Annotated in this window: 52 protein-coding genes (1 of these 52 running past the window's edge); 46 read left to right on the top strand and 6 right to left on the bottom strand. The window is 39.3% G+C overall.

Annotated features, from left to right (window positions below; all coding sequences use genetic code 11):
* The 14 genes from AC0VYV_RS11315 to AC0VYV_RS11380 all read left to right on the top strand — a co-directional run.
* Positions 1–285, top strand: partial view of a nitrilase-related carbon-nitrogen hydrolase gene (locus tag AC0VYV_RS11315; protein WP_475367408.1) — the end only. It extends 606 nt beyond the left edge of the window; 285 of the gene's 891 nt are visible here — the last part of the coding sequence; its start codon lies beyond the left edge, outside the window; its stop codon occupies positions 283–285.
* Positions 286–384: 99 nt separating this feature from the next.
* Positions 385–1746, top strand: coding sequence for an NAD(P)-dependent oxidoreductase (locus AC0VYV_RS11320; protein WP_475367409.1), 1362 nt, complete (start codon positions 385–387; stop codon positions 1744–1746).
* Between the two features lie 20 nt (positions 1747–1766).
* Positions 1767–3047, top strand: a complete 1281-nt coding sequence (preA, locus tag AC0VYV_RS11325) for an NAD-dependent dihydropyrimidine dehydrogenase subunit PreA (protein ID WP_475367410.1) — start codon at positions 1767–1769, stop codon at positions 3045–3047.
* Between the two features lie 15 nt (positions 3048–3062).
* Complete coding sequence (hydA, locus tag AC0VYV_RS11330) at positions 3063–4481, top strand: dihydropyrimidinase (protein WP_475367411.1); 1419 nt, start codon at positions 3063–3065, stop codon at positions 4479–4481.
* A 24-nt stretch (positions 4482–4505) separates the two neighbouring features.
* Positions 4506–5987: an NCS1 family transporter gene (locus AC0VYV_RS11335; RefSeq protein ID WP_194221657.1), complete on the top strand. Its 1482-nt coding sequence runs from the start codon at positions 4506–4508 to the stop codon at positions 5985–5987.
* A gap of 4 nt (positions 5988–5991) precedes the next feature.
* Positions 5992–6222 carry a hypothetical protein gene (locus AC0VYV_RS11340; RefSeq protein ID WP_475367412.1) on the top strand — a complete coding sequence of 77 codons (231 nt, stop codon included), beginning with the start codon at positions 5992–5994 and terminating at the stop codon, positions 6220–6222.
* A 14-nt stretch (positions 6223–6236) separates the two neighbouring features.
* A complete protein-coding gene (locus AC0VYV_RS11345; RefSeq protein ID WP_194221659.1) occupies positions 6237–6479 on the top strand; it encodes a hypothetical protein in 243 nt (80 codons plus the stop codon).
* A 290-nt stretch (positions 6480–6769) separates the two neighbouring features.
* Positions 6770–8359: a PucR family transcriptional regulator gene (locus AC0VYV_RS11350; protein WP_430246446.1), complete on the top strand. Its 1590-nt coding sequence runs from the start codon at positions 6770–6772 to the stop codon at positions 8357–8359.
* A 111-nt stretch (positions 8360–8470) separates the two neighbouring features.
* Complete coding sequence (locus tag AC0VYV_RS11355; protein WP_283152100.1) at positions 8471–9937, top strand: CoA-acylating methylmalonate-semialdehyde dehydrogenase; 1467 nt, start codon at positions 8471–8473, stop codon at positions 9935–9937.
* 15 nt (positions 9938–9952) lie between these two features.
* Entirely contained in the window at positions 9953–11290 is a 1338-nt protein-coding gene (locus tag AC0VYV_RS11360) for an aminotransferase (protein ID WP_475367414.1), read from the top strand.
* Between the two features lie 130 nt (positions 11291–11420).
* The gene (locus tag AC0VYV_RS11365) at positions 11421–12404 is read left to right on the top strand and encodes a quinone oxidoreductase family protein (protein WP_194221662.1); all 984 of its coding nucleotides are present in this window, start codon (positions 11421–11423) and stop codon (positions 12402–12404) included.
* Positions 12405–12901: 497 nt separating this feature from the next.
* Positions 12902–15760, top strand: coding sequence for a 2-oxoglutarate dehydrogenase E1 component (locus AC0VYV_RS11370; RefSeq protein WP_475367415.1), 2859 nt, complete (start codon positions 12902–12904; stop codon positions 15758–15760).
* On the top strand, positions 15753–17054 hold the full coding sequence (odhB, locus tag AC0VYV_RS11375) for a 2-oxoglutarate dehydrogenase complex dihydrolipoyllysine-residue succinyltransferase (protein WP_475369007.1): 1302 nt from the start codon (positions 15753–15755) through the stop codon (positions 17052–17054). Before AC0VYV_RS11370 ends, odhB begins: the two co-directional genes overlap by 8 nt.
* A 160-nt stretch (positions 17055–17214) precedes the next feature.
* The gene (locus AC0VYV_RS11380) at positions 17215–17418 is read left to right on the top strand and encodes a DUF6501 family protein (RefSeq protein WP_194221665.1); all 204 of its coding nucleotides are present in this window, start codon (positions 17215–17217) and stop codon (positions 17416–17418) included.
* A gap of 108 nt (positions 17419–17526) precedes the next feature.
* Here the strand turns inward: AC0VYV_RS11380 and AC0VYV_RS11385 are convergent, their stop codons facing one another.
* Entirely contained in the window at positions 17527–18765 is a 1239-nt protein-coding gene (locus AC0VYV_RS11385; protein WP_475369056.1) for a YeeE/YedE family protein, read from the bottom strand.
* 335 nt (positions 18766–19100) lie between these two features.
* Here AC0VYV_RS11385 and AC0VYV_RS11390 point away from each other — a divergent pair, with 335 nt between their 5' ends.
* The 12 genes from AC0VYV_RS11390 (at position 19101) to AC0VYV_RS11445 (ending at position 29218) form a co-directional block, all read left to right on the top strand.
* Positions 19101–20168, top strand: a complete 1068-nt coding sequence (locus AC0VYV_RS11390; RefSeq protein WP_475367417.1) for a nitric oxide synthase oxygenase — start codon at positions 19101–19103, stop codon at positions 20166–20168.
* 158 nt (positions 20169–20326) lie between these two features.
* Entirely contained in the window at positions 20327–20749 is a 423-nt protein-coding gene (locus AC0VYV_RS11395; protein WP_430246458.1) for a DUF4395 domain-containing protein, read from the top strand.
* A 147-nt stretch (positions 20750–20896) separates the two neighbouring features.
* Positions 20897–22201 carry a lysine N(6)-hydroxylase/L-ornithine N(5)-oxygenase family protein gene (locus AC0VYV_RS11400; RefSeq protein ID WP_475373768.1) on the top strand — a complete coding sequence of 435 codons (1305 nt, stop codon included), beginning with the start codon at positions 20897–20899 and terminating at the stop codon, positions 22199–22201.
* An 80-nt stretch (positions 22202–22281) separates the two neighbouring features.
* On the top strand, positions 22282–22473 hold the full coding sequence (locus AC0VYV_RS11405; RefSeq protein WP_430246461.1) for a hypothetical protein: 192 nt from the start codon (positions 22282–22284) through the stop codon (positions 22471–22473).
* Positions 22474–22564: 91 nt separating this feature from the next.
* On the top strand, positions 22565–22699 hold the full coding sequence (locus AC0VYV_RS11410) for a hypothetical protein (protein ID WP_255622435.1): 135 nt from the start codon (positions 22565–22567) through the stop codon (positions 22697–22699).
* Between the two features lie 136 nt (positions 22700–22835).
* Entirely contained in the window at positions 22836–23663 is an 828-nt protein-coding gene (locus AC0VYV_RS11415; RefSeq protein ID WP_475374863.1) for an aldo/keto reductase, read from the top strand.
* 82 nt (positions 23664–23745) lie between these two features.
* Entirely contained in the window at positions 23746–24306 is a 561-nt protein-coding gene (locus AC0VYV_RS11420; protein ID WP_475367422.1) for a hypothetical protein, read from the top strand.
* Positions 24307–24369: 63 nt separating this feature from the next.
* Positions 24370–25116: a pirin family protein gene (locus tag AC0VYV_RS11425; protein ID WP_475367423.1), complete on the top strand. Its 747-nt coding sequence runs from the start codon at positions 24370–24372 to the stop codon at positions 25114–25116.
* 95 nt (positions 25117–25211) lie between these two features.
* Positions 25212–26390: an acyl-CoA dehydrogenase family protein gene (locus AC0VYV_RS11430; protein ID WP_475367424.1), complete on the top strand. Its 1179-nt coding sequence runs from the start codon at positions 25212–25214 to the stop codon at positions 26388–26390.
* Positions 26391–26624: 234 nt separating this feature from the next.
* On the top strand, positions 26625–26774 hold the full coding sequence (locus AC0VYV_RS11435) for a hypothetical protein (RefSeq protein ID WP_475367425.1): 150 nt from the start codon (positions 26625–26627) through the stop codon (positions 26772–26774).
* 146 nt (positions 26775–26920) lie between these two features.
* Entirely contained in the window at positions 26921–28345 is a 1425-nt protein-coding gene (gene dacB / locus AC0VYV_RS11440; RefSeq protein ID WP_475367426.1) for a D-alanyl-D-alanine carboxypeptidase/D-alanyl-D-alanine endopeptidase, read from the top strand.
* Between the two features lie 252 nt (positions 28346–28597).
* Complete coding sequence (locus tag AC0VYV_RS11445; RefSeq protein ID WP_430246475.1) at positions 28598–29218, top strand: hypothetical protein; 621 nt, start codon at positions 28598–28600, stop codon at positions 29216–29218.
* On the opposite strand, the gene AC0VYV_RS11450 is transcribed toward AC0VYV_RS11445, so the two are convergent.
* Complete coding sequence (locus AC0VYV_RS11450) at positions 29215–30243, bottom strand: YeiH family protein (protein ID WP_475367427.1); 1029 nt, start codon at positions 30241–30243, stop codon at positions 29215–29217. The two genes, AC0VYV_RS11445 and AC0VYV_RS11450, sit on opposite strands and share 4 nt — an antisense overlap.
* 106 nt (positions 30244–30349) lie before the next feature.
* Here AC0VYV_RS11450 and AC0VYV_RS11455 point away from each other — a divergent pair, with 106 nt between their 5' ends.
* The 4 genes from AC0VYV_RS11455 (at position 30350) to AC0VYV_RS11470 (ending at position 35382) form a co-directional block, all read left to right on the top strand.
* Positions 30350–31219, top strand: a complete 870-nt coding sequence (locus AC0VYV_RS11455; RefSeq protein WP_475367428.1) for a LysR substrate-binding domain-containing protein — start codon at positions 30350–30352, stop codon at positions 31217–31219.
* A 79-nt stretch (positions 31220–31298) separates the two neighbouring features.
* Positions 31299–33521, top strand: coding sequence for a DEAD/DEAH box helicase (locus tag AC0VYV_RS11460; RefSeq protein WP_475374864.1), 2223 nt, complete (start codon positions 31299–31301; stop codon positions 33519–33521).
* Between the two features lie 88 nt (positions 33522–33609).
* Complete coding sequence (locus tag AC0VYV_RS11465; RefSeq protein WP_475367430.1) at positions 33610–33996, top strand: VOC family protein; 387 nt, start codon at positions 33610–33612, stop codon at positions 33994–33996.
* A gap of 189 nt (positions 33997–34185) precedes the next feature.
* A complete protein-coding gene (locus AC0VYV_RS11470; RefSeq protein ID WP_430246484.1) occupies positions 34186–35382 on the top strand; it encodes an MFS transporter in 1197 nt (398 codons plus the stop codon).
* Between the two features lie 36 nt (positions 35383–35418).
* On the opposite strand, the gene AC0VYV_RS11475 is transcribed toward AC0VYV_RS11470, so the two are convergent.
* Complete coding sequence (locus AC0VYV_RS11475; RefSeq protein ID WP_475372548.1) at positions 35419–36588, bottom strand: lactate 2-monooxygenase; 1170 nt, start codon at positions 36586–36588, stop codon at positions 35419–35421.
* A 177-nt stretch (positions 36589–36765) separates the two neighbouring features.
* Here AC0VYV_RS11475 and AC0VYV_RS11480 point away from each other — a divergent pair, with 177 nt between their 5' ends.
* From AC0VYV_RS11480 to AC0VYV_RS11505, 6 genes are all read left to right on the top strand, one after another.
* Positions 36766–38163 carry a bifunctional metallophosphatase/5'-nucleotidase gene (locus AC0VYV_RS11480; RefSeq protein WP_475374865.1) on the top strand — a complete coding sequence of 466 codons (1398 nt, stop codon included), beginning with the start codon at positions 36766–36768 and terminating at the stop codon, positions 38161–38163.
* Between the two features lie 618 nt (positions 38164–38781).
* Positions 38782–39918: an FAD-dependent monooxygenase gene (locus AC0VYV_RS11485; protein WP_475372549.1), complete on the top strand. Its 1137-nt coding sequence runs from the start codon at positions 38782–38784 to the stop codon at positions 39916–39918.
* Positions 39919–40295: 377 nt separating this feature from the next.
* A complete protein-coding gene (locus AC0VYV_RS11490; RefSeq protein WP_475365207.1) occupies positions 40296–41258 on the top strand; it encodes a sugar-binding transcriptional regulator in 963 nt (320 codons plus the stop codon).
* A gap of 298 nt (positions 41259–41556) precedes the next feature.
* Positions 41557–42528, top strand: coding sequence for a Gfo/Idh/MocA family protein (locus AC0VYV_RS11495; protein WP_475365208.1), 972 nt, complete (start codon positions 41557–41559; stop codon positions 42526–42528).
* Positions 42529–42618: 90 nt separating this feature from the next.
* Entirely contained in the window at positions 42619–43137 is a 519-nt protein-coding gene (locus AC0VYV_RS11500; protein WP_475365209.1) for a VOC family protein, read from the top strand.
* Positions 43138–43418: 281 nt separating this feature from the next.
* Positions 43419–43808, top strand: coding sequence for a VOC family protein (locus tag AC0VYV_RS11505; protein WP_475365210.1), 390 nt, complete (start codon positions 43419–43421; stop codon positions 43806–43808).
* 113 nt (positions 43809–43921) lie between these two features.
* Here the strand turns inward: AC0VYV_RS11505 and AC0VYV_RS11510 are convergent, their stop codons facing one another.
* On the bottom strand, positions 43922–44428 hold the full coding sequence (locus AC0VYV_RS11510; protein WP_430246499.1) for a peroxiredoxin family protein: 507 nt from the start codon (positions 44426–44428) through the stop codon (positions 43922–43924).
* A gap of 376 nt (positions 44429–44804) precedes the next feature.
* Between AC0VYV_RS11510 and AC0VYV_RS11515 the strand changes: the two genes are divergently transcribed.
* Together AC0VYV_RS11515 and kynA are read left to right on the top strand one after the other, a co-directional pair.
* Positions 44805–45347 carry a site-specific integrase gene (locus AC0VYV_RS11515; protein ID WP_475365211.1) on the top strand — a complete coding sequence of 181 codons (543 nt, stop codon included), beginning with the start codon at positions 44805–44807 and terminating at the stop codon, positions 45345–45347.
* A 173-nt stretch (positions 45348–45520) separates the two neighbouring features.
* The gene (gene kynA, locus AC0VYV_RS11520) at positions 45521–46363 is read left to right on the top strand and encodes a tryptophan 2,3-dioxygenase (RefSeq protein WP_430246501.1); all 843 of its coding nucleotides are present in this window, start codon (positions 45521–45523) and stop codon (positions 46361–46363) included.
* A gap of 60 nt (positions 46364–46423) precedes the next feature.
* On the opposite strand, the gene AC0VYV_RS11525 is transcribed toward kynA, so the two are convergent.
* Both AC0VYV_RS11525 and AC0VYV_RS11530 read right to left on the bottom strand, forming a co-directional pair.
* Entirely contained in the window at positions 46424–47473 is a 1050-nt protein-coding gene (locus AC0VYV_RS11525; RefSeq protein WP_475365212.1) for an iron-containing alcohol dehydrogenase family protein, read from the bottom strand.
* A gap of 2 nt (positions 47474–47475) precedes the next feature.
* Positions 47476–48123 (bottom strand): MtnX-like HAD-IB family phosphatase, encoded by a 648-nt coding sequence (locus AC0VYV_RS11530; protein WP_430246505.1) that lies wholly within the window; start codon positions 48121–48123, stop codon positions 47476–47478.
* A gap of 167 nt (positions 48124–48290) precedes the next feature.
* Between AC0VYV_RS11530 and ilvA the strand changes: the two genes are divergently transcribed.
* From ilvA to AC0VYV_RS11570, 8 genes are all read left to right on the top strand, one after another.
* On the top strand, positions 48291–49547 hold the full coding sequence (gene ilvA, locus AC0VYV_RS11535) for a threonine ammonia-lyase IlvA (protein WP_430246507.1): 1257 nt from the start codon (positions 48291–48293) through the stop codon (positions 49545–49547).
* A 99-nt stretch (positions 49548–49646) separates the two neighbouring features.
* Entirely contained in the window at positions 49647–50609 is a 963-nt protein-coding gene (locus AC0VYV_RS11540) for an LLM class flavin-dependent oxidoreductase (RefSeq protein ID WP_475374866.1), read from the top strand.
* Positions 50610–50758: 149 nt separating this feature from the next.
* A complete protein-coding gene (locus tag AC0VYV_RS11545; protein ID WP_283154234.1) occupies positions 50759–52684 on the top strand; it encodes an ATP-dependent DNA helicase in 1926 nt (641 codons plus the stop codon).
* Between the two features lie 74 nt (positions 52685–52758).
* Positions 52759–53706, top strand: coding sequence for a phosphotransferase family protein (locus tag AC0VYV_RS11550; RefSeq protein ID WP_283154233.1), 948 nt, complete (start codon positions 52759–52761; stop codon positions 53704–53706).
* A 27-nt stretch (positions 53707–53733) separates the two neighbouring features.
* A complete protein-coding gene (locus AC0VYV_RS11555) occupies positions 53734–54303 on the top strand; it encodes a histidine phosphatase family protein (protein ID WP_430246515.1) in 570 nt (189 codons plus the stop codon).
* A gap of 108 nt (positions 54304–54411) precedes the next feature.
* Positions 54412–55362 (top strand): MBL fold metallo-hydrolase, encoded by a 951-nt coding sequence (locus AC0VYV_RS11560; RefSeq protein WP_475365215.1) that lies wholly within the window; start codon positions 54412–54414, stop codon positions 55360–55362.
* A 97-nt stretch (positions 55363–55459) separates the two neighbouring features.
* The gene (locus AC0VYV_RS11565) at positions 55460–56773 is read left to right on the top strand and encodes a TrkH family potassium uptake protein (RefSeq protein WP_475365216.1); all 1314 of its coding nucleotides are present in this window, start codon (positions 55460–55462) and stop codon (positions 56771–56773) included.
* 13 nt (positions 56774–56786) lie between these two features.
* Positions 56787–57446 carry a potassium channel family protein gene (locus tag AC0VYV_RS11570; protein WP_165995817.1) on the top strand — a complete coding sequence of 220 codons (660 nt, stop codon included), beginning with the start codon at positions 56787–56789 and terminating at the stop codon, positions 57444–57446.
* Positions 57447–57671 lie beyond the last annotated feature (225 nt).

Below are 57671 nucleotides of genomic sequence, written 5' to 3' on the forward strand. Positions count from 1 at the left end.
TTATGGAAGCTAGAGCAGCCAGCTCATGCTGTTGCGAACGGTTACTATCTTGGAGCCATTAATCGAGTTGGAACAGAGGGACCTTGGAACATGGGTGAATTCTATGGACAATCTTATCTTGTTGATCCACGAGGCAATTTTGTAGCGATGGGTTCAAGGGATGAAGATGAAGTGATTATCGGTGATGTAAATAAAAAGATGATTCGTGAAGTTCGAGATACGTGGCAATTTTATCGCGATCGCCGTCCTGAGACTTATGGGGAAATGACTTCACTATTGCCTTGATGGGAGTGAAAGCAGGTGTGGCTTCGCCGCCTGCTTTTTCATTTAAGGATCTATTAGTTTATCAAGCGGTAATGCGTAATTTAAACAAGGGGGACGAATATGAATACAAGCGAACCAGCGATCCAAAAGGAACTGCAGAAAAGGTTTACTGAAGTTGTTCCACCTCTCACGAATCAGGAAGCGTTTCAAGAATCTCAAAGATGTCTTTATTGCTATGATGCTCCTTGTATCAAGGCGTGTCCAACCGGCATAGATATACCAACTTTCATTAAAAAAATCGCTTCAGGAAACATGAAAGGGTCAGCAAAAACAATTATGACTGCAAACCCAGTAGGAGCGAGCTGTGCGAGAGTATGTCCGACAGAAGAACTATGTGAAGGTGCATGTGTGTTAAATCATTCGACAAAACCAATTTTAATTGGTAATCTGCAGCGCTACGCTACAGATTGGGCAATTAAAAATGATCAAGTGCTATTTAAACAAGGACAACCAAACGGGAAGAAAGTCGCAATTGTAGGTGGCGGCCCAGCCGGTCTATCAGCTGCTCGCGAACTTGCGCTACTTGGCTATAGTGTCACAATCTATGAAGCCGAGAAACAGGCAGGTGGACTTGATACGTATGGCATCGTGTCTTTTCGGTTACCAAAAGCCATTTCACTCTGGGAAGTGGAGCAAATTGAAAGGTTAGGCGTCACCATTAAAACGGGTGTGAAAATAGGCGTTGATCTTCCATTTGAAGAGTTAGTTTCAACAAATGACCGTGTTATTTTAGCAATTGGCATGGCAAATGTTCCAGATCTTCAAATTTCAGGGGAAGAAGCTGATGGTGTTTACGATGCCATTGAACTCGTCAAAATGACAAAGAATGCGCCATTTCCAACTCACTTAAAAGGAAAGAAAGTTGTTGTGGTAGGAGCAGGGAATACAGCGATTGATGGGGCAACCTGCTCTGTTCGACTCGGTGCAGAAAACGTCAAAATACTTTATCGTCGATCTGAACAAGAAATGACTGCTTATGACTTTGAATATGAATTTGCCAAGCAGGATGGCGTTGAGTTTCGCTGGTTAACACAGCCGGTTGAAATAATGACAAATGAAACTGGCGATGTAGAAGGAATGAAATGCGTCAAGATGAAGCTTGGAGAAGCGGCTAAAGATGGGCGAAGGAGGACAGAACCTATTCCTGATTCTGAATTCCTTATTGAATGTGATGCTGTGGTGAAAGCGATTGGCCAAAAGCGGCATCTTCCATTTATAGAAGAGCTTGGTCTTGCTCATAAAGACGGTGTCATTTTAATTAACCAAGAAACGATGGAAACATCGAATCCCAAAATCTATGCGTGTGGAGATGTTATTTTCGGAAAAGGACAGGGAGAAGCCATGGTTGTTTCAGCGGCTCAACAGGGGAAAACGGCTGCTTATCATATGCATGAAAGCTTAAAAGCAACGTACTCAGCGTAAGAGGAGAAAGGGGAATATCGATGGCAGATCTTAGAACGAATCTTGCGGGTATCACTTCACCGAACCCATTTTGGTTAGCATCCGCTCCGCCTACCAATTCCGGGTACCAAGTACAACGTGCATTCGAAGCGGGATGGGGAGGAGCTGTTTGGAAAACGCTTGGAGACCCGATCCTGAATGTTTCTTCGAGATACGCAGCCGTTCATTTCAATGGCCAAAGAGTAGCGGGTTTTAATAATATCGAGCTAATTACAGATCGGCCACTTGAAGTGAATTTGAAAGAAATCTATGAAACGAAGAAAAAATTTCCTAACCACGCCGTTGTCGCTTCATTAATGGTTGAGCCTAATCAGGAAGCATGGCATGAAATCGTTAAAAAGACGGAAGCAGCTGGCGTTGATGGCCTTGAGCTTAATTTTGGCTGTCCACATGGAATGGCTGAACGGGGAATGGGCTCTGCTTCAGGGCAGGTCCCTGAGCTTGTGGAGAAACAAACTTTTTGGGCAAAAGAAGCTGCAGAAACTCCAGTCATCGTTAAGTTAACGCCTAATATTACAGATATCACAGCGACGGCTGAGGCAGCTGTTAGAGGCGGAGCTGATGCGGTGAGTATGATTAATACAATTAATAGTCTTGCTGGGGTTGATATTGATACATGGCTACCGATTCCGCATGTTGGCGGAAAAGGAGCGCATGGCGGCTACTGTGGTCCAGCGGTTAAGCCGATTGCGCTAAATATGGTAAGTGAATGTGCGAGAAACAGCCGTATTAACGTGCCGATTTCTGGAATGGGCGGTGTATCTAACTGGCAAAATGCAATTGAATTTATGTTGATGGGGGCAAGCAATGTTCAAATTTGTACAGCCGCCATGCATCACGGCTTTCGAATTGTGGAGGATCTTATCGACGGATTGTCCTCTTACCTTGACGAACGAGGCATTCTTTCGGTCCAAGACATCATTGGGAAATCTGTTCCAACCTTCTCTGACTGGGGTAATCTTGATCTTAACCATAAAGTGGTGGCGCGTATTAACAATGACGTTTGCATCAATTGCAATAAATGCCACATTGCATGTGAGGACACCTCGCATCAATGTATCGATATGCTAAATGACCCAAATGGGCATGCGATTCTTCAAGTAAGAGAAGAGGATTGCGTAGGCTGCAATTTATGTTCCATTGTTTGTCCAGTTGATGGAGCAATCGATATGATTGAAGTACAAAATGATTTGCCAAAAATGACCTGGAACGAACGTCAATCTCTTATCGGTTCGCTTAAAGATATCAAAATATCCAAATAAGTAGGGGGATTTTAAATGAAAAAAATCATTCGAAATGGGACCATTGTAACGGCCAGTGAAACGTACCAGGCAGATATTCTAATATCTGATGGTATTATTTCTTCAATTGGTAAGAACATCGAAGAAGAAGGAGCTGAAATCATTGATGCGAGTGATCGTTACGTATTTCCTGGAGGAATCGATCCACATACACATCTAGAAATGCCTTTTGGTGGTACGGTCTCAAAAGATGATTTTGAAACAGGGACTATTGCTGCAGCTTTTGGAGGCACCACATCTGTCATCGATTTTTGCCTTACTGAGAAAGGAAAGCCTCTATCAACAGCGATTAAGACATGGCACGACAAATCAAAGGATAAATCGGTCATTGATTATAGTTTTCATTTAATGATTAGCGAAATAAACGACAGTGTTTTAGAGCAGCTTCCTGATGTGATCAATCAGGAGGGGATCACATCTTTCAAAGTTTTCATGGCTTACAAAAACGTTTTTCAATCAGATGATGAAACCCTTTATCGAACTCTTTTAGCAGCTAAAGAACTCGGAGCATTGGTCATGGTTCATGCTGAGAATGGTGATGTGATTGAATATTTAACGAAGGAAGCGCTATCGAAAGGTCAGACTGAACCTATTTATCACGCATTAACGAGACCACCAGAAGTGGAAGGAGAAGCAACAGGTCGTGCGGCCCAATTAACTGGTCTTGCTTCTTCTCAACTATATGTTGTTCATGTTAGCTGTCAGGAAGCAGCTGATAAAATTGCTGAAGCAAGAAAGAAAGGCTATGACATCCATGGCGAGACTTGTCCGCAATATCTTGTTTTAGATCAAACCTACTTAGAGAAACCGAATTTCGAAGGTGCAAAGTATGTATGGAGTCCGCCACTTCGTGAAAAGTGGAACCAGGAAGCTCTTTGGACGGCTCTTCGAACTGGACAGCTTGAGACGATTGGTTCTGATCAGTGTTCATTTGATTTTAATGGTCAAAAAGACCTCGGTCGAGATGATTTTACAAAAATCCCTAATGGCGGTCCAATGATTGAAGATCGGTTTAGTATTCTTTTCTCGGAAGGAGTACTGAAAAGAAGAATTTCATTAAACCAGTTTGTTGATATTACTTCAACAAAATCAGCGAAGCTATTTGGATTATTTCCTAAGAAGGGGACAGTATCAATTGGAGCAGATGCAGATTTAGTTATATTTAACCCTGAAACAAAACGCAAAATCTCTGCTGAAACACATCATATGGCTGTAGATTACAATGCTTTTGAAGGAATGGAAATTACAGGTGAGCCAGAGACAGTTCTTGTAAGAGGAGAATTCGTAATTAAAAACAAACAGTTTGTAGGTACACCGGGGTCAGGGAAGTATATGAAGCGAGCAAAATATGGCAAGCTAAAAAACGTCACTGATAAGCCGATGATGATTCAGTAACAGACCGAAAAAGGGGATAGCTGAATGAAAAAAGATGAAAGCTATTTAAAGTCACCGGATCTTTTGCCCATTGCTCATAAAGATAGAAAGATAGGGACGGGCGGATTTGCAATGATGTGGGTTGGGATGGCTGTTGTTCTTGCCGCGTTTGCAATTGGTGGAGCCGGTGTTCAATCACTGTCACTTACGTGGGTTGTAGCGGCAACGATTATCGGAACCCTTGGGATTGGTTTATTTATTACAGTTATAGGTGATATCGGTATTGAACATGGTCTATCCTTTCCGGTATATATGAGGGCACCTTTTGGTACGATCGGTACACACATTCCTTCCATTGTGAGAGGACTTGCTGCTTCATTTTGGTTTGGAATCAATACGTATTTTGGTGCAACGGCAATGAATGCAATTCTAAATGTACTTTTTGGATTTGATAACTGGTTTGTGTGTTTTCTGATTTTCGCAACGCTTCAGCTCGTAAACACTGCACTAGGTATCAAAGCAGTTGAACGATTCGCAGATCTCGCTGCACCAGTGATCATTATCATCTCTGTATGGATGTATGCTTCATTATCCGATCAGGCAGTTGCACAGGGGCGAGAAGTATGGGCGTGGATTGAAAGCCCTGTGACCGGTGGAGCGGCAGTTACTGCTTTTCTTGTCGTTATCTTTAGTAATATGGGATTTTGGGCAACCATTTCAGCGGACATTCCTTCTATATCAAGATTCATCAAGGCTCCTAAATTCGAGCGGAATTGGGTGAAGCGTAATAAAGGAACGTTAGTAGGTAGTATGATTGCGCTACCGATAACGCAAACCTTTATGGTTATTATTGGTGGTGTATCCTACATTGCTGTTTCGAATTATGATCCAGTCGTTGCACTGCAGGAAGCCGCCACTGGTTTAGTTCTCGGCATTTTATTATTAATGATCGTTCTTGCTCAATGGTCAACTAATGTATCTGCCAACCTAGTACCAGCTGCCACAATTTTCTCCAATGTAGGTGGACCTAAAGTTCCGTTCTGGGCAGGTGTATTTATTGCAGGTATTATAGGATCAGTTGTTCAGCCGTGGAGCTTATTTAATATTCTCATACCGATCTTGCTCATAGTTGGTGGGATCTTATCTGCGATTGTTGGAATTCTTTTTGCTGACTATTATCTTCTAAGAAAGCGTCGCGTCAACGTTCCAGATTTGTATGAGCAAAACGGTCAGTATCGTTATATGAATGGGGTAAATGCCGCTGGATTTATCGCCTGGGTTCTCGGAGGATTAGCTGCTTATTTTCTCTCAAACTATTCATTTCTTGTAGGCTTTATTGTAGGTGCTGGGACTTACTTTGTCTTAGCAAAATACTGGTGGTTTAAGAAATATGAACAAGCTGAAATGATAGACCCAAGTGATGAGAAATACCTTGGGATAACAGTTGGTCGTGATTGGACTATCATGAGTGACAGTGAATCTCATGCTGTTCAAGAAGTGGGGAGTGCACTTGACGAAAGGAGCTAAAGAAATGAGAGAACATCAGCATTATTTAATCGAACGCGAGAAGGTCGACTATTTTATTGACCGTGGATATCGAATCAATGGTATTACCGAGAATTTAAGTGGGGCATTTATAGAGTTTATTCATAAAGACATGAAATCTGATGAAATTACAAAGGAAATTCTTCATATTCAAACCGCTGATGGGAGAAAATACTTCTCAGCTCTTCTTTTAAAACAGATGCAATCCGTTACTTAGAGAGGAGGAAGCTCATGGAGTACACTTTATATTCGAAGGATAGCGCTTATCCATGCGAAGTAACGATTGATGAAGAAAATGGTCGTTATATGATAAGAAAGGCGGATACGAGCGGAGAGATTTTCAATTCAGCAGCTGAGTTAACGCTCTGGATTCGATCAAATTGGAAAGAGACGGACTTCCGGAGTAAGAAACAATATTATTATTTAATGGAGTTATTAGACGAATACGAATGGGAAGTAGACACTGGGCAGTAGTTGCCCGGTGTTTTTTTACTTTTCGTGTACTGATGCAAATGATACCATACGCAAAATTTCATATACCGTAATGTAATGTAAAAAATTTAAGTAATTATGACTAATAATGTCATTATTTAGAGAATGCCTAGAAATGATTTTCACGATGTAGTAAAGTTATCCTCACGAGATGTAAGCGCTATCATAAATGATGGTTGAAAGATTATGTGCCGTAAAACCCCTGAATAGCAAAACTTCATGATTAGATTAACCATATAATCTTCAGAAGAGGAAGTGGTAGGATGCTGCGAATGACTAGTTTAACGGTCCATGAAGTGTTAGAGAGAGAACATTTTCATCATGCTACTGTCTTAGCTGGAAAAAACGGATTAGATCGAAGAATTAAGTGGGTTCACGTTATGGAAGTAACCAGTGTAAAGCAGCTATTACACGGTGAAGAATTGATTTTATCCACAGGATTTGTTTGGAAAGATAACATAAGTGTTTTTCGCTCTATTGTGCAGCAATTGATACAAAGTAAAGCTGCTGGTCTTTGCATTGAAATAGGTACATACATGGATCATATCCCTTCAGAAATAATCGAACTTGCCGATCAGTATCATTTCCCCATTATTGCATTTACAAGAGAAGTTCGATTCGTTGATATCACACAGGACCTTCACTCCCTCTTAATTGCCCATCACTATCAAATGATTTCAGATCTGGAGCAGTTTTCACAGGAACTCAATAACCTTCTTCTTGTACCAGGATGTTTAACAAAGATTTTAACGCTACTTTCCATAAAAACAGGTATGCAGGTGATTTATAACCCTAAAGAAGCTGAGCCTATTTTTGCACCTGAAGCAACGGAAGAAAAAAAGGATACGTTTTTGCATTTTCTTACGATCCAACCAGAGGGTAAAGGCCTCGTGCTCCAACATGTTCGTGCAATGGATTATCACTTTGCGAATCTCATACTTGTCCCTGCGCAACATGCTTCGATTTCTGATTACGATATGCTACTACTTGATCGAAGTGCTACGGCAATCGCTCAATATCTTTTACGAGAATTATATATTGAAGAGAAGAAGCGAGCTCTTGAAACTGAATGGTTATACGATTGGATTGAAGGAAAGCATTCTGAAGAAAGAGTTTTATCCTATCTTGTAGATGTGGATGAAACACTTATTCCACGAGGTCTTCATGTATGCACGTGTAAATTCAAAAAACATCATGATACCTACACTTCTTCTCAGATGACATACTTTATGCTTCTCATGCGGTCTGTTTTTGAACAGGAAGGTTTCTTTGTATTATCGTTAACATCAAGGAATAAACTGATAATCATCATTCTAAATCGTCGATCTGAAGCAGATGTTGATCACCGTTTACGAGAGGCCTTTGAACGTTTTCTTCAAAGCGACATCTTACAAAAAGAGTCTGTACCAGAAGTGGAGAAAATAGGAGTAGGTAAACATGTCCACCTCTTAAAAGACATGCATAAAAGCTATGATTCATCTCTTGAGACACTTGTCATGAATGAGAAACTATTCTCACAATCATCTATAGTGACCTACTACAATGACTTCCATATTTACCGTATGATCTTCCAACTAGCTAAGGGGAGAGAACTTAATGAATTTATGTTTGATTATTTAGACCCCGTTATGCAATATGATTCGAAGAATAACAGCAACTTACTAAATACGTTGAAAGTCTACATGTGTTGCAATGGATCAAAAAAGGAAACGGCTGAACAGCTTTACGTTGTACGACAGACCCTTTATCATCGGTTAGAAAAATTAGAAGAGTTACTTGGGAGTGATTTTATGTGCTCTCCTAAGCGGCAAGCTATTGAATTCTCGTTACATGCATACGATTATTTGAAACAAAATGGATAAAATGTGCAACGTGTACAATAGGCTCCTCATCCATGTTACGTTTTGTCTAATGTATGAGTGCCATTACATCCCCTACAATAAAGATATGAACGAATCAAAGGAGGGCATGTAATGACAGTTGTAAAGAAGGAAACGGCCGTATTAAAAAACTTTGTTAATGGGGAATGGGTAAACGCCAAAAGTAAAGATACGCTTGACGTCCCAAATCCTGCAACAGAAGAGAACCTCGCATATGTGCCACTATCGTCAAAAGAAGACGTTGATCTTGCTGTTCATGCTGCGACCACTGCATTTGAAACATGGAGCAAAGTTCCTGTTCCAAAAAGGGCACGAGTATTGTTTAAGTATCATTCCCTTCTAGTGAAAAACCACGAGGAACTAGCTGAGCTCGTTGTTAAAGAAAATGGAAAGAGTTATAAAGAAGCATATGGAGAAGTGCTTCGTGGTATTGAATGTGTGGAGTTTGCGACTGGAGCACCTTCTTTAATGATGGGAGACAATCTGTCTACGATCGCTGAAAGTATAGATTCAGAGATGTTCCGCTATCCTGTGGGTGTTGTTGGGGGAATTACTCCATTTAACTTTCCAATGATGGTACCTCATTGGATGTTTCCTCTTGCCATTGCCTGTGGGAATACGTTTGTTTTGAAGCCTTCTGAACGTACGCCCATTCTTGCTAACCGTATGGCGGAACTGTTAACAGAAGCTGGTTTACCAAAAGGTGTATTTAATATTGTGCACGGTGCTCATGACGTTGTAAATGGATTGATAGAACATGAAGAAGTAAAAGCAGTGTCATTCGTAGGCTCTCAGCCCGTTGCTAAATATGTCTATGAACAAGCGGCATCACGAGGTAAAAGAGTGCAGGCGCTATCTGGTGCCAAAAATCATCATATTGTGATGCCTGATGCAGATATCGAAAAGGCTGTTCAACAAGTCATTAGTTCGACATTTGGTAGTGCAGGTCAGCGTTGTATGGCTTGTAGTGCCGTGGTTATTGTTGGAGACGGTGAAGCGTTTATTTCTGCTTTAAAAGACAAAGCAAATGAATTGAAGATGGGGAATGGATTAGATGAAGAGGTGTTGCTAACGCCAGTCATTCGAGCATCACATCGTGAAAAAGTTCTTGGATACATCGATAAAGGTTTAGAAGAAGGAGCAGCGTTAATTCGTGATGGACGCAGTGACATGAAAGAGCATGAGCAGGGGAATTTTATTGGACCTACTATCTTTGATGAAGTGACACCAGAGATGACGATTGCAAAAGAAGAGATTTTTGCACCTGTTCTTAGTTTATTACATGCTGATGGGATTGATGGAGCGCTTGGTATTCTCCGCAAATCTCGGTATGGTAACGGCGCAACAATTTATACGAAGGATGCAGGGGCGATTAGGAAATTCCGTGAAGAAGCCGATGCTGGCATGCTTGGCGTAAATGTTGGTGTTCCAGCACCTATGGCTTTTTTCCCTTTTTCAGGATGGAAGGATTCTTTCTATGGAGATCTTCATGCAAATGGAAAAGATGGTGTGAATTTCTATACAAAAAGAAAAATGATTACAACTCGCTTTGACTACTAGAGGGGAGTGAAGAGTATGCATACTGCTCACGAGAATCTTGCAGGAAAAGATGAGAAATACGTCTGGCATGCGATGCGTCCATATGATCCAAAGTCTACTATGGTGATTGAGAAAGCAAATGGCGCCTGGTTAACTGATTACGAAGGAAATCAATTTCTCGATGCTATGGCTGGACTCTGGTGTGTCAATGTTGGGTACGGTCGAGAGGAACTGGCTCAAGCAGCTTTCGATCAGCTTAAAGAGTTATCTTATTATCCGTTAACGCATACACACGCCCCGGCTATTAAGTTAGCAGAAAAGCTAAATGAGATGCTTGGTGGAGGGTACGTTATCTTTTTCTCTAATAGCGGGTCTGAAGCAAACGAAACAGCTTTCAAAATTGCGAGGCAATATCATGAGCAAAAGGGAGAAGGAAGTAGACATAAAATTGTTTCCCGCTATAGAGCGTATCATGGTAATACAATGGGTTCATTAGCTGCAACAGGTCAGGCGCAACGGAAATACAAATATGAACCACTTGGTCAGGGTTTTTTACATGTACAGCCACCAGATACGTATAGAGAGAATCAAGATCATCAAGGACAACTACCTTCGGTCAAAGCCGTTGATGACATTATGACATGGGAGCTTAGCCAAACAGTCGCCGCTATGATTATGGAACCGATCATCACAGGTGGAGGTATTATTATGCCTCAACAAGAGTACATGAAATCCGTGAAAGAAATATGTGAAAAGCACGGCGCTCTGTTAATTTGTGATGAAGTGATTTGTGGCTTCGGAAGAACAGGAAAAGCATTCGGCTTTATGAATTATGACGTAAAGCCAGATATAGTGACAATGGCAAAAGGTTTAACAAGTGGTTATCTCCCATTATCTGCAACAGCTGTTAAAGAAGAGGTCTACGAAGCATTTAAGGGGAAAGATTCTTATGATCATTTCAGACATATCAATACATTCGGCGGCAACCCAGCTTCATGTGCACTTGCCCTAAAGAATTTAGAAATAATGGAGCAGGAGCAGCTTTTTGATCGGTCACATACATTAGGTGATAAGCTAAAGAAGCAGTTAACAGAGCGGTTAGCCACTCACCCGAATGTTGGTGATGTTCGAGGGAAAGGATTATTGGTTGGCATCGAGCTCGTCGAAGACAAGAGCACTAAGAAGCCGTTAGAGGTCAGTGAGCTAAATAAAGTAATCGCCTATTGCAAATCGCAAGGTGTAATTATAGGGAAGAATGGTGACACGGTAGCAGGTTATAACAATGTTTTAACGATGGCTCCTCCTCTAACAATCAAAGAAAAGGATGTCGATTTACTTGTTCAAACCGTAATTGAAGGTCTCCTACATTTATAACAGTGCGCCGAGGGCGCACTTTTTATTGCGGGGGAAGTGGGATCAATTAAAAAAGATTGAATATTTGAATATCTTGTATTATAGTGAAAGTGTTACATACTGACTGGTTAGTTTAAAGGGAGGAATTATAATGAAAGCGATCCAACTGAAGGAATTTGGTGGACCCGAAGTTTTACAACTCATTGACATGGATGTTCCGGAACCAAAAGGTCATGAAGTATTAATTGAAATTCAAGCTATTGGAGTAAATTACGCTGATACAGCGAGAAGAGAAGGGCAATATGTTGTTGAAACTCCGCTTCCTTACGTTCCAGGCTCCGAAGTAGCAGGTATAGTGAAAGCTGTTGGAGAGAAGGTGACTTCCGTAAAACCAGGATCATCTGTTGTGACGTTACTAGGCACGAAAAATGCGACGGGTTATGCAGAATTTACGCTAGCTGATGAAAGAGGGTTGATTGCCATTCCTGAAGGTGTTGAACCTCAATATGCTGTTGCGTTACCGCTACAGGGCTTGAGTGCTTACCATACACTCAAAACAATGGGACGATTTGAAAATGGGGAAACTGTCTTAATTCATGCGGCTGCAGGTGGCGTTGGAACGATAGCCGTTCAACTCGCAAGACTATGGGGAGCTAAAACGGTTATTGGAACAGCGAGTAGTGAAGAAAAAAGAAACCTTGCTGCTGATATGGGTGCAGATCTCACTGTGGATTATACGAAAGAAGGATGGGAGCAAGAAGTTTTAGATGCAACAGATGGTAATGGAGTGGACGTTATTCTGGAAATGGCAGGCGGAGACGTTTTTAGAAAATCGTTGAAGTGTCTTGCTCCATTTGGACGACTCGTTATTTATGGCGTGGCGAGCGGAGAACAAAGCCGCTTCTATCCATCCTCTCTAATGGAGAAAAATCAATCAGTGGTTGGTTTTTTCCTGCCACAAATGATGCGCAAACCAGTCCTTTACCAAAAGAGTCTCGAAGAATTGCTACATTATATGCAAAGTGGAGAATTGAAATTAACAATTGGTGGTGTATTTAATTTAGAAGAAGCAGCTGACGTTCATCGTATGCTTCAAGGGCGTCAAACGAAAGGAAAACTAATCTTAACACCTTAATTCAACATAAACAAAGCCGACCTATAAAGGTCGGCTTTGTTTAGTTATAGCTGATATTCGTTTAGGTAAGTAGTACTTCGCTTTTCCACATACAACTAATTTTTAACGAATCCTATAGGATGAATGAAATAAAATGGACCGCATTTCGCTCGTATGACACTAAAGAAATAAACCGCTGTAAATATTCATTGGTAGAAAATCGATATTAGCTATTCACTATGGTAACACTTTGTGGTAATTTAGTATTGCACTGTGTTAATATTCGAAAAATTTTTTAGCTTTTATCATTGTTCGTTGAAATTTTTTTCGAGAATTTGCTTGAAAGTTTTGTGAGCAGTCTAAAATTATGCTAAAATATCAATGTAAGCGTTTTTTTAAATTGAATGTTTCAAATCGCGAAATGAGTGTAAAGAACAAGTAAGAAACCATGCTTAAAGTGGTGTGCAATTAGACCATTGCACTAATCGAGTTTAAACCCAGCAGGGAGGTAGCATGCTTTGAATACCAAACAGTCCAGAGTGGAACACCCATGGCAAGAATTTTATGGACCAAACCTTGGCTATGCCATTGAATTATATGAAAAATATCAAGAGGATCCTGAATCTGTTGATCCAGACATGCGTCAAAAATTTGACCAGTGGGGACCCCCACCTTCTTCACAAGAAGTAGTTGAAACTTCAGGTCAGCCAGCTAATCTCAAAAAGGTTATTTCTGCTGTTAAATTAGCCGACAATATTCGTACATACGGTCATTTAGCTGCGGCGATCAACCCGCTTTCTAATGAAAAATCTGATCAGGATTTCATGACACCACAGAAATACGGTCTCTCTGATGAAGACCTGAAAGCGATTCCTGCACAAGTGATTTGGGAAAATGCTCCTGATGAAGTAAACAATGGATTGCAAGCGATTCAAAAATTGCAAGATCTTTATACAAAATCTATGTCTTATGAGTTCACTCATGTTCATTCAGACGATGAGCGTAAATGGCTAGATGAAATGGTAGAAAACGACTCTGTAAGTCGTACACTTACGAATGATGATCGTAAGGAGCTTCTACGCAGATTAACGGAAGTAGAAGGATTCGAGAAATTCCTTCATAAAACATTTGTTGGTCAAAAGCGCTTTTCAATCGAAGGCGTTGATGCCATGGTGCCGATGCTTGACGATGTTATTAAGTGCGGGACAAGTGATGGTGCAAAGAACGTTATGATTGGTATGGCGCACCGAGGTCGTTTGAACGTTCTAACACACGTATTAAACAAGCCTTACGAGAAAATATTCTCTGAATTTCACCATGCACCAAATAAGGAACTCGTTCCTTCAGAAGGTTCAATGGGAATTAACTACGGTTGGACTGGTGACGTTAAATATCACATGGGGGCAGACCGGAAATTTGAAGAGTCTGATACTGCTAAAGCAACGGTAACACTAGCAAACAACCCGAGTCATCTTGAATTCGTCGATCCTGTTGTAGAAGGTTATGCTCGAGCTGCTCAAGAAACACGTGAAGAAAAAGGTGAGCCAAAGCAGGACTTCCGTAAATCGTTTGCTATCTTAATTCATGGCGATGCGGCCTTCCCAGGTGAGGGAGTGGTTGCTGAGACGCTTAACTTAAGTCAGCTGAAAGGCTATCATACTGGTGGAACGATTCATATCATAGCTAACAATCAGCTTGGATTTACGACTGAAAGCACGGACTCTCGCTCTACAAAGTACGCAAGTGATCTTGCTAAAGGCTACGAAATTCCAATTGTTCACGTTAATGCGGATGATCCAGAGGCGTGTCTCGCTGCTATGCACCTAGCATACGAATACCGCATGAAGTTTAATAAAGACTTTCTAATTGATCTCATCGGCTATCGTCGATTTGGCCATAATGAAATGGATGATCCGGCTGTAACGCAGCCGCATTTATATGAAAAGATTAAAAACCACCCTACTGTTCGAGCGAGCTATGCGAAGTATCTTACTGAGCAGAAAGTCATCGAGAGTGGTGATGGCGAGAAATATGATGAGGAAATTCTTGCACAGCTACAAGAGCAATACGATAAGGTGGCTAAGGGTGGCGAAGCTGATACAGATGTAAAAGAACTGCAGCCGCCTAAAGAAATCGTTAAAGGAATACCAACTATTGATACATCTGTTCAACTTGAAACATTGAAAGATATTAATGAGAAGCTTCTAATTCGTCCTGATGGCTTTAATGTATATCCAAAGCTTGAGCGGATTTTAAAAAGAAGACTTGATATGTTGGAAGAGGGCGGAAAAGTGGATTGGGCCCTTGGTGAAACGCTAGCATTTGCTTCTATTCTAGGTGATGGAACTCCAATTCGTATTACAGGTCAGGACTCACAGCGTGGTACATTCGCGCAACGTCATCTCGTTCTTCATGATAAAGAAACTGGAGAGACGTTCTGTCCGCTACACGAAATACCGCAGGCAGAGTCTTCCTTTGCGATTCATAATAGTCCGCTATCTGAAGCGTCAGTTGTTGGATTCGAATATGGATATAATGTTTTTGCTCCAGAAACACTCGTTATTTGGGAAGCACAATATGGTGACTTTGCTAATGCTGCTCAAGTTATATTTGACCAATTTGTTTCTGCTGGAAGAGCTAAGTGGGGACAAAAATCAGGAATGGTTCTTCTACTTCCTCATGGTTATGAAGGTCAAGGTCCTGAGCATTCAAGTGGTAGAGTTGAACGCTTCCTTACTTTAGCTGCAGAAAACAACTGGACAGTTGCGAACCTTACTAGTGCGGCACAATACTTCCACATATTGCGAAGACAAGCTGCGATACTAGAGAAACAAGAAGTTCGTCCGCTCGTTATTATGACTCCTAAGAGCCTACTTCGTAATCAACGTACATCATCACCTGGTTTCGAATTTAGTCAAGGTCAGTTCCTAAGCGTTGTTGAACAAGCGGGTCTTGGTGAGAAGAAAACGAAAGTCGAACGTATTGTTTTATGTACTGGGAAAGTAGCTGTTGATCTTGCAGCTGAAATTGAGTCATCTGATGAAAAGTATGACTGGCTACATGTTTTAAGAGTGGAGCAATTATATCCATTCCCTGAGGATGAAGTGAAGAAGATTTTTGAACGGTATTCAAATGTGAAAGAAATCATTTGGTTACAAGAAGAACCAAAGAATATGGGAGCATGGAATTATATCGCATCTCGAATTCACGATTCAGCACCTGATGGAGTTTCCGTTACCTATGTAGGACGTCCTGATCGTTCAAGTCCTGCAGGTGGAGAGCCTAACGTGCATAAGAAAGACCAGGAAAGAATTATTCAAGAAGTATTAGAACCATCCAAAACTGTTTCCCATCAAGGAGGTAATCGTCGTGATTGAAGTTAAAGTACCAGAACTAGCAGAATCCATTACAGAAGGTACCATTTCTCAATGGTTAATAAAAGTAGGCGACAAAGTTGAAAAAGGTGACAACCTTGTTGAGCTTGAAACAGATAAAGTAAACATTGAAGTGAGCGCAGAAAATGATGGCGTGATTGAAGAACTTCTTAAAGAGCCAGGAGATAATGTTGAAGTAGGCGAAATTATTGCTTATCTTGGCAGCGGAAGTGGAGAAAATAGTTCTTCTGAAACAAAAGAAGAGAAATCCACTGAAAATGCGGAAGCAAAACAGGAAGAAAAAGAAACACCTGAGGATGCGAAGTCAGAGCAAGAATCTAAAGCACATACAACTGAATCAAGTGAAGAAAAATCCGAGAATGGTCGCACTGTTGCTTCACCTTCTGCGCGTAAGCTTGCCCGTGAACTAGGTGTTGATTTAAACAATGTTGAAACACGCGATCCATTAGGTCGTGTTCGTCCAGACGATGTGAAGGCACATGCAGATAAAGCGAACCAGAAAGAAGCACCTAAGCAAGAAAAGAAACAGGAGACTCCGAAACAAGAAAAGAAATCTCCTGATGCAAATGAAGGCAAGCCAGTAGAGCGTGTGAAGATGTCACGTCGTCGTCAAACGATTGCTAAGCGTCTTGTGGAAGTACAGCACACGGCTGCTATGTTAACAACGTTTAATGAAGTTGACATGACAGCAATTATGGAACTTCGTAAGCGTCGCAAAGACAAGTTTCTAGAAGATAATGATGTAAAGCTCGGATTTATGTCATTTTTCACGAAAGCGGTTGTTGGCGCACTGAAGAAATATCCACGTCTAAATGCAGAAATTCAAGATACTGATATTGTCTTGAAGAAGTTTTATGATATCGGTATTGCAGTTGGAGCAGAAGAAGGACTTGTCGTTCCTGTCGTTCGTGATGCAGATAAGCTATCTTTTGCTGGAATCGAACAGGAAATTGGTAACCTTGCAAAAAAAGCTCGTGATAATAAATTAAAGCTTGATGAACTTCAGGGTGGTTCATTCACTATTACTAATGGTGGGATTTTCGGATCAATGCTTTCGACACCGATTTTGAACGCTCCTCAAGTTGGTATTCTAGGAATGCACAAAATTCAATGGCGTCCTATGGCAATTGATCAGGAAAGAATGGAAAACCGTCCGATGATGTACATCGCCCTCTCATACGATCACCGTATTGTTGATGGAGGAGAAGCGGTTAGCTTCCTTGCTAAAATTAAAGACCTTCTTGAAGATCCAGAACAGCTACTTCTAGAAGGGTAATTTAACGAAGAACCTGAATCTCACCGATTCAGGTTCTTTTTACATCAAGACAGTTGGTGATTCCACGATTAACTTGTTTGAAAAGGAATAGATGATCTTCCTTTAACTTATTGGTTCTGTCATGTAAAATAAAAAGAAAGTTGAAAGGAAGTGAAACAAGATGATTCATCATTCATGGAAAGAAGCACCTACTATTAAAAATGTGAAGTGTGTACATACAGATGCAAAGAAGTATATGGTCAATCGCGTATTAACAGAAGGTAAAACATATGAAGTTAAGAATGAAACAGAAGAGTTTTTATTTGTAGTTGATAATAGTGGAAAAGTTGGCGGATTTTATAAAGAGTATTTTGAGGAAATCTAGTATTCCATATCGTTTAGACCAGATCATTAATGATCTGGTCTTTTTATTATACGCAATGATTTTTCACCATTATGAAGGGCACTGGATATTATCCAGTGCTCAGTTACGTTAGCAAAATTGATCATCTTTTTTAGGATTTTTCAAACCGAATAGTGGTCTTAAATAAAGCGCAACATATGAACCTGCGAGAGCTACAATCATCCATACCCAGCCGTGAAGGCTAAAGGATGCAATCCCGCCAAAGTATGCCCCTATGTTACAGCCGTAGGCGAGACGAGCACCGTAGCCCATTAATAAACCGCCTATAATAGAAGCAGCAGCTAACTTCAATGGAACTCTTCTCATAACGAATGCGCCCCCAGCACCTGCTGCAACAAAAGCACCTAAAATGACACCGAAGTTCATAACGCTAGTTGAATCTGTAAGGATTGATTGTTCAAGAGCAGCAGCTTTTCCTCCAGACCAATAACCCCATTGCGTAACATCTATGCCAAGAAACAGCGCAATCTTAGATCCCCATAGAGCAAAAGCTGACGTAATACCCCAAGGATTTCCACGCGAGATAAGTGTTAATGCATTTAGGATACCGAGCGCAATGGCAGCTGTCCAAATCGGCCATGAGCCGCGGAAGATCCGTTTCCATCCAGTTGATGTCGGCAAAGGTTTCATCTTAGGGGGCTTTCGTTTCTTTGCAATGCTTCTTACAACAATGAATATGATAGCAAATAAGAATAGTTGGGCAATCCAAGCACCAAAATATCCTAAGCCTGTGTCTTCTGCTAACGAGATTGCCTCAAAGGATGGCATCTGATTTACCCAGAAATCAAAGTGCCAGGCACCAATGACAGATCCAACAATGAAACCAAATAACGTTAGCAGCATTTCAGACTTTCCCCATCCAACTGTATAGAGTGTCCCAGAAGCACATCCTCCACCGAGTTGCATGCCTATACCAAATAGAAAAGATCCTACTACAACACTAGTTCCCACTGGAAAAACATATCCTGTTGGATTTGTATCAAATAAACCAAAACCATTTGCGAGTATTGGCGCAAACAACGTACTAGCCACAGCTAACATAAGCATATGTGATTGAATAGCTGTCCCGTTGCCTACACTAAGAAGTTGTCTAAAGGCGGAAGTGAATCCAAATCTTGCATGTAAGAGGCAGTACCCAAGTAATAGGCCTAAACCAAATAGCACAAATTGTTGAATGCCTTGATCCAGCCACAGAATTAGTGCTAGTAAACCAATAACGATAAAGCCACCTGTTAACACAGGTTTTTGTGGCGCTTTTAAAAACGGTAATTGTAAATTTGTTTTTGAACGATGAATCGGCTGTTCCATAGCCATATATAATGCACCTCATTCCGATGTATTTAGTATGAATTGATTCGTACATCCTACATGATATTTCCCTTTCTGTAAACAAGTACGTGTTCTTTCCTAAAAGCTATCATAATGAACGGCTTCACTTGGATGAACAAAACAATGAGGTATTAACAATATAAAGAAACATCGCTTCTTAAAACCGATCGTTTGATATGTACCATTCGTCCTATATAGAAGGGGTGTGATATAATATTTCTGTGCAAAATGACGTCTTTTCATAGGATTAATAGAACGATATTCAGCTTAAGATCAGGTGTTACAACCGTCTCAGGCTATTGGAGGTTGAGACAATGGAAAAAGAACAATTATTAGATAGTGCTTATGACTTTGTCGATCAAGCTTATTATGAATTAAACAAAGATCCAGCCGAATTAATAAAACGAAAAACTGAAATAAAAAGAGAAATTACCGATACAGGATCCTATACTCATACATATGAAGAGTTAGTTCAAGGTGCAAAAATGGCTTGGAGAAATAGCAATAAGTGTATCGGTCGCCTTTTCTGGAATACGATGACTGTTTTAGATGCTCGATCGGCTTGTACTGTAGAAGAAGTATCTGAAGCATTAATAAATCATATTCGAATGGCGTCTAATGGAGGTAAAATTAAACCTTCCATCACCATTTTCGCACCTGGTAAAGTGCAAATTTGGAATCACCAACTCATACGTTACGCAGGCTATGAAACCGAGAATGGCATCATTGGTGATCCTGATTCAATATCATTTACTAAGAAAGTAATGGAACTGGGTTGGAGAGGTGAAGGGACGCAACACGACGTTTTACCGCTTGTTTTTTGTATAGATGCTGGAAGTCCAAACGTCGTCGAGATCCCTGCTAATGAAGTTATCCAGGTACAAATTAAGCATCCGGAATATGATTTTTCTCCTTTAAATGTTAAGTGGTATGGTGTGCCTATCATATCAGATATGCGATTAGAAATCGGAGGGATCCATTACAATGCAGCCCCATTTAATGGCTGGTATATGGGCACAGAAATCGGTGCTAGGAACCTTGCAGATAAGAATCGATATAACCTTCTACCAGAAGTCGCTAAAATCTTAAATCTCGATACTCTTTCGAATGCGACGCTTTGGAAAGATCGCGCTTTAGTTGAGTTAAATCGTGCTGTTTTGTATTCCTATCAAAAGAATGGCATTAGTATCGTTGATCATCATACTGCTGCAAAACAATTTCACAAATTTGAACAAAATGAAGCGAAAGCAGAACGAGAAGTAACGGGTAATTGGACTTGGCTCATTCCACCTGTATCACCTGCTACAACGCATATTTTTCACAAACCATATAAAAATAAAATTGTAACTCCTAACTATTTTTATCAAGACAAACCATACTAAAAGAGTCTTGAACGTAAATATGGGGCATTGATATTTGATGCTAACTTTAAAAACCACTTGTCGGTGGTTTTTTCTTATGAGCATTAGACTATACAAAAGTCTTAAAAAGCAGTATCCTTTAATATAAATATATTCCTATAAGAAAGGTTGGTATTAAATTGCCTTCATCTATACCTAGACCTCTAGTGAGACTAAATCAATCGTTTATTTTTATATTTGCTACGTCATTTGTCTTTTTTAATCACTGGTTATTTCTTATTATTCCTCTCATTGTTGGAATAATGGGGCTACTTATGAACTTTAATCCAGTTATGAAGGCGGGTAAACTTTTCTTAAAGAAGCCTGTTAATCAATATATTCCTGAAGATAAAGATCAACAGCAATTCAATCAAAAAATAGCTGTGACGTTGTTGTCTGTTTCATTAATCGCCTATTACCTTAACGTGAACTGGTTAGCGATCACGTCTGCCACTATGGTGGCACTTGCTTCACTAATTGCTATTCTTGGTTTTTGTATCGGTTGCTTTGTTCGCTTTCAATGGAAGCAGTATCAATATCGTCGTTCTCAACATTCTTCTTAAAAACAGCCTAATTAGGCTGTTTTTTTAGTTTTGAATGGTATGTTCAAATTGCTCATTAATCTCTCGCTTTTTAGAAAAAACAGATAATAGCATTTCTGGTATAATAAAAGGAGATAATAGATGCAAGAAGAGAAAGGATAGGATTGGATGAAACAGAAAGTATACGATTTAATTGGTGTTGGGATTGGACCATTTAATTTAGGGTTAGCTGCTTTGATGGATCCAATTAAAGAAATGGATACACTTTTCTTTGAGCAGAAAGAACAATTTAATTGGCATCCGGGAATGTTGATTGAAGGGACGCGGCTCCAAGTACCTTTTATGGCGGATCTTGTCACAATGGCTGATCCAACTAATCCGTATAGTTATTTAAATTATTTAAAACATCATAATCGTTTGTATCATTTTTATTTTCTACAGCGTCTTGAAATGCCACGTAATGAGTACAATCATTATTGTCAGTGGGCAGCCAATCAATTGGAAAGCTGTCAATTCGGCTCTAAAGTATTAGCTGTAGTTCCAATAGGTAAACCAGTCGAGCGTTATGAAATTACGGTTGAAAAGCTTACCACTGGTGAAACAGAAACATATGTAGCTAAAAATATTATCCTTGGAGTAGGGACTATTCCGTCATTACCTAAGGCGTTGCAGGATTTACCTGAAGAAGACGTTTTTCATTCTTCCACATTTCTAGATCACACAGAGCGGTGTAAACAGGCTAAGAAAATCACGGTTATTGGGTCCGGGCAAAGCTCTGCAGAGATTTTCCGTGAGTTGTTAAAAGAAAGACAAGAGTACGGGTATTCCCTTAATTGGGTAACAAGGTCTCAAGGATTTTTCCCAATGGAAGAAACGAGATTAAGTTTAGAGCACTTTTCTCCTGAATATGTTGATTATTTCTATGATCTACCTCAGGAGCAAAAAGATGATATCTTTAAAGGACAGCAGTTATTGTATAAAGGCATTAGTCCTCATACCATTACCGATATTTATAACCTTCTATATGAACAGTCCGTGGGAGGTAAAGATATGGATGTGATGCTAATGCCATTAACTGAAATCAATGGAGTTAGAGAAAAAGAAGATGGAACAGGGTATGAAGTAGAGTGTCGACAATGGCAAAAAGGAGAAAATTTCCTTTTGGATAGTGAAGTTATTATTGCTGGTACAGGTTATCGCCCGTTGATTCCTAAGTGCCTTCAAGATTTAGAAGAGATTATTGATTGGGATGAGAACGGGCGATACCATGTCTCAAAAGATTATCGCCTTAACTTAACATGTGAAGCTTCTTCTCACATTTATGTTCATAGTGGCATGCAGCATACTCATGGCGTGGGCTCAACGAATCTCGGACTTGCTGTAAATCGAAATAAAATCATTATTAATCAACTAGCTGAGAAAGAAATATATCCAGTTTTGGAAGGTAATATTTTCCAACAATTTGAACTATAAGATGAAAACCAGCCAAATTGGCTGGTTTTTTGTATGAAAATAACCTTTTGATAGAAACTAATGGAAAGGAGGAGTGCCATATGGAGAAAAATGCACGAGGTTATGTTCAAGATAGCTGTAGGGCTCTAAAAGAAGCGAGTAAATATTTAGAGGATGCTCTTTCGACAGTTGAAAAAGGGCAAAATCGTGATCGTATTCAGCAGTCTCTAGATGAGTTGATGACTGTTCAGACTCATTGTAACGAGACTGCAAACGTTCTAGAGCAGCGATAAAAAATTTTATTGAGTAAATTTGTAAATTATAGTTTTAGCTCAATTAAAATCGGAAATGGTGAACTAACGCTTTACACAAGGAGGGAAAACAATGAGTCTTTTATTTGGAAAAGGCATGCAGGCGTTCGAACAGGACGCTAAAGCAGAGAAGGAAAAAGTTCAAACGTCTCCTACTGCTCAATTTAACAAGAAGTCTAGATTGAAGCAAAAACCTACGAAAATATAGCCATCCTTTTGGATGGTTTTTTTTATTTCGCTTATTTCGTTTAAGCACGCATATCCATTTACATAAAAATGTGTAAGATTGAAAAAAATGGGGAACAGTTCGATTGTGATACAAAGTAAATTGGAGGAGATTTTAAATGGCTAAACAATGGACAACAACTACATTACACAACGGTATTAAAATGCCAACACTTGGCTTAGGTGTATGGAAAATGGAAAACAATGAAGAAGTGAAAAACGCGGTTAATGCTGCTATTGACGCTGGGTATAAAGCGATCGACACAGCAGCAGCTTATAAAAATGAGGAAGGCGTTGGTGCTGCGATTAAACAGAACGGCATCCCGCGTGAAGAACTCTTTATTACTTCAAAAGTATGGAATGATGATCAGGGTTATGAATCGACAATAAAAGCCTTTGAAGAAACTATTTCAAAACTTGGTATTGAGACGCTAGATCTTTACTTAATTCATTGGCCGGTAGAAGGAAAGTATAAAGAAACGTGGAGAGCTATGGAGAAGCTTTATAAAGACGGTCGTATTCGCGCTATTGGCGTTAGTAATTTCCATCCGAATCACCTTGAAAATCTAATGAAGGATGCAGAAATTAAGCCAATGGTTAACCAAGTTGAATTTCACCCACTATTAAATCAACAAGTGCTTCGAGACTATTGTAAGCAACATGCCATTCAAATGGAAGCATGGTCACCACTTGCTCAAGGGAAATTGTTGGATCATGAGGTGGTTAAAGATATTGCTGAGCAGCATGGCAAATCAACTGCTCAGGTGATTATTCGTTGGGATCTTGAACATGAGGTCGTAACGATTCCTAAATCTTCGAATCCAGAACGCATTAAACAAAATTTTGATGTTTTCGACTTCGAATTAACAACAGATAATATTAGAGCTCTTGATGAGCTAAATCAAAATGAACGAATGGGACCTGATCCTGATAACTTTGATTTCTAAAATAAAGCCGGCCAAAGTGCCGGCTTTTTGTATGCAACCATTTCTTTTTGGCCTCGTCTACAATTAAAAGGGGGAGTAAAGAGTGGGGAAATGGATTATCGGAGCAACGATTATCTTATTAATTGTAGGTTTTTTTACAGGGGTTTGGTTTACAATGATTCGTAACTATTACCCAGAGGCAGAAACAACAGAGTCTGCTTTAATTCAGAAGATAGAAAAACCCTCGAATGGAAACGGATACAAAATAGGTGAGCCTTATGTTGAAAAAGATATGGATGGGAAGGAAATGTTTAGACTAGAAGTAAATGAAGTTGATCAAATTCCAGGACAAGAAGATTTACCTGAATTAGAAAAAGAAAAAGAATATATTGGATTTGAAATTTACGCAAAAAACTTCGATGATGCTGCAATTGATTTTAAGCCATATTACTCGAAACTAAAAGTAGACAGTTCTTACATAAAACCAGAGGAATTTGTCATTATTGATCAAGATGGCTGGAACAAATATTGGATAAAGGGAGGAGGTTCTTTTCGAATCGTCTTAATTTATGCAATCGACCGAAATGCTAAAGAAATGACATTAATCATTACACCAGAGTTTTCTTACAAAGACATCTTGTTTAAAGTAGACAATACGAGTTGACAATAATTTGGATTCAAGATAAAATTATCTCGAATTCGAGATAAATACAGGGTGGTGATCTATATGTTGATTCAGCGGTATAACGAAGAGCAACAAGGTGTAGGCCAATTTGACGGTGGAAAAATCACAGAACAGAAACCAATTGGTTTTCCAGGTGAAGGCTCTGAAGTGAAACGAGTAGGTCCTTTATTTTATTGGGCATGGGCGAAGTCTGAGCATGAAGGATACATCCCGCTTCATCCTCATCAAGGTTTTGAAATTATTACTTATGTGATCAGTGGGAAGGCGGAGCATGGAGATTCACTAGGTACGAGAAGTATCGTAGGTCCTGGTGGTTTACAAGTGATGCAGACAGGTTCTGGTGTATCCCATGAGGAGGGGTTTGTTGGACCCGATATGCAAGGGTTCCAAATTTGGTTTGAACCTCATTTGAGAGAAGCTCTTCGCCGGAAACCTACCTACCAACAATTTGAGCATGAAGAGTTCCAGATAGACGTTCACGATGGAGTACGTGTTAAGGAAATACTTGGTGACGACTCTCCTGTTGCTCTCGAAACAGACGTTCATATGTGGGATCTCCATATAAGCCATCCATTCATTTATAAACAACACATTGGAAAAGGACGTTCAGTAAGCATCTTAGTTTTAGAAGGAAGAGGACGGATAAACGAGACTTCTTATGAAGGAAAGGAATTTTTTGTTATTGAAGCAAGCGAGTTAGAAGAAATGAACATTCAAGCAGAAGCAAAAACAAGGCTTATCGTGATCGAAGTACCGACTACTGTCACCTATCCTTTGTATCGAAAATAGAAAAATGCGCTTTTCCGATCGATTTACTGGAGATTAATTCCTCTTCTAGTGTACGATAGTAAGTACAGATTAATCGGAAAGGCTGGCGTTTGTTTATGAATCATCTTTATAACTCTTTTATTAAAAACGATCGACAAAAGCAGTTGTTTGAATTGGGAAGTAATCTTGCGAATTCATTTGCAACAAGGGCAGACCAAATTGATCAAGAGGGGCGCTTTCCTTTTGAGAATTTTGAGGAGCTGAAAGAATCTGGATATCTTTCGTTAACTGTACAAGAAAAATTTGGAGGTAAGGGCATCAATTTGTATGAGTACGTGATGCTTCAAGAACGACTTGCAACAGGTGATGCTGCTACAGCACTTTCAATCGGATGGCATCTTGGAATCATCCTTGAAATGAGAGAAGAACAAATTTGGACAGATCAAGTATTTGAAAGACTTTCGCATCTCATCGTTGAAGAAAATGCTTTGTTTAACCGGGCGGCTTCTGAACCTGCAACTGGTAGTCCGACCCGTGGTGGGATGCCTCAAACGAAAGCTGTACTTAAAGAGAATAAATGGATTATAAGCGGTCGTAAATCATTTACTTCAATGGCGCCAGGTCTTCAATATGCACTTGTCTCATCCCAAATTGGAGAGACAGGAGAAAAAGGCTTCTTCCTTGTAGATATGACAGCTTCTGGTGTTACGATTGAAGAAAAATGGGACACGATGTCGATGAGAGGTACGAGAAGTGATGATCTTGTCCTAGAAAATGTTGAATTACCGCAAGATGCCCTTATTGAGGGACCTAATACTGCCAAAAGTGAACTGCCAAAAGCCTGGCTCTTACACATACCAGCCTGCTATCTTGGTGTCGCGATTGCTGCTCGTAATGAAGCAGTTGCTTTCGCATCACATTATTCACCAAATAGTCTGCCGGGTCCTATTAAAGAAGTCCCTGAAGTTCAACGGAAAATAGGGGAAATGGAATTGGAGTTAATGAGAGCTAGAGAAATGATGTACTCTGTTGCGTTACGGTGGGTTTCAGAACCCGATAAGAGAAATGAAATGGGCCCTGAGTTAGCGGCTGTAAAACACGTCGCAACCAATAGTGCAGCAAATGTAGTCGATATGGCCATGAGAGTTGTAGGTGCAAGAGCATTATTTAAAGATAATCCTATGCAGCGCTATTATCGGGATGTAAGAGCAGGATTGCATAATCCTCCTATGGATGATGCAGTGATTTCGATGCTTGCTAGCAATGCCTTTTCAAAATTCGAAGAATCTTCCTAATGGAGGGTTCTTTTTTAAACTCACTGAATTGTTCAGGTGGCGCGAGCTCAAATTCAAATCGTTCTAACTTTCGATAAAAAGCAGTAAAATAGACCCTTTATAGCCCTATTTCTTCCTCAATGCCTTCAAATAATACAGCATTCTAGGTCATTAGTTTTAAATTAGACAGAAAAGAAGGAAAAAGTCATTCGAATAGCGAAATAGATCATTAATAAGCGAAAGGAGGGGAGTATGGTGAGGGAACGTCAAACCGTTTCGTTAAGTGGAAGCTTGCTGTTAACGCATCCATGGGGTATTGATCTTAAAGATGAACAAAATCCTAAAGAAGACGGATCTTACGTAATCAATAATCACAAACAGCAGGAGTTGAAAGAAAACAAATGATGCTTATCCATTATATTCTTACAAAAGAAGTCTCATAGATCAGAGCCGTGCGAAATGTTCATCGCTTCGGCTCTATTTTAATTGGAAAGGTTGTGTAGAAGATCGGTATAAAGAAAAAACTAGCTTGTGGAGCCTTAATTTCTAGTTTGTTTTTAGGACGTCGATATCGCAAAAAAAGAAGTGGTAAAATAAATAACGGAAAGACATTGTCTCAATCTCTACATAGCATAGTAAATGATGAGCGTCTTTATGGCGCGATTGCTGGGATAAGCATCCGTAGTAATCATAGTGGAGAGCTTCTCTACGACCATTTTGGAGATTTAAGAATGACGCCCGCTTCAAATATGAAGCTCATTACAGCGGCGGCAGCTCTAGAGAAACTTGGTGCTGACTATCGATTCAGCACTGAGGTACAAACAGATGGAGAAATACAGGATGGTCGTTTAATGGGGAACCTTTATCTAAAGGGGAAAGGAGACCCAACGGTTTTACAGGAAGATTTAGATCAAATTGCTTTAGAATTGAAAGCTCTTGGGATTGAACGTATTCAAGGTGATGTTATAGGTGATTATTCCTGGTATGACGAGCAGTACCTATCAGAAGATATGGTTTGGAGTGATGAACATGAGTATTACGGTGCTCAAATCTCTGCCCTCACTATCTCTCCGAATATTGATTATGACGCAGGAACCATTATTGTTGAGGTTTCACCAGGAGAAGAAGGCGATTCACCTAAAGTAGTTATTTCTCCCACGGCGAACGATATACAATTAGTGAATAACGCTCTTACGACTTCACCCTCTCACGGGGAAGGGGAATTACATATCATTCGTCAGCATGGTACCAATACGCTTACAATCAGCGGTACCATTTCGAAGGATGCTCCACCAGAAAAAAAGTGGATTGCGTTATGGAGCCCAGATAGTTACGCCCTACATCTGTTTAAAGATTCCTTAAAAGGACTTGGTATTTACATAAGTGAGGAAGCCTTAAAAAATAAGTCAACTGAAATCAAAACGCTTTTAACTAAACAATCCATGCCTCTTTCTGAATTGCTACTGCCATTTATGAAACTAAGTAATAATGGGCATGCAGAAGTTCTTATAAAAGAAATGGGCAGGAAAGTTAGGGGAGAAGGAAGTTTTTCAGCTGGTCTCGAAGTTGTGAGAACATTTTTAAGAGAAGAAGGATTAGATCCTGATAACATGTGTTTAAGAGATGGTTCTGGTATTTCACAAATGAACTTGATACAGCCGAATCAGCTATCTTTGCTTTTATTCAAACTTCAAAGCAAACCCTGGTTCTCATCATTTATGAACTCACTTCCTGTAGCGGGAATCCCTGATCGGCTAGTGGGAGGGACTTTGCGAGAGCGTCTAAGGGCTACATCAGCAGAAGGCGTTGTTTTTGCTAAAACTGGCTCTCTAATTGGTGTTACTTCTTTATCTGGATATGTTAAAACGAATAATTCGCTCATTTTTTCAATTATTATTAATAAGTTTCTAGATGAAGAAGAAATGGAAAAGATAGAGGATGAACTGATGATCGTATTATCTTCTACCTTTATGTAATGGGGCATTAGTGGTTGGTAGAGTTGAAGGGTTGAAAATCGAAAAAAGAAATTTAACAGATTGAATTGTCGAATCGTGAAGCCGGTCATCTACATGACTGGTATAATAGTAGTAGACATTACTAATACGGAGGCAATTTAAAATAGCCATTCAGTCATAACTTCAAGCCAATCTATCAGCGGTCAAAGCTGTTTATGACGACTTCAAAGTTAGATATTCATAAAGAAAGAGTAGCAAGGGAAGGGGGATTAAATGTTGAAGCGTTTGTATCAATATCTTTTATTTGTATGTGTGATTTTATCCGTTTCAACGATTTGGTATGAATCTCCCTTTCAACAGGCGATCCTCATCGGCACTTGGATCGTCTTTTTTATTGATTATACGGTCTTTCTTTATTTATCTGAAGATCGATGGGAATATATAAAAAAGCATCCATTTGATTTAATAGCTCTAATTCCGCTAGATTCAATCTTTCAAGGAGCTAAGCTTGCGAGACTTTATAGACTATGGCGAATTAAAACAATCGCCAAGCGATTTAGTAATCCCATTCTAGGTAAAGCGATGGGTATGTCTCCTCAAACGTGGTTTTTAACTAGTTTTGTATTTGTTATCGTCTCAACATTTCCATTCTATTTCTATGAACCTGTCGTGGATTCTTTTCAAGATGCAGCGGTTTGGTCATTAGGTTCGATCATTTTTGTTGGACGATTTTCAGTAGAACCAACTTCTTTTGTAGGTAAATTTGTGATTATTTTACTTACAATTGTAGGAATACTTCTTCATGCGCTTATTGTGAGAACTGTATTTCGTTACGTGGATTACCTTCGTAAAAAATGGTCATCCACAGAGGATGACCATTCAAATGAAGCCTAGTAAAACCATTTTACGATGAAGAATGTAAAAATGGAAAGAGCAACTGATACAATTGTAATAATGGCCATTGGCTTTAGTGCTTTATCTTTCAAATCCTTCAGACTAACACTCAATCCTAGGCCTACCATAGCAGCCGTCAAACACCACGTTGTTATTTCGGTTACTACATTTGTTGCAGATTCAGAAAAGGGAATAATGGGTCCTAGGAGATAAGTTCCTGCGAGACTCATTAAGATAAACCCGATTAAAAACCATGGAAAAGCAACTTTTTGTTTTGTGCCCGCGTTTTTGCGTTTCATTAGGTACATGAAAAGAAAACAAACTGGCACGAGGAGAAAGACTCTTCCTAGCTTTGCAAGGAGCCCCATTGCAAGAGCTGTTTCTCCTCCTGGCGCTGCTGCTAATGCAACGTGAGCAACTTCATGTAGTGAAATACCTGACCATACTCCATATTGACTTTCAGTTAATGGAAGGAATGGGCGAAGAATCGTATATCCGATTGAAAATACCGTTCCAAATAGAGCGATAATCCCCACTCCAATTGCCGTATCCTCTTCTTTAGATTCCACGATCGGCGCAATTGCTGCAATGGCTGCAGCTCCACAAATCCCTGTACCAGCACCAAGTAAAAAGGTTATGGATGTATTAGCTTTCATCACTTTAGAAAGCCAAACAGACGATAAGATAGAAAATACGATGATAAGCGCGCCTAATAATAATATGGGTAATCCATCTTGAAGAATCAGGCTTACATTTAGTTTAATTCCATATAAAATGATGGCGAACCTAAGTATTTTTTTAGATGAAAAAGTGATTCCTCTTCTTAACCATTCGGGATACCCGGCTACTTGCCGATAAACGATTGCGATCAGAATGGCTGATGCGAGTTGTCCTGTAAGACTAAAGCCTGGCACCATAGCAAGGAAATAACCTAATAGTGCAATAAAAAAGGTAAATGCTATGCCGAGGAAAAATCGCATCTTCTCAGGTATAGTTTGTTGTTGTCTTAAAGTATTAATCATCATGTCCCCCCCGTTTCTCTTTCTTTAGTCTACTTCAGCTATTGCTATAAGTGAAATAATTAAATAGAATATGTACTATAAGTATTAACTTATAGTAAGGGGTGATGACGTGGATCAGCAGTTACACGTTTTCGTTACAGTCGTAGAAAAACGCAATTTCTCTCGAGCGGCAGAGGAGTTACACATGACTCAACCTGCGGTTAGTCAATATATCAAAAGCCTGGAAGAGGCGCTTGGTACTAAACTGTTAGAAAGAAACAACCGATCTGTGGAAATGAACAAGGCAGGAGAAATTGTCTACCACCATGCGAAAGAATTCTTAAATCTTTATTCAAAGATGACGTATCTTTTGGATGACCTAACAAACCGAGCGAGTGGGAAAATTACAATTGGTGCAAGTTATACATACGGTGAATATGTCCTTCCACATGTGATTGCAGCTATTAGAGAAAAATACCCATTAATTACACCATCTATAACGATTGGGAATTCAAGAGAAATTGGTGATCTTGTCTACTCACACCAACTTGATGTTGGCATCATAGAAGGTGACTATCCTGCTAGGGACATGCAAGTGGATAGCTTCACTGAGGATGAAATGGTTATCGTAGCATCACCAACACATCATCAAGTGAACAGTGGAAAGACACTTGAACAAGAGATGTGGGTTGTGAGGGAGGAAGGGTCTGGGACGAGAGAAGCTACAGAGAAGATGTGGAAGCAGCTCAATATAGAGCCTACTCAAAAACTAGCCTTTGGGAGTACGCAGTTAATTAAAGAATCTGTCGAAGCTGGAATTGGTATAAGTATCTTATCGAAGTGGACAATACGGAAAGAGTTAGAACTTGGTACATTACAAATTCTGGAAATACCGAATTTCACCTATTCAAGGACGTTTTCAATTTTGATGCGCTCTCCCTTTCAAACAAAAGTACTTGAAGTTTTTCTAGACTATGTTCATTCTCATCATAGAACGTAGCACATATATAGAGAGTTTTTCGTTAGCGTGATATAGTTAGGGAATTGAAAAAGGAACGGATAAAAGGAAGCGATGTAAGATGAAAGAATTAATTGATGAATGGCAATTAGCGCTTCGCGCTGAAATTGCACACCTTAAAAAATTTGGTAGCAGACCAATTAGAGTTGTCAATGGAAGGCTGCTGTCTTCAGGTGACGATTTTAGGTATTACTTTGATGCACGTACCCCAATTCAAATCCCAACTGGATCAAAGGTTCGGCTTGAGATGAAACATATTAAGCGCGAAGGCAGGGTACTGTCTTCAGAAGGAAAGAATGTCATTCTAGCTCTTGAAGCTGGTTTAGGAGAGCGAATTGGAGAGGCAGATCTCTATCATGACCCATGGGAACTGCTAGATGAACTGCATGAGCGTCTTGAAGAAATAAAAAAAAGCAAAAGAAGGTTAGCTAGGGTTAATCGAGTAATGAATCCTCCCAATTCTGTGAAGCATCCTGATGATAAGATCAAAAGCCGGCTTCATGAGCTGATTCTACGAACCAAATATAACCCAGTGACGTACGTGTGGGGACCTCCAGGGACTGGGAAAACCCATAATCTAGCAAGAGCCGCTGCAAATCACTTTTTCAAAGGAAATAGCGTCCTGATCTTATCTCATAGTAATCAAGCTGTTGATGTATTAATGCGGGAAACAGCCTCATTTGCTGAAAATAGAGAGAAATTTGAAGAAGGAAAAATTGTGCGGTATGGACAACAGCGCGATGTTTCATCAAATCTGCCGCTTTTTACAGATCAATTGCTTATGACGAAGCATCCAGACCTTGCCAACGAGAAAGAGAGTATTCTTGATGAACGAAAAAAACTGAAGGAGGACTTATCTAATTCCTTTAGTAAACGCGATTCTGATCAGTTATTAAAGCTTGAATCAAAATTAGGAAATGTTTTAGAGCAGATTCGTCGGAAAGAAACTCAGTTTGTAAAAGAAGCAACGATTATAGGCACAACACTAACAAAAGCCGCTATTGATGAGAATATCTATCGGAAGAGGGTAGATGTAGTGATCATCGATGAAGCGAGTATGGCCTATGTGCCCCAGGCAGCATTTGCTGCTTCACTTGGAAAACGCGTTGTTATATGTGGCGATTTTAAACAGCTACCTCCTATAGCGTCTGCACGGCACCCGCTTGTTTCAAAATGGTTAAGAGAAGACGTATTTCACTGTTCGGGAATTGTTGAAACTGTCGAAACCGGTAAACTTCATCCTCAACTCTTTCTGTTAAATGAACAAAGACGAATGCACCCGGTTATTTCAGACTTTACAAACAATAAAATTTATCATTCACTTGTAACAGATCATCCGAAAACTGCCGTACTTAGAGCACCGATATCAGACCAAGCTCCTTTTAAAGGTATGGCATCTGCTCTAATTGACACAAGTCATACTGGCTATTTTTGTATGACGGGACATTCATCGAAGTCACGAATGAATTTATGGCAGCTTTTTCTAGCTTTTCAGGCAATTTACGAAGCGTTACAAGCGGGGATGTCATCAATTGGTTATGTTACCCCTTATCGCGCTCAAGCGAAGATGATGAATTTATTAATAGACGATCTTTTAAAACATTCTTTTGTTGAGGCTGACATTCTCTCAGCCACGGTTCATCGTTTTCAAGGAAGTGAGCGAGATATGATGGTGTTTGATACAGTAGATGGAGAACCAGAATCACGTCCTGGCATGTTATTGAGTGGTCACAATAGTGAAAGACTGATCAATGTTGCGATGACGAGAACGAAGGGGAAATTTATACAAATTAGCAATGTTGATTATATACAAAAACGGATGTCTCCATCAAAAACACTACGACAATTAGTTGATCATCAGCTATTAAAAAAAGAGAGAATTTCTCCTTCGCATATAGGAAAGTGGGTAAAGAATCAGCATCCCAAATTGAAGTGGCACCACGCACTGAATACTGACATGATTTTTCAAGATATTCAAACTGCTGAAGAAATCGTTATTTCAATTCCTAAGGGAACAAGGTTAACAGCCGAGTGGGTGAACGTATTAAAAAAAGCAAAAGGTAAGCTGTCCATTATTTCACCAGAGATCGTTCAGTCAGTCCCGATTGCTCACCATGTCGACCATAGTCTGGCATTCCCATTTATAGCGCTTGATCAAAATGTGCTTTGGCTTGGTGTTCCATTTGAAGGGATGAAAGATGTCCTTCCACCCGCAGTTGCCTTGAGACTTGAGTCTACACTTTTTACTGGAGAAATATTGAATCAAATTGTTCCCCGAGATTAATAGAATAATGTTCCTTCTACTTTTCTTCGTTTACGTTACTGTGATAAAGTTACAGGGAATAACGATATGAAAAGAAAGCTGGTGACTTATGGGGATTCAAAAACTGGAACATGTCGGGGTACAAGTAAGAAATATTGAAGCTTCGAAAGGTTTCTATCAAGGGATTATTGGATTAGAGTTACTTGATGAATTCGATCATCCTGATGGTGATAAAAAGCTAGCCTTTCTTGGTTTAAACGGGCAAATTTTAGTAGAGCTAATAGAAGGTTATAATCCTGATTTACCCGCAGAAGGAAAAGTTCATCACATTGCCTTTACTGTTGAAAATATCGAACAAGAACGCACTCGTCTTCATGACCTTGGTGTAACGTTTATCGATGAAGAAATCAATACATTACCAAACGGTGCAAAATATTTGTTCTTCGCAGGACCTGATGGAGAATGGCTTGAATTCTTTGAATCTGCTACTTATTAACTACGAGTGAAATGACTAAAAACCAGCGTCCCATTCAGAAGGATGCTGGTTTTTTCTGTTCAAGAGCTCCAATCCATTCGTTTCTGACCGCTCGTCTTCGCTTTTTGTTGTCTGAGCAGAAAACTCTTAATCAAAACAGTGATGTTGTAAGATGGTAGAGAACTTATGTGAGAGAAAGAAGGAATATGTATGGCGAAACAGCAGGGTCTTCAAAAAGAGAAGATCTGGACGCGGGACTTTATTTTTATATGTATGGCAAACTTTTTTATTTTTGCAGGATTCCAAATGACCCTCCCAACGCTGCCTTTATTTGTGAATGAACTTGGTGGGAGCGACCAGCTTATCGGTTTTGTTGTTGGTATTTTCACATTATCTGCTTTGCTTATACGACCGTGGAGCGGTCATGTATTAGAGTCACTCGGAAGAAGAATTATCTTTTTAATTGGCTTAATCGTTTTTGTCATTTCCGTTGGCTCTTATGCGTTTACAGGAAGTTTGATTCTTTTGTTTCTTATGAGAGTAGTACAAGGCCTTGGCTGGGGAATGTCTACAACCGCGGTTGGTACAATTGCAACTGACTTGATTCCTCAAAAGCGAAGGGGAGAAGGCATGGGTTATTTTGGCCTTGCTGGGAATTTAGCGATGGCATTTGGACCAGCTCTCGGTTTATTCTTAATCGCTCTTTCTGGATTTCAAACGATGTTTTTGATTGCCGCTTCTGCCGGTTTACTTTCATTCATCATCGCTGCCTTTATTCGCTATAAACCTGCAAATAAAACACCGATTGAAAAAAAGAAATGGGATATATTTGAGAAGACAGCTTTAATGCCTTCTATTCTTCTTTTCTTTATTACAATGGTCTTTGGAGGAATCGCTACTTTTCTTCCGTTGTATGCAGAACAGCTAGGAATTGATGGAATTGAATGGTACTTTGTCGTATTTGCTGTTTCGCTTATGCTCGTACGTGCTTTCGCTGGACAAATCTATGATCGAAAAGGTCATAAAGCTATATTTCTTCCAGGTGCATTTTTGATTTTACTGGCTATGGTAGATCTAACTTTATTAGCCAATCAATTTATGCTCATTCTTGCGGCTGTGTTATTTGGCATAGGATTTGGCTCCGTTCAACCTGCTCTTCAAGCATGGGCTGTTAATGAAGCACCGCTTCACAGAAAAGGTATGGCTAACGCAACCTTTTTCTCCTTCTTCGATTTAGGTGTAGGACTTGGTGCGATGTTTTTCGGTCTAATTGCTTCTACTTTTGGATATGCTGATATTTATTTAACAGCTGGAATATCTGTCATCATTTCTATGGTGATCTACGTCATTTACTTAAAAAGAAGTGCAGCTGTTCATAAACATAGTGAAGCTGTTCAATGGAAGTAAGATTAAATAAGGAACACGTCTGTGTTCCTTATTTTGCTATCGACTAGCCGGAATGATCAAGTCTTTGTTTACTTCAGTTAGGTCTCGACAACCTGATAAGGCCATCGTTAGATCAAAATCTGCAACAAGGTTGGAAAGCACTTGTTTCACACCATTTTCACCACCAACCGCAAGGGCGTACATACATGGTCTGCCGACAAGCACCGCTTCGGCACCAAGCGCGATGGCTTTAAATACATCTGCTCCTCTTCTAATCCCGCTATCCATTAATACCGGAATGTGATTCTCAACAGCTTCAACAATAGCCGGAAGTGCATCCAGTGCTGCGATCGCACCATCCACTTGTCGTCCACCGTGATTCGAAACGATAATTCCATCTGCTCCATATTTAATCGCAAGCTTAGCATCATCTGGATGAAGAATTCCTTTTAAAATGATAGGAAGAGATGTGTATTTTTTGAGTTCTGCTAAATCCTCCCATGTTAATCCTGCATTCCCAAAAACGTTTGTCCAGTGCATAATCGCACCCATAGCGTCTTTTTCAGGCGGAACGTGAAGTCCTGCTCGAAAGGCAGGGTCAGTTAAATAGTTGCCAATACCTTCTCCAATAAGAAAAGGCAAGTAGACATTTTGAAGATCTAATTCTCGCCAGGCCATCATTGGTGTATCAAGCGTTACAACAATCGCAGAATATCCAGCATGCTCTGCTCGCTGAACAAAGCTTTTGGCAATCTCAGGATCGCGACTCCAGTAGAGCTGAAACCATTTTGGCGCATCGCCCATCGCGTCAGCAATCTCTTCCATAGAATGACTTGATGCTGAGCTTGCAATGTAAGGTATTCCCATTGAAGCTGCAGCTCTAGCAGAAGCAAGCTCACCTTCTTGGTGGATAATCGATTGAACTCCTACTGGAGCAACCATTATTGGAGAAGGGAGCATCTGACCGAATAAACCTACCTTTAAATTTCGTTCTTCAACGTGACGGAAAACGCGAGGAACTATGTTCCAACGTTTAAAGGCGTCTCGATTCGAATTTTTCGTATCTTCAGCACCAGACCCTCCAGCCACATAATCATAAGGACCATCCTCTAGTACTTCTCTCGCTCTTTTTTCCCAATCTTCATATCTTGTTGGAAGGCGATCAGGATCAGGCGCATGCATCTGCTTATATATGCCAAACTGTATCTTATTACCAATATTACCCATGATAACGACTCCTTTAACAATATGATTAAGTGAATCTTCTTTTCTTTCAAGCCAATTCCTTCTTAAAAAGGAAAAGTTTATTAAAGTTAAAGGCTTAATAGGAGGATTTCGCTCATTAGTTTCGAAATAGTAGATTGGCACTAAATTCGTTCATTACGAACATAATGGGGGACAATCATGAAGCTTTCGATCATACATACGAACGATATTCATAGTCATTTTGAGAATTTCGCAAAAGCGACATCACTTATTAGGGATTACGCAGATGACCACACACTAATTTTGGATGGTGGTGACTTTGCTGATTTTAAAAGTATAGAGCTTCAAGGAACGCAGGGGATCGCGGCCGTGAAGATGCTTCAATCTGCCGGTTATGATGCGATTACGATTGGAAATAATGAACTGTTTAATGGAAATGAAACGCTAGAGCATATGGCGGTACATAGCCCTGTTCCTTTCATTAGTTGTAATCTTCTTAAAGCAAACGGTGTGTCATTCAAAGGGGTATTTAGTAGTACGATCATACAAAAGCAAGGGATACGTATTTTGATTACAGGTGCTTCACCGGATTTGCAGGAATTTAATGATTTGATGGGTTTTCAAATTTTAGATTACATAGAAGCGATTCAGAAAGAGATAGAAAGCCAAAAAGGAAACTATGATATTTGTATTGTGCTAAACCATGTTGGCACTGAAGGTGATATTGAACTTGCCGATGCAATTGATGAGATTGATTTGATTCTTTCCGCACATGACCACGTTCTCTACGATGAAGCTAAAGTAGTGAATGGCACCATTCTGAACTCAGCTGGTATGTACGGGGAACATATTGGTATTGTAGAAATAGAGGTTACAGAGGATGGTTTAACCTTATTAGCCTCCAGAGCGATCTCAACAGCAAAAGCGGTAGAGGATGAAGAGATTAAAGATATTTTACTTTCAAGTAAGAAAGAAGCGATCGACAATTTGAGTAAACCACTTTTCACAGTTAGTAAAACGCTCTGGCATGATGTACTTGAAGAAAACCCTATGGCGAATTTAATTGCGGACGGTTTAAAAGATCGCTTTGAATGTGACCTCGGACTAATTAACAGCGGCATCACTAATGGGGGAATCGTTGATTTTGTGTCTAATAAAAAGCTCATTGAAATATGTCCTTCACCATTAAATCCGACTTATTTTGAAATTCAGGGAAAGCACTTATATGCTGCTCTTGAAAGCTCGTTAGATAGTTCGGTTTGTATGTCAGATGGCAGGGGGCCAGGCTTCCGAGGTAAATATGTTGGGCGACTTCATGTATCAGGTGCAGTGATCCAACATGATCAAAAGAAAATACATTCTATTACGATTAATAATGAGGTGTTAGATCCAGAAAAGTGGTATCGAATTGCCTCTTCTGATTATTTGTTAAGGGGCTCTGGGTATCCGGACTTAGCATTTAACCGGAACTTCTCCTATCAATCTGATGAAATAAAAGATGTGATAAGAGAATATGCCGAAGATCAAACCTTCGTAGAAAATGCATTTAAAAAGCGCTGGGTGGTTCCAAATGGAGTAACGTTAGACGTTCATTAATGAACTCACTTATAATAGAACATAAATCTTTTCCTAATAAAGAGATTACTAAATGGTCAACTTAAATGGTTTTTTTGATAAATAACAGAATATGTTTTGAACAAATGGGGAGCGCTTGCTTAATAAAAAGTAAGCGCTCTAAGTCGTTTTAGGGCAGTAGATGGGAAGAGTGAGCATATGTTCATCATCGTATTCAATACGAATCGCTCACCATGATCAAGAGATTTTTCACAAAATGTTCACTTACGTAAAAAAATTGAAATGACTATACTATTCACTATGCTTGAAAGAAGGGAGGAGTATTTTTCAAAAACGAAGTAGAAGAGTGAAATTCTGGCCTAATGATGTACTTTGGGATCGTAGATCGTATGCAGGGAAACATTTTATAATTTATCTATGAACAAGCTAATTTGAGAAAGGGCTCTTATGGTAGGGCTCCTGAATCTAATGATTTACCTTATTCTAGAAAATTTTAGTGGTAGCTCCAATTGCGATGAAGACCACGTACGGTAATACATACATATGTTCATAATTAGGAATCAGAGGAATAATGTGGACTACCCTAATATCTTTGGGGGCGCAATGTAAAGATGCACACGTTTAAAGGAGGTATTTGATATGTCAAATGCTAAGGTGAAGAAAATAGTGATCGTTGGCGGAGGAATTGGTGGACTATCAGCTGCTATTGCTCTAGGTGAGATAGGAATTGAAACAGAGATTATTGAACTAAAACAAAAATGGGAAGTATATGGCGTTGGAATATTTCAACCACCGAATGCACTTAGAGCTTTAAATGAACTAGGAGTAGCAAATACATGTATGGAATGGGGCTATAGCTTTGATGGAATGGAATATTGTGATGCGGAAGGGAACCGATTTGCAGAACCTCAATCTCCAAAAATTGATGGGTATCCTGGGCTAAATATTATTTCTCGAAGGACGTTGCACTCCATTTTATATGAGAAAGCAAAGTCTGTAGGAACAAAATTTAGGATGGGAACAACTATAGTAGATATTCATCAAGGTGATGACCAAGCTCAAGTAAAATTAACCGATGGATCTATGCTCACAGCGGATTTAGTTATTGGTTCAGATGGTCAGAATTCTAAAGTGAGAAATTTGATGTTTGGAAAGGTTGAACAAGAATATCTCGGGCAAGCGGTATGGCGTTATACGTTACCTCGGATGGAAGACATAACAAGAAGTACTTTGTATTACGGTCCGAATGCAAAGGCAGGTTTGGTTCCAATGTCTGAAGATGAAATGTATCTGCTGTTAACAACTTCTGAACCCGGAAATCCAAGAATGCCAGAAGATCAGTTAGATCAAATTTTACGTAACAGATTGGGGGATTTTGGTGGAAAAATAGCTGAAGTTAGAGAGCAAATTGTAGATCCTAAAGAAGTCGTTTACCGTCCGGTTTTTAGTTATTTATTACCGTCTCCTTGGTATCAAGGTCGAGTATTGTTAATAGGAGATGCTGCCCACTCCACCGCCCCACATCTTGGACAAGGTGCGTCTCTTGCAATTGAGGATGCTGTTGTTCTAACTGAACTTATTCAACAAGGACTAAATGTGACTCAATTGTTAAAAGCATTTAATGACAGACGTTATGAAAGGTGTCGTATGCTTGTTGAAAGCTCGAATCAACTTGTTAAGTGGGAGTTTTTAGAGTGGGAAGGAAAAATGCCTGATGATGTTAGTGTTCCTAAATTTGCTTATGAAACGTTAGCAAATATGAATGAAGCTATATGATCCGGGCAACTCTATGAAAAAAGCGGAAAGACTTATGCATCTATAAGGAGAACTACTTTTATATGAAAAATAGATTGGAATATTTCAACCGATCATAAGAGAAAAATTTTATTATTTCATAACATCATAAATGTTGAAGTTCGAGCTTTATTAATCAGGCGTAATTTCGTACTAAGAAATTACGCCTTTTCTATGTAGAAATGGTTAAGTAAGTGGGGGAATTTCAATAGAAACTAAATAGCGGGGTTTATTTATACTTTTTGAAGATTAAATGGTTTGCGATTGTTACCAATAACTCTCTGGGTAAATAGGAGTGAGTGCTTTCGGATTGCACAATTGTCCTAATTGTTGTACATTTGTGCAAAGGGGAGAATGCGATGGAGGAAAGAAAGGAAATTAATACGCTATATCAAGTTGCAGAAATGTACTACGAGCAAGATATGACGCAAAGTGAAATAGCGAAAGAACTCGGGATCTATCGAACAACCATTAGTAGAATGTTGAAGAAGATAAGAGAAAAAGAAATCGTACAAATCCGTATCAATTATGATGTCTTCAAAGATGTTACCATCGGGAGAAAACTAAAAGAACAGTATCAACTGAAAGAAGTCATTCTCATCCCCGAGAAAAAAGGTGCCTCTAGTGACCAAAATTTGAAGGCTATGGGGCAAGCATGTGCAAAGTTCTTAGATGGAGTAGTCAAAACTGATGATGTTATAGGATTTTCATGGGGAACATCTCTTGCCGCCGTTGCAGAGGAATTGAATCCTCAAAGAACTCAAGAAGGAATCATGTGTGTCCCGCTTATAGGTGGACCGGACGGTAAACTAGAAAGTCGTTATCATGCTAACACCATCGTTTATGAAATAGCTAAAAAGTGGAAAGGAAATTCTAAATTAGTTGATGTTCCCGCAATCGTTCAATCAGAAGCGTTAAAAGAAGCGTTGATGGATTCTGAACACTTTCGTGAGGTTGAGGATTTATGGGGAAAGTTGACAATTGCCATTGTAGGTATTGGGTCCCCACTAATCAGCGACGGTCCAAACTGGCTCGCTTTTTATGGAGAAAGATTCCAGGGTGAAATGGAAAAGAGTAAAGTAGCAGGGGACATTTGCTCAAATTTCTTTGACAAATCCGGAAAGACTCTAGATACGAGACTCTCAAATCGCACAATTTCAGTTGATATGAATGATCTTCATAAGGCAAGGTACACCATTGGAGTAGCTGAATCTAAGGAAAAGGTTGAAGCAATCCGCGCCGCGCTAGTATCTGGTCACCTTAATGTTCTTGTCACAACGGAAGAGACGGCAAGTGAGTTATTGAATGATGAGCTAGGTTAAACATGAACATTAAGCTGAACTCGAATTTAAGCTTTATGACATGATTTTACGACGGGATCACTTAGAAAAATCGCCTCATCTAAAAGTATATTTGTATGAGCAAAACGAGGTGTACCTTCATAACAGTTAACTTCAGCTATTGGACAAGCCTATTTATTCTTAAAAAATTATCAGTTTGAAGAAAGGTTAATAAGATTGGAAGCGGCTAGATGTATCTTTATTTACCCCTATTGTAACTAACGTGTTCATACTGTCGAAACAAGAGTTAGAAAAATCACGTTAAAAGGAGAGGTTTGAAATGAAGCAAGTGAATTGGGGAATTGTTGGACCAGGAGGGATTGCTACAGATTTTGCACAGGCGATTAATGAGGTTAATGGGCAAATCTTTGGGGTCTGGGGAAGAAATGTAGAAAAAGCTAGGGAATTCGCTGATCGTTATGGAGTAGAGCACGTATATGAGAAAACGGAAGATATGTTTAAGGATGATCGCATTGATATCGTATATGTAGCAACTCCACACAGTATTCACTATTCTTTCATCATTGATGCTTTGGATTCTGGAAAGCATGTTCTATGTGAGAAGGCAATCACAATGAACGGTGAACAGCTGCAAGAAATTATTAATTTAGCAGAGTCCAAGAAACTAATCGTAGCGGAAGCGATGACGATTTATCATATGCCTCTATACAAGAAGTTAAAAGACATTATCCAAGAAGGTAAAATTGGAAAAGTCAATATGGTCAATGTGACCTTCGGTAGTTGCAAGGAAGATGATCCAACCAATCGTTTTTTCAATCCAGACCTTGCTGGTGGTGGGATGTTGGACATTGGTACTTATGCTCTTTCATTCACAAGGTTTTTCCTATCCAGTCAGCCAACGGAACTTCATACAACTGTTAAGAAATATGAGACAGGGGTAGACGAACAATCCGGAATTGTGTTGAAAAATGATCAGGATGAAATGGCAGTTGTCTCATTGGCGATGAGGGCTAAGATGCCTAAGCGAGGAATCGTAGCTGGAGATGAAGGGTTCATCACAGTAGATAATTTTCCAAGAGCTGATAAAGCAACAATTACATATACATCTGATGGTTCTGTAGAAACAATTGAAGCTGGAGAAGAAAGAAGAGCCCTTATGTATGAAGTGCAGGCAATGAATGACCTGATTTTGAATAACAAAGAGAATTGGACCTTACCACTTTCACGTCAGGTAATGTATTTAATGGATGAGGCCCGTCAGAAGTGGGATCTTACGTATCATTTCGAATAAAAAATACTTTTACAGTTCTAATGTGTGACATGATTCAATTCTATTCTTAGGTTTCTTAAATCTGCTCAATTCAAGGAAGGAGAGAATAAGATGTATAGAGGTATTGACCATATAGGGATGACCGTACCAAATATAGAAGTAGCAACTAATTTTTTCCGGGAAGCTTTTGACGCTAAAGTTTGTTATGATGTGCAGCGACCCGAACATGATCCGATGAAAGGAGAAGAAGTAGAGAAACAATTGGGGTTACCATCTGGAAAAATAATTATTCATATGCGTCTATTGAGAATCGGTGAGGGACCAACTATTGAACTTTTTCAGCTAGGAACAAAAGCAGACAAGGATCCAGCGAAAATATCTGATTTGGGTCTACATCATTTTGCTTTATATGTTGACGATATTAAAGAATCTTCTAAACGTTTCGAAGCTGCAGGTGGCTCTCTTTTGTCGGAACCCCACCCACTGGCTGGAGTGGAAGATGGACCACGTAATAGTGGAGTATATGGGACAACCCCTTGGGGAAGTTTGATAGAATTAATAAAGTATCCTGATGGTATTGATTACCCGAGTGAAAGTGAAGCAAAGAGATGGAGCCCTCCAAAGCACTAGAAATTGATCCTGTTCTTTATTGAACTTTTGAATGGAACAAGTTATGTTTCCTATGTAAACAACACTTCAGATTTAAGTCAGCATTTATGCTGACTTTTTTTATAGTTTAAGCATGGAAAAGGGTTTTGCAAAAAAAGCGACTCACACCAACAAGAAAGCGAAAAATCTCCTCTGCAATCTGATGTGCAATTGTAATGAACAATTTAGTAGAAGGACTATGTTTTCAATCTACATAATATCAATATTTTAAACTATTATATTATTAAAAGGAGAGGGTAAATTTGATACACCACATCGAGCTGTATGTATCAGATCTGAAAGAAAGCACAGAATTTTGGGGATGGTTATTAAAAGAACTTGGTTATACACCATTTCAAAATTGGAAAAAAGGGAGAAGCTGGAGAGATAAAGAAAGCTATATCGTATTTGTGCAAGTTGAGGAGAAATACAAAGAAGTGGGATATCATCGTAAACGGATTGGTATAAATCATCTCGCATTTCGTGCTCATTCAAAAGAGCAGGTAGAAAATATTCGATTAATGCTCGTACAAAAACAAACTTCTATTTTATATAACGAGCTATATCCTCATGCGGGAGGCATTAATCATTATGCGCTTTATTTTGAAGATCCAGATCGAATAAAGGTAGAAATTGTATCACCTAACATATAATAAATTTCAATTACCGTACTGTATACACAAAATTTAAAAATAATAGTCTTTAAAATTATTGCAAATCACGAGCGACGTCAATACAAAAAACAGGCCAATTTGGCCTGTTTTCTTTATCCCTTATAAGTCTTTCCAATATACTGAACGATCTTACGTAACTCTGTAACAGTAGGACGACCAAATGGACTTGTTTGTCTTTGTTGATAAAGCAATTCGCCCTTATCATCAATAAGGAAGTAGGCTGGCTCACCATGAGCGCCATGATCTTCATATGGATCATCTTCTCTATGATAGTGAACATCATATGCTTCAAGTGCTTTTAAATCCTCATCAGCTAATACTGGAAAAGAAAGATTCTTTTCTTCAGCCATTGCTTTTAAATCATCAAATTTATCAGTTGATATAGTTGTAATATGAACATTTTTCCCTTCAAAGAAACCAGTACTTTCTTCTAGACTTTCAAGATCACTCACACAAACGGGGCACCAGGAACCTCTAAAGAAAATGACGAGGTGCCATCCACCTTTTTCTTTACGGTATGATTCAAAAGAATATTCTTCGCCGTTTACTGCAGGAAGTGAAAAATTAGGGACTGCGTCTTTCAATGCAAATTTAGACAAAACTATTTCCTCCTTTGAATAATAACAATCTCCTTATAATGTAAGGCAGTTGTTATGATACTCTAATTCAGAAATAAATGATGTAAGATACCTTACTCTATTTTGAGACTGAATAATTGACAAAGATAATTGTCGTTATAGCCTTTTTATTGGGAATAAAAACGAATTGGCTATCATACGTTCAGAACAAACTAATTGCACGTATTCCAACACAATGATACAAAACATATATTGTGTATCATTGTGAAAATGAATGAAAGCTTATTTTTAGGGGTTTTTCTCTTTTCGAACGGAACGAAGAAAGGTATAATGATACATATTAACCAAATGTTTATCATTAACGATACATATTGAATAGAGAAAGAAGGATGCCCTCATGAACACGGTTCAGCCGATTCGTGATCCTCAGAAGATCAAATTAGTAAAAAAACATCTACGAAAGCGAAATTCTAGAGACTGGTTTTTATTTAATATGGGAATTAATACCGGTCTGCGGATTAGTGATTTACTTCCATTACGTGTGGGGGACGTTCGAAATCAAACACACATTATTATTAAGGAGAAAAAAACAGGGAAAGCCAAACGATTTCCGATCAACTATTCTCTTAAGGAACTCATTGAGTCGTATACGTTTGATATGGAAGAACGTGATTTTTTATTTCCATCGAATAAAACCGATTTACCGATTCAAAGAGGACAAGCGTACAAAATATTAAATCAGGCTGCAGCGGAAGTAGGACTTTCCGAAATTGGAACACATACTATGCGTAAGACGTTTGGTTATTTTTACTATAAACAAACAAAGGATGTTGCAATGCTTCAGAAGATCTTTGGACATTCTGCACCATCGATTACATTAAGGTATATTGGAATTGAGCAGGAGCAAATGGATGAATCATTGTTCAACTTTAGTTTATAAGTGAAGCAATGATAGACATGTTATAATTTATAAAAGAGGGGGGAGGAGTTGAAGGTATAAATATAGTTTTGCTTTAAGAAAAACTTCTTGATGCTGCAAAAGCATATTAATGAAGAAACTCATTTGAATTACTGTTTTTGTAACCGATTACAAACAAGAAGGAGGTTATCCCTTTGGATAAAAAAGATCACGTTGATCCTACCGAATCATCTATACATACGGATTTTAAAAACAATATGACTTACGGAGAATACTTAAGTCTCGATCAAATACTCTCTGGGCAAAATAGACTTTCAGACCATCATGACGAAATGCTCTTTATCATCATTCATCAGGTTAGTGAATTGTGGATGAAGTTAATTTTGCATGAACTTAAAGGAGCCATTGAAGCAATTGAAAATAATGAACTTTCGTCTGCCTTTAAAATGCTTGCACGTGTTTCAAAGACCCAAACCCAAATTATTCAGGCTTGGGATGTTCTTTCAACATTAACCCCTTCAGAATATATGGAGTTTCGGGATTCGCTCGGACAAGCATCTGGTTTTCAATCTTATCAATACCGCATGATCGAATTTTCATTAGGATACAAAACATCACACGTGCTTAAAATCTATGAAAAGGATGAAGAACTTCACGCACAACTGAAGAATGCTTATCAAAAACCCGGCATTTATGATGTCGCCATTAAAGCTCTATCCAGGGCAGGTTTACCGATAGATCAGGAAGTTCTTCAGCGCGATGTAACCAAAACTTATGAGAAGAATGATTCTGTGCTGCAGGCATGGCTGACGGTATACCGGAATGTCGATACATACTGGGATCTTTATGAGCTTGCCGAAAAGCTCGTCGATATTGAAGATTGGCTGCAGCAATGGAGATTCCGTCATATGAAAACCGTTGAAAGGATTATTGGCTTTAAGCAGGGTACAGGAGGCTCATCAGGGGTCGGTTATTTAAAGAAAGTACTTGATCACCGTTTCTTCCCAGAGCTCTGGGATATTCGAACTGCTCTATAGGTGATTATAATATCATTATGTAAACTTATGTGAAAAACGCTCTCATTTGGGAGCGTTTTTTTATATGAGTAGTTCATTTAGTTTTGCATCACTTTCTAGGAAAGAGAGCGCCTTCCTTTGAAAATCTTCATCATGAAGGTACGTATATCGATGGGGCTTAACAGAAGGAGCCTTTAAAATAGCTTCAGCCAGGTCAGATTTCTGCATACGTTCTTTCTTAAGGTAATCAAAGAAACCAGTACGTTCAAATACTTTTCTCATCCGTATCGCTCTGTGGTTCTGCACATTAGCCATAATATAAGTTGCGATTCCGACCTGTATGCCGTGCATGTGCGGATTTGATAATTGTTTATCGAGCGCATGGGAAATTAAATGCTCTGAACCACTAATTGGTGCGCTATTGCCGCTAATAACCGTTGCCACACCGCCCATTGTTAACGAGCTTACAAGTTCTTTAATAAAGATCGGATTTTGAATATCTGACATCGGCGTTCGAATGAAACTGTTAACAGCCTTCTTACTTAGCATCGCTGCAAAGGCATTTACGTGCCCTTTCCCATTCTTTTCTTCAAATTCCCAATCATAAAGAGCCGTTATATTACTCATTAGATCACCAACTCCTGCAAGCAAGAAGTGAGAAGGGGCTTGTTTAATCACTTCGAGGTCAGCAATGATCCCATAAGGTACCTGTGCAGGAACAGTAGTTTTTTTGTGATTCACAATAAGAGAGCAGTTGCTACTAGCAAAACCATCATTTGAGGCAGAAGTCGGCATGCTTATAAACGGTAGTTTTCTAGAGAACGAAATATATTTCCCATAATCTATAACCATACCACCGCCCATAGCAATCACAACATCATAAGAATCAAGGGAAAATGCATACCCGATCAGATCATGAATGGTTTTCCCAGGTTCCATCTTTTGAAGATCGATGGAGACATATTTCATATTCTCCTGAAAGGACTCGCCATAAGTCTCATATGTAAATTCATCGAATAAAAATAGGGCATGATGAAAGCCGTGCTTTTGGAGAATCATATCAAGCTGATGGCGGATACCAGAACGAATCTCCAAAATGGCAGGGATCGGAATATTCGTTAATGGATGCATGGTCAAATCCTTCCTTTCTCATGCAGGAAATCTTCAATCTGTTGAAACGATTCAATAGCTACGAATGGCACGTTATTTTCTTTTAGTAGTTCTTGCAGTGCGTCTTTAGCAAAAGTAAGATCAGCAACTTTGGCTGGATGAGAATCTGGTTCGCTATCACCAGCAAAATAAACCACTTCATACTTTTCTTTCAGATCAGAAATCACTTTTGATTTATCAATACCATATCTTCTCGAATAATGTTTATGATTCTCATCAATCGACAAATGGACATTTTTATTCTCGTAATAGCCTTTGTTCGAGAAAACAGGAACATTCTGAATCCCATAATGATTCAAAATGTGGTGAATGTAATAATCTGTCCCAGCACTTAAAATGTAGAAATCCCCGCCGTTTTCTTGTACTTTCTTAATAAAGGAAGGAACATGCTCATCAATCGGTAAGGAGAGGATATCTTGAATAATTTGCTCCTCGTGCTGATCAATGGATTGAAATACCTGCCTTAGAAAATCAATATCTTGCATTTCCCCAGCTTTCCACTTCTTATACAACCCTTTACCTTCAGGATAATAAGTTTCTATTACAAGCCAGTAGAAATCTTTTTTTGAAATGGTTCCGTCAAAATCAGATACAAATGCCCACTTTTTCATTGATATTTCCTCCTTCATTTAGTCGTTGACCTATTAAAATTGTAGCATGCTTTCATATTCAAAAGAAATCTGATTCTTTTAGAACAATAACGTACAGCCGCACTAAATTGTGTTAAAATGAATTTTAAAAAGTTAAACAATTCAATTTAATCTGAAGGAGTGCGAGAATGAGTAAAACAATCAGTAAAGTCCAGGTGGAAGATATCATTATCGCAAACCAGGTTTTAAAAGAAGTCGTTGTTCATACACCGCTACAGCGGAATGATATTCTTTCTGATCGATATAATTGCAATGTGTATTTGAAAAGAGAAGATTTACAAAGTGTTCGTTCTTTTAAAATTAGAGGCGCTTATAATTTGATTCAAGGTTTAACGATGGAAGAGAAAGCAAATGGAATCGTATGCGCAAGTGCAGGGAACCATGCCCAGGGCGTAGCATTTTCTTGTAAAACCCTTGGCATTCAAGGACATATCTTTATGCCTGCTACGACGCCCCGTCAAAAAATCTCGCAAGTTGAATTGTTTGGTGGATCGTTTGTGGAAGTCATTCTAACAGGCGATACGTTTGATGATTCCTTTCTAACCGCTAAAGAATTTTGTAACAAACACGACAAAGCATTCATTCATCCTTTTGATGACTATCGAACGATTGCAGGACAGGGAACAGTAGGACTTGAAATTATGAATGATATTGATGAAGTCGACTTTGTGATGCTCAGCATTGGAGGAGGAGGTCTTGCCTCAGGCGTAGGGTCTTATATCAAAAGCATTAGCCCACACACGAAAATCATCGGTATAGAGCCTGAAGGTGCCCCAGGAATGAAAAGTTCCATTGAGAAGGACGAGGTCGTACCGCTTGATTATATCGATAAATTTGTAGATGGAGCTGCTGTGAAACAAGTTGGAAAGCTGACACTCGATATTTGCAAACATATCCTTGATGATGTCGTACTTGTGCCAGAAGGGAAGATTTGTACAACCATCTTAGAGCTATACAACCAGAACGCCATTGTGGCTGAGCCAGCCGGCGCTTTGTCCATCGCCGCCCTCGATTTTTATCGTGATCAAATTAAAGGAAAAAATGTGGTGTGCGTTATTAGTGGGGGAAATAACGATATTAATCGCATGCAGGAAATCCAGGAACGTTCTTTAATTTATGAAGGGCTAAAACATTATTTCATTGTACATTTCCCTCAACGAGCTGGTGCGTTAAAAGAATTTATGGCTGATGTTTTAGGTCCAACAGATGATATTACCCGCTTTGAATACACGAAAAAGAACAATCGTGATCGAGGACCCGTTCTAGCAGGAATTGAGCTCAAACACAAAGAAGATTATGAACCTTTGATTGAGCGTTTAAATCGAAAAGGATTTTCTTACATTGAAATTAACAAGGACCAAGATCTCTTTAACCTACTCATTTAAAACGCCTATAGCAGGCGTTTTTCTTATGAAGTCGTTCGAGTATAAATTGGCCACTTTTTTCTATATGATAAGGAGAGATTGTATTAAAAGAGGTGCGGAATGAAATTAAGTATACTTGATCAAACACCAGTCTTTCATGGAGAAACGACAGCTGAGGCACTACAAGCTTCAAAAGAGTTAGCTATTCTCGGAGATCAACTTGGCTATGTTCGTTACTGGGTTACGGAACACCACGACCTAGATCACTTAGCGTGTCCCACCCCTGAGGTACTCTTAAGCTATATCGGAGCACATACTAGGCGAATTCGACTTGGAGCTGGAGCAATACTACTTCCTCACTATCAACCATATAAGATAGCAGAAATTTTTCATACACTAGCAACCCTTTTTCCAGGTCGCATCGACCTTGGATTAGGCAGAGCACCAGGGGGATCTGCCGAAGCGACTACAGCTCTATCTCCGCGATTTTTAGAAGAAGTTCGGAAGATGCCAGAGAAAGTAGATGAACTACTTCGCTTTATCAATAATGGCTTTGCAAAGGACCATTTGTATCATAATCTTCAAGCAAAGCCTGTTCCTAACCACGTTCCCGAGCCATGGCTCCTTGGAACAGGAAAGAAAAGTGCGCTGTTAGCAGCAGAAAACAGTATGTCCTATGCGTTTGGCTATTTTATGAGCGATCAAAAGGGGAAAGAGCTTCTCGACACATATCGAACAAACTTTGCGGGAGAATCTCCTTATAGCATTCTAGCGGTGTCCATTATTTGCAGTGAGACACAGGAGCGTGCAGATGAGATTGCGCACTGGACTCACGTAGTCAATGAATTTCGAGCTAAAGGGAAAACAACACTCCCAAGTGTTGAAGAGGCACTTACCGTATCACCTCCTAATGATCACAACTCTAAGCTTATTAGTGGAACACCTGAAATCGTCCAAGAAAAGCTGCAGAAGCTAAAAGAACAGTATCAACCAAATGAATTCTTAATCACAACGATTACGCCACATCGAAAGGAAAGACTGACTTCTTTTCAACTTCTTGGTGAGCGGCTTATTCAAGGATAGATCTTTTTTCACTAATAGAAGGAAATCTGTTATGATAGAGTTTGGTTTCTTTTGTTTTTTATAGGATTAAATTTTTAACTGTATCCATTTTACAGTGCCAATAGATATGAAAATAAAAGGACGGATCAAGCTAGAAGAGGAGACCGTACATGACCCAACCATTACCTTTTGAAATCACAAAGGAAGATTCCTTTTTCGAGAAACTCGGCGACTATGTTGGCGACGTATTCTACGACATTTTACCGGAGCATGGATATGAGCTTCGAGATGAACAAATCTTTATGGCTTTTCAAATTGAACAGGCCTTTAAAAATAAGAGCGTTGTGTTTGCTGAAGCAGGCGTTGGAACAGGGAAAACGTTTGTTTATTTGTTGTATGCCATTTGCTATGCAAGGTATACAAGAAAACCGGCGATTATTTCATGTGCGGATGAAACACTTATTGAGCAGCTAGTGAAAGAAGGCGGAGATATTGAGAAGCTTGAGAAAGCTCTTGGTTTAACTGTTGATGTTCGTCTAGCGAAGGCTAGAGAGCAATATGTTTGTGTGAAAAAACTAGACCATCTTTCTCATCGTACTGACGATGAAGACATCTTAAGTGTGCACGATGAAATACCAGAGTTTGTTTATGAACCAGCTGCATCAATGAAGTCTTTCCATCGCTATGGCGATCGGAAAGAATACCCTTGGGTACCAAATGATAAATGGGAAAAAATTGCGTGGGATCCACTGCAACAATGTTCAACATGTGACTGGCGTCATCGCTGTGGCCAAACGTTAAATCGTGAATATTATCGTCATTCAAGCGATTTGATTATTTGTTCTCATGATTTCTATATGGAACATATCTGGACGAAAGACTCACGTAAACGTGAAGGACAACTTCCTTTACTCCCAGAAGCTAGCACAGTTGTATTTGATGAAGGCCATTTATTGGAATTCTCAGCACAAAAAGGCTTGACGTATCGTTTTCATTCGGAAACTCTATCCAGTATTCTTACAGGCTACATGGACCAGGATGTAAGAGAAGAATCGCTTACATTAGTTGAAGAGATCCTGGAGCTTCACGATAACTGGTTCGCTCATCTTAGTCAGTCCGCGATCGCTGTAGAAGGTTCGATTCGAAAAGATGTCCCACGAACTGAAACGATGATAGAAATTGCAAAAGCGATTGCTGAGAAAGTTGATGCTTTGTTAGAGCAGCTTGTTTTCGATTCAGAGCTTTATGTAATGGAAGACTACCATGTCAAGATTATGGAAGAATACCTCGAGTTCTTCTCATATGGCTTAAGAACGCTACTACAGGATGGAGAGGGCATTCATTGGCTTGAAGAAACTGAAACCCAGACTTCTCTTGTCATTATGCCAAGACTTGTAGAAGACATTCTGCGAAAAGAAGTATTTTCACAAAAGATCCCTTTTGTTTTCTCATCAGCAACGCTTTCGCAAGCTGGAGATTTCTCTTATATAGCAAGCAGCTTAGGCATTCAGAAACATGCTTCCTTCTCTGTGAATTCGCCGTTTGATTATGAATCACAGATGAAAATGAATGGTTCTGTAGCTGGAAATGAACATCAAAAATGGGAAGAGATGGGACATTCCCTTCATCTGAATAAAGGTCATTCATTGCTGCTATTCTCTTCGCTAGAAGAAATGAATAGGTTCAGAGAGTGGGCAGACCAACAAAGTTGGAAGTTTAACCTTATTTATGAAGGAGACCGTGAAATAAGCGAAACGGTCAAGGCGTTTCAACGAGATCATTCTGCTGTTCTTTGTTCGTATCATCTATGGGAGGGACTTGATGTACCGGGTGAATCACTTACTCAGGTTCTCATCTCGTCATTACCATTCCCTCCAAATGACCCTGTTTTCCAGGCGAAACGAAGTCATTCAGAAGATCCAGTAAGCGATGTGGACCTTCCCTACATGTTACTTCGCTTACGACAAGGAATTGGTCGTTTAATTCGAAGTAGTGCAGATCATGGTGTCGTCTGTATTTGGATGACAGAAGATCAAGTGACAAAGTATGAACAACAAGTCCAAGATGTTACACCTTTACCAATCAACTGGAAATAATAAAAAGCTCTTTCTCAAACGAGAAAGAGCTTTTTTCTATTGAAGTTGTTATGATAGATAAAGGGAGGTGTGGCATGAAATCAAATTGGGAAAGACATCATTCGATCATTCATCTACCTGATGAAGCGATAACATCAATCGTAAAAAGCTATCAGCCACATCTAAAGGTAAATACCACGACCCAGCTTTCTGGAGGTTTAAGTCATACGAATTATAAAATCGATATTGCTCATCATAGCTCTGTTGTTATCAGAGTGGCTAGAAACCAGGAAAGCTTGAAACGGGAATATGAAGTTCACAGGTCCTTGCCAAAAGATGTGCGAGCACCAGCTTTTCTTCATATGACAAAGTGGAATGGATATCATATTGGTATTCTTGAATGGAAAGAAGGATCCTTGCTGCGAGACCATCTATCTACTTCGTCTCAACAACATATGAAAGCAATGGGGCAATCCATTGGAGAACAGCTTGCCTCAATGAGAGAACTGCGTTTTAATACATATGGTTTTCTTGATTCAACACTTGAAGTAAGAGATGAATTTCAATTAACACCAACCTCATTCATCTCAACTATCGAATCCTTTTTTAATCATCATGCTTCCAAATGGTTATCTCTTACTCTAACTGATAGAGTGATGTCATTTGTAAGGAACAATGCCTATTTGCTTGAGCAAGATCAAAGCGAACCCCGCCTTGTTCACGGGGATTATAATGGACTTAATGTACTAATGGACGGAACAGAAGTAAGCGCCGTTCTAGATTGGGAATTTGCCTTATCAGGTAGCATTTATTTTGATTTAGGTAACATGATTCGGTACGAATTTGATCACATGACATCATTTAAAGAAGGAATTCAGCAAGGATTATTAAATAGAGGAATCACCCTGCCAAAACAGTGGCAGAAGCTTGCCAAACTGGCAGATCTCGTTGCGCTTTGTAGCTTGCTTGATCGACCAGTATGTGGGGAAAACAGGGTAAGAGATATCACTCAACTTATTACTAAAACGATAGAATCCTATTAAGCAGGAACAATCGAGAGGGGAATATACATGAGGATTGGATTTATACGCCACGGGAGTACAGCATGGAATAAAGAGAAAAGAGCTCAAGGTAGCTCAGACATTCATCTTGACGATCAAGGTCGCAGTGACGCAGCGAAGCTTGGAGACTGGTTAAAGAACGACAAGTGGGATGTGATCTTCTCAAGTGATCTTTCACGAGCTAAAGAAACAGCAGAGATCATCGCCAAAAAGCTCAACCTGAAAGTGATAACCGATCATCGCTTACGAGAGGCCGGCGGTGGGCAGATTGAAGGAACTACAGAGCAAGAACGTATTAAGAAATGGGGAGAAAACTGGCGCGAATTAGATCTCGGTATTGAAAAAGCTCATCTTGTTGTTGAACGCGCACATGCGGCAGTAAATGATTTTCATGATAAATACTCCGGTTTAAATGTGCTAGTAGTTAGCCACGGTTCTTTTCTTAGACATTTCTTTAAAAGCACCCTACCTGAACTAAATCATGAAAATCATATTGTAAATACTTCTTTAACGATTCTTAAAAGAGATGGAGACAAATGGTTAAATGAAAAGTTCCATTCCACACGCCATCTTAATTAATAAACGAATCAATCCATTTCCTGAGTCTTTATTTAGAGAGGATTTTTGATAATGATCGAGAAGACCTTCAATATAGAACGTTACCATTCATTATTGGAGGGAAAAGCCATGAACGCAAAACCCGAAATGATAGGGGAAGATTTATCTCTTATTGATCTCTATGACCTCTCCCTTGAACTAAGGACGGGTTCTTATGTCCTGCATGAGGAAGAACTTACAATCATTGAAACTAGCGCGAGTCCTTCGATTCCTTACTTAATTAGCGGGTTAGAAAAACTCCAAATCAATTTAGAAGAGGTTCGCAACATCATTGTCACTCATATCCATCTCGATCACGCTGGAGGGACAGGGCTATTTCTTGAAAAATGTCCCAATGCTCGTGTTTTTGTTCATCCAAAAGGGATTCGCCATTTAGAAAACCCATCTCGCTTAATTGAAGGAGCAAAAGCTGTTTATAGGAATAAATTCCAGGAGTTATTCGAACCAATAATTCCGATTCAAGAAGACCGGCTAATCGCCATGAATGACATGGACACGATGCGAATTGGGCCGAATCGAATGTTAACTTTCATGGATACTCCAGGACATGCCAAACACCATTTCTCGATCTATGACTCAAAAACGAACGGGGTGTTTGTAGGTGATACGATGGGAGTTTATTATCCGCAGCTCGATGTTGAACTTTATCTTCCATCAACATCACCAAATCAATTCGATCCAGACGCAATGCTAGCATCTGCTGAAAAAATCATGGCCTATGAGCCAGACGCCATTTATTTCGGTCATTATGGAAGAACATCTAACCGAGATGAGGTAATGGCTCAATTAAAAGGCTGGTTATCCGATTTTCTGAGAATAACAAATGACCTCATGCAAAAGAAAGAGGCGCCAATTACTGAGCTTCTTTCAAAAGCGCTATTAGCACATGTGGCAAGTAACCTTTCAATAAAAGGAGTACCTTCCGATCATCCTATATATGATTACATAAAAGTAGACTTACAAGTATGTGCTCTTGGCCTAATCGATTATTTGAAACGAAAATCAGTTCGAACCACTTAGATTCTGCTTAAGTGGTTTTCTTGTGAATAATAGGCAAAGGCTTTTTTTTCATGTTATATTGAATGAATCAGTTAGATCAACAGTACGGAGAGATGCTATGCTAAAAAATAAATCAACGATTCAATCCTTCCGCTATATTTTCATAATGTATGTCGGTACTATTATTTTATTTGCGACCTTTTATATGCTGCCGTTTTCCCACTATGGCTCATTACAGGTCATTGACTCTCTCTTTATATCAACTAGTGCGCTCAGCGTTACAGGATTATCTTCCGTTGACATCTCGTCTGACTTTACACGAGTTGGACAGGTCTTATTGATTATTGAAATGCAACTAGGAGGCATTGGAATCCTCGTACTCGTCAGCTACCTATTTTTAATGATGGGTAAGAAACTAACAATGTCAAGTATGGTCCTTCTATCGAAAGACCAAAACCAGTCGCAGTTAAGAACCATTCGTTCATTAAGTATTTCCGTTTTAATGATCGCGTTAACGGTAGAAGCCATTGGTTTTAGTCTCATGTTCAATGGGATAAGTGAGCAATATAGCTCAGTTAAAGAAGCTGTTTTTGTTACTGTATTTCACAGTGTAGCGAGCTTTACGAATGCTGGGTTTGATTTATTTGGAGATAGTTTGATTTCTTATCAACACAATTGGCTCTTGCTGTTGACTTCAGCAACGATGATCTTTCTAGGAAGCCTCGGTTTTCCTACTATTGTAGAATACATACTCGGCTTTCGAAAAAAGAAAAGCTTGTTTACAAAAGTGAACATCCGTCTTCATAGTTCGCTGTTTCTTGTGGGGGTTGTCATATATTTCACTATAGAACAAAATGGCGTTTTTGGCCATTTGCCAATATGGGATAAGTTCGTAAACGTGATTTTTCTATCAGCTACATCACGGAATGGCGGCTTAACAACGGTAGACATTTCAACACTTAATATCACAACTGTTCTCATACTAATGACATTAATGTTTATTGGTGGGGCATCTTCAAGTACCGGCGGGGGTCTTCGCTTAACAACCTTTGCGGTTCTTGTAGCAAAAATGGTGTCAGTAGCAAAATCTGAAGAATATACCACGCTATTTAAGAAGACCATTTCGCAGGACTCGATTAATAAATCTTTTTTGATCTTTTTAAGCTTTATCTTTTTATTTGGATTTTCAACCATAATTCTGTCCATATTTGAGTCTCAAGAAATCATTTTAGTTGCATTTGAGGTTATATCTGCTTTAACAAACACTGGTTTATCGATGGGGATTACGAGTGAACTTGCAGGAGTTTCAAAGTTGCTATTATGTATGCTAATGATTATTGGGCGCATTGGTGTATTTAGCTTCATATACGCTGTATTTAAAATAGAAAAATCAAAAACGCGCTATATTAAAGAAGATTTGGCCGTAGGTTAAGGAGTGAGAAGTCATGCGAAAACAATTTCTAGTGATCGGTGCTGGTCGATTTGCGAAAGGCATTATTCGTGAACTATATGAGCAAAAATGTGATGTTGTCGTTTGTGATAAAGATGAGGGACCGCTAGAAGATATAGATGACTACACAACACATTCAATCGTTGGTGATTTAAGAGAAAATCGAGTGATGGATGATTTAAACGTAGAACAGTACGATGCTGTTTTTGTAGCTATAGGAACTGATGCCTATTCAGCTATTTTAATTACAAATCGTCTTCGTGACCGAAAAGCAAAAAAAATTATTACTAAAGCAGTGAGTCGAGAAATAGGAGAAATCCTGTCTAACTTAGGGGCTGATCAGGTCATATATCCTGAGGAAGAAGCAGGGATGAAAGTGGCCAAACAAATCATGATGCCTAACGTCCTTGAATACATTGAAATTACGAAGAATGTATCAGCTATTGAAGTAGAGGTACCAGAAGAACTGATTGGAAAAACATTACTTGAACTTGATTTCTCTAGAAAATACGAGTTAAACGTTTCTCTCATCTTGCGAAAAGAAGCCCCCATCTTAAGTCGCTATGCCGAAGTGGCTTTCCAAAAAGGGGATGTGATTTTGATGGTAGGAGAGAATAAAAAAATAGAACGTTTTAAACATAAGTTTTCTATTTAGTAACAGGGGTAACCATAAGCATATAAACACCAAAAAATCCGCATACTATTGCGGATTTTTTTATGAAAATGCAAAAAAATAAAAAAATATTTGTATCCGTTTTCATTCCTTTATTACCAGTACTAAGGCCTTATATCCATTCCAAAAAACGGTGTCATAAAAGATGACAAGAATAAAATTTCTTGTTTATAATAAGTTTATTGAAATATTTTTAATATTTGGTAT

It is taken from the genome of Anaerobacillus sp. QJM3NY_17 (assembly GCF_056173665.1).

Excerpts from the sequence above, each read along its gene's own strand:
- AC0VYV_RS11475 (WP_475372548.1), bottom strand. The coding sequence starts at position 36,588 with ATGGGTAATATTGGTAATAAGATACAGTTTGGCATATATAAGCAGATG.
- AC0VYV_RS11355 (WP_283152100.1), top strand. The coding sequence starts at position 8,471 with ATGACAGTTGTAAAGAAGGAAACGGCCGTATTAAAAAACTTTGTTAAT.
- AC0VYV_RS11360 (WP_475367414.1), top strand. The coding sequence starts at position 9,953 with ATGCATACTGCTCACGAGAATCTTGCAGGAAAAGATGAGAAATACGTC.
- AC0VYV_RS11545 (WP_283154234.1), top strand. The coding sequence starts at position 50,759 with ATGACCCAACCATTACCTTTTGAAATCACAAAGGAAGATTCCTTTTTC.
- AC0VYV_RS11490 (WP_475365207.1), top strand. The coding sequence starts at position 40,296 with ATGGAGGAAAGAAAGGAAATTAATACGCTATATCAAGTTGCAGAAATG.
- AC0VYV_RS11550 (WP_283154233.1), top strand. The coding sequence starts at position 52,759 with ATGAAATCAAATTGGGAAAGACATCATTCGATCATTCATCTACCTGAT.
- AC0VYV_RS11465 (WP_475367430.1), top strand. The coding sequence starts at position 33,610 with ATGGGGATTCAAAAACTGGAACATGTCGGGGTACAAGTAAGAAATATT.
- AC0VYV_RS11515 (WP_475365211.1), top strand. The coding sequence starts at position 44,805 with ATGAACACGGTTCAGCCGATTCGTGATCCTCAGAAGATCAAATTAGTA.
- AC0VYV_RS11480 (WP_475374865.1), top strand. The coding sequence starts at position 36,766 with ATGAAGCTTTCGATCATACATACGAACGATATTCATAGTCATTTTGAG.
- AC0VYV_RS11350 (WP_430246446.1), top strand. The coding sequence starts at position 6,770 with ATGACTAGTTTAACGGTCCATGAAGTGTTAGAGAGAGAACATTTTCAT.
- AC0VYV_RS11335 (WP_194221657.1), top strand. The coding sequence starts at position 4,506 with ATGAAAAAAGATGAAAGCTATTTAAAGTCACCGGATCTTTTGCCCATT.
- AC0VYV_RS11385 (WP_475369056.1), bottom strand. The coding sequence starts at position 18,765 with ATGGAACAGCCGATTCATCGTTCAAAAACAAATTTACAATTACCGTTT.
- AC0VYV_RS11340 (WP_475367412.1), top strand. The coding sequence starts at position 5,992 with ATGAGAGAACATCAGCATTATTTAATCGAACGCGAGAAGGTCGACTAT.
- AC0VYV_RS11525 (WP_475365212.1), bottom strand. The coding sequence starts at position 47,473 with ATGCATCCATTAACGAATATTCCGATCCCTGCCATTTTGGAGATTCGT.
- AC0VYV_RS11390 (WP_475367417.1), top strand. The coding sequence starts at position 19,101 with ATGGAAAAAGAACAATTATTAGATAGTGCTTATGACTTTGTCGATCAA.
- AC0VYV_RS11470 (WP_430246484.1), top strand. The coding sequence starts at position 34,186 with ATGGCGAAACAGCAGGGTCTTCAAAAAGAGAAGATCTGGACGCGGGAC.
- AC0VYV_RS11565 (WP_475365216.1), top strand. The coding sequence starts at position 55,460 with ATGCTAAAAAATAAATCAACGATTCAATCCTTCCGCTATATTTTCATA.
- AC0VYV_RS11365 (WP_194221662.1), top strand. The coding sequence starts at position 11,421 with ATGAAAGCGATCCAACTGAAGGAATTTGGTGGACCCGAAGTTTTACAA.
- AC0VYV_RS11570 (WP_165995817.1), top strand. The coding sequence starts at position 56,787 with ATGCGAAAACAATTTCTAGTGATCGGTGCTGGTCGATTTGCGAAAGGC.
- AC0VYV_RS11380 (WP_194221665.1), top strand. The coding sequence starts at position 17,215 with ATGATTCATCATTCATGGAAAGAAGCACCTACTATTAAAAATGTGAAG.
- AC0VYV_RS11485 (WP_475372549.1), top strand. The coding sequence starts at position 38,782 with ATGTCAAATGCTAAGGTGAAGAAAATAGTGATCGTTGGCGGAGGAATT.
- AC0VYV_RS11445 (WP_430246475.1), top strand. The coding sequence starts at position 28,598 with ATGTTGAAGCGTTTGTATCAATATCTTTTATTTGTATGTGTGATTTTA.
- ilvA (WP_430246507.1), top strand. The coding sequence starts at position 48,291 with ATGAGTAAAACAATCAGTAAAGTCCAGGTGGAAGATATCATTATCGCA.
- AC0VYV_RS11405 (WP_430246461.1), top strand. The coding sequence starts at position 22,282 with ATGGAGAAAAATGCACGAGGTTATGTTCAAGATAGCTGTAGGGCTCTA.
- AC0VYV_RS11555 (WP_430246515.1), top strand. The coding sequence starts at position 53,734 with ATGAGGATTGGATTTATACGCCACGGGAGTACAGCATGGAATAAAGAG.
- AC0VYV_RS11530 (WP_430246505.1), bottom strand. The coding sequence starts at position 48,123 with ATGAAAAAGTGGGCATTTGTATCTGATTTTGACGGAACCATTTCAAAA.
- AC0VYV_RS11345 (WP_194221659.1), top strand. The coding sequence starts at position 6,237 with ATGGAGTACACTTTATATTCGAAGGATAGCGCTTATCCATGCGAAGTA.
- hydA (WP_475367411.1), top strand. The coding sequence starts at position 3,063 with ATGAAAAAAATCATTCGAAATGGGACCATTGTAACGGCCAGTGAAACG.
- AC0VYV_RS11425 (WP_475367423.1), top strand. The coding sequence starts at position 24,370 with ATGTTGATTCAGCGGTATAACGAAGAGCAACAAGGTGTAGGCCAATTT.
- AC0VYV_RS11495 (WP_475365208.1), top strand. The coding sequence starts at position 41,557 with ATGAAGCAAGTGAATTGGGGAATTGTTGGACCAGGAGGGATTGCTACA.
- AC0VYV_RS11540 (WP_475374866.1), top strand. The coding sequence starts at position 49,647 with ATGAAATTAAGTATACTTGATCAAACACCAGTCTTTCATGGAGAAACG.
- AC0VYV_RS11460 (WP_475374864.1), top strand. The coding sequence starts at position 31,299 with ATGAAAGAATTAATTGATGAATGGCAATTAGCGCTTCGCGCTGAAATT.
- AC0VYV_RS11320 (WP_475367409.1), top strand. The coding sequence starts at position 385 with ATGAATACAAGCGAACCAGCGATCCAAAAGGAACTGCAGAAAAGGTTT.
- AC0VYV_RS11415 (WP_475374863.1), top strand. The coding sequence starts at position 22,836 with ATGGCTAAACAATGGACAACAACTACATTACACAACGGTATTAAAATG.
- AC0VYV_RS11400 (WP_475373768.1), top strand. The coding sequence starts at position 20,897 with ATGAAACAGAAAGTATACGATTTAATTGGTGTTGGGATTGGACCATTT.
- AC0VYV_RS11500 (WP_475365209.1), top strand. The coding sequence starts at position 42,619 with ATGTATAGAGGTATTGACCATATAGGGATGACCGTACCAAATATAGAA.
- AC0VYV_RS11430 (WP_475367424.1), top strand. The coding sequence starts at position 25,212 with ATGAATCATCTTTATAACTCTTTTATTAAAAACGATCGACAAAAGCAG.
- AC0VYV_RS11410 (WP_255622435.1), top strand. The coding sequence starts at position 22,565 with ATGAGTCTTTTATTTGGAAAAGGCATGCAGGCGTTCGAACAGGACGCT.
- preA (WP_475367410.1), top strand. The coding sequence starts at position 1,767 with ATGGCAGATCTTAGAACGAATCTTGCGGGTATCACTTCACCGAACCCA.
- AC0VYV_RS11560 (WP_475365215.1), top strand. The coding sequence starts at position 54,412 with ATGAACGCAAAACCCGAAATGATAGGGGAAGATTTATCTCTTATTGAT.
- AC0VYV_RS11450 (WP_475367427.1), bottom strand. The coding sequence starts at position 30,243 with ATGATGATTAATACTTTAAGACAACAACAAACTATACCTGAGAAGATG.